A 57671-nucleotide genomic window follows, 5' to 3' on the forward strand; every position below is an offset into this window, starting at 1 on the left:
CCGGTATAGTTGTTTCTTTGGTGCTGGTCGTTCTTAAAGGCAAGCAGAAGCCATTTGTTTTCTCGGCAAGTATTGTCGCTGTACTAGTATTGTTAATTGGCCCGCTCTACTGGGCAGCTACCCCAATTACTTATGGCCTGAATAGCCAAACCCCTGAAGCAGGACCAGGGAGCAGTGAGGGCAGAGGAGGAATGGGCGGCAATTCTAGCAACTTTGGGCGTAATAGCGCCACAAGTGCGAATGAGAGTCTGCTGTCCTATCTGGAGGAAAATAATACTGGGGAGCCTTATCTGTTTGCCGTATTGGATTATGGCACAGCAGCTCCTTATATCGTCGATAAGGGGGCATCGGTTGTTATTCTGAACGGTTTTTCCAATTCGGACACAGTATATACCACAGATACCCTAAAGGCGTTAGTAGAGAGTGGCAAGGTGAAATACTTCCTGCTGAGCAGCGGCGGTATGGGTGGTGGACGTGGAGGGAATTCTACGCTATCTACCTGGATTACCGACAATGGCACAGAGGTTCCAGCAGCGGATTGGGCAGGAAACGACGCTGGCAACAGCGGAACGTTATACAAAGTTACAGTTAACTAGTTCAGTGTTTTAGGATACGAAGCGTGCTAATACATTTGCAGGCACGCTTCAGCATTCAAATTAAAGGAGGAGCTGCTCATGAGTATCAACGTGCGCTATTCCATTATTATACCGATGTTTAATGAAGAGGCAGTCATTCAGGAAACGTATCGTCGTATTAAAAAAGTGATGGCAATGACGGAGGAAGTATATGAGCTGATCTTCGTGAATGACGGCAGCACAGACAACTGTGCCCAGATGATCGAGGAATATAGCTATTGGGATGAGAGTGTGAAGCTGATCGATTTGTCACGTAACTTTGGACATCAGATCGCTATTACTGCCGGAATGGACTATGCCCTTGGGGATGCAGTTGTCATTATTGATGCTGATTTGCAAGACCCGCCTGAATTGATCTTGGACATGATTGCAGAATGGAAGAAGGGGTATGAAGTTGTATATGCTAAACGGGTGAAGCGAAACGGTGAATCCTTATTCAAAAAGTGGACGGCCAGCCTGTTTTATAGAATTCTGCGTTATTCAACCGATATTTCTATCCCTGTGGATACAGGTGATTTTCGGCTCATAGATCGTAGGGTTTGCGAAGAGCTCAAACGTCTACCGGAGAAAAACCGTTTCGTACGCGGACTGGTCAGCTGGGTTGGTTTCCGTCAGAAGGCGATTGAATATGAACGGGATGAACGTCTGGCGGGGGAAACAAAATATCCACTAAAACGTATGATCAAGCTCTCTTTGGACGGAATCACCTCCTTTTCTTATAAGCCGCTGAAGCTGGCAGGATATTTGGGCGCACTGCTGTCGGCTTCTGGTTTTCTGTATCTTATGTATGTATTGTACCTGGTAATTTTTACAGACTCAGTTGTTAAGGGCTGGGCTTCGATGATTGGAATTACGCTGACCTTTAATGGCTTCGTACTCATTATGCTAGGAATACTAGGTGAGTATATCGGCCGGATTTATGATGAAACTAAGGGACGTCCGCTTTATATTGTCCAAGAGTTCTATGAAGGTAAGGGGCAGCAAAAGAATGTTCGTGAGCACCCTGTGACCCATCTCCGTAAATAAACTGCAAGGGAGGGATTCCTGATGAAGATTAGAAAAGCTGTCATTCCCGCCGCGGGCTTAGGCACTCGTTTCCTGCCTGCAACTAAGGCTCAGCCAAAAGAAATGCTGCCCATTGTGGATAAACCAGCGATTCAATATATCGTAGAGGAAGCCGTTCGGTCTGGTATTGAAAGTATTATCATCGTGACCGGCCGTAATAAGAAGTCGATTGAAGATCATTTTGATAAATCGGTGGAGCTGGAGCAGACGCTTCTGGAAAAAGGGAAAGAGGATCTACTTCGTGAAGTCCAGCTAATTAGTGAGCTAGCGAGCATCCATTACATTAGGCAAAAGGAGCCGCTGGGACTAGGCCATGCCATCCTTTGTGCGGAACAATTTATCGGTGATGAACCTTTTGCTGTTCTGCTTGGTGACGATATCATGGTCTCGGAGGACCCGGCGCTGTTGCAGATGATGAGATTGTATGAGCAAGAGGAGCAGACCATCGTCGGTGTGCAGCATGTGCCACGGCAGGAGGTTAACAAATATGGGATTATCTCCTCCAGCGGCTCACTAAATGGAGTTCATGAAGTAAAAGGATTGGTAGAGAAGCCCTCGCCTGAAACAGCTCCTTCAGAGTATGCCATTATGGGGCGATATATTTTGGAGCCTTCGATATTCACAGTGCTGGCTAACCTCGAACGTGGAGCGGGCGGTGAATATCAACTGACGGATGCTTTGCACGAGGTATGCCGGCATGAAGGATTGCTGGCGCTCGATTTAATCGGCAAGCGTTATGATATTGGTGATAAATTCGGTTACATTAAGGCCACGCTGGAGGTAGGTTTGATGCGGGAGGATTTGCGCCCATTATTGGTTCCGTATTTGCAGGAGCTGGGTGCTAGTCTTAAGGGAAGAGAAGAAGAAGTGGACTCCTTGCATCGGAGTATACACAGTTGAGGGAGAGGAACTGTTTCAAATGATCATAACATCGGCTTCGGCGGTGGCATGAGGTTTTGAAGCAGTTTTTTTGCGTGTGGTGTTCAATGGGCAGGTGAGGGACGAGCAAATAGGTGTACTTTATACAATTAAAAGTATGGGGGGACAGCTGCAAATCGATTTAGTTGCACTTGATACATCTATATCTTCACATCTTAGCTATAATGCTCATTTAGCCTGTTTTTAGTTGCATAAAATACACTTAAAACAGCCGTGTGGGTGTTATTGTTTGAAATAGCTGCATCAAGTGCAGTTATTTTAAAATCTCGTAACTTGGTTCTCCTTGGTGACGAAAAAATCCGGAAGACCGATTCCTAAGAATCATCCTCCGGATTATGATTTGAGTACTGAAGATTAAGCTTTCAACACATCATGATCAACGTAACGCGCGCCATTTAACTCGCTAATTACATTAATAGCTACCTTCGCACCATCGCCTGCGGTAATAATGGCATGTACACTTACTCCAGCAACAGTACCAGCAGCCCAAATACCTGCGATATTCGTTTTGCCTTCAGCATCAACGGCTACTACAGTTTTGATTCTTGGCTCTGTACCATCCTTAGTCTCTACGCCAGCTTTGGCAGCTAGATCTGTAAGGGCGCCTGTGGCGAGAATGACATGTTTTGCTTCATAGATAATTCCATCTTCAGTTTCAATGACAAAACCATTGCCGCTGGAGGTGAGGTTGATAGCCTGTTCGGAAACCAGCTCAGCGCCAAATTTAACGGCTTGCTTATGGCCGGTTTCGACCAGCTCAGGACCACCTACTTCGGAAATTCCATAAAAGTTCTCAAACCAACCTCTGCGGGTCATGCCCTTATCGTTGTCGATCAGCAGCGTTTTTTTGCCCGCCTTGGCGGCGAACAGGGCTGCGCTTGCACCGGCAGGACCGGCGCCAATTACGGCGATTTCGTACATGTATTTACCTCCTAAAAGTTTTGTGGAGCGATGCTCCTTAGAATGGACTACATAGCAAAACTGGCAACGAAAGCATACGCTTAAGTTTTGTGGAGCGATGCTCCAGTTCCTCTTAATTATAACGGTTGTTACTGTTCCTTGGCTAATCCTTCCTCACAAGGCAGGCTGACCGTAAATGTTGTCCCCTCGCCGACGGTGCTATTTACACTAATCTTGCCGTGATGCGCCTCGACAATAGATTTTGTGATAGAGAGGCCTAAACCTGATCCTCCATATTTACGTGTGCGAGAGGAGTCACTGCGGTAGAATCGATCAAAGATATGTGGGATATGCTCTGCGGGAATTCCGCAGCCATTATCCCGCACGCTTAAGAGAGCCTGATTTCCTGCGGCTTGTAAAGAGAGATGAATGCTGCCTGCCGCGGCATCGGTATGCTGAACTGCATTGTGGAACAGATTCAGAATCACCTGCTTGAGCTTATAGGGATCATATTTACCACGGATGCCATAGGAGATATCAAAAGTAACTTTACGTTGATCTGCGAGCAAAAGCAGATGCGGCTTCATTTCGTGAATTACCTCGCTGAGAATCAGGTCAGTCATCTGCAGCTGTGGAGCTCCATCCATTCGAGCGAGCAGTAGCAGATCCTCGACCAGCTTATTGATCCGTTTCGATTCACCATGCATGCTTCGCAACGAGTTATATAACTGTTCTTTATTATCGGCGGCGCCCCGCAGCAAGACCTCAAGAAAACCGTGTATTGAGGTAAGCGGAGTTCTAAGCTCATGAGAAGCATCGGCAGCGAACCTGCGCATCTGCTCCTTGGCCTCCCGTTCATTATGAAAGGATATTTCGAGACGTTCGAGCATACCATTGAATGAATGAGCAAGCTTGTCGATCTCGGCCTGTCCTTGGTCAACTGGAAACCGAATGTCCAAATTACCGGCATTAATGATCTCAGCCGATTCTCCCATATTAGAAAGAGGAACTAACGTCTTTCGCAGGGCCGGCAAGTATAGGAATAATCCAGTCAATAAAGCAATCACTGACAAACCTGCGTAGATCAGCAGCTGCTGCATAATCACATCCGTTAATGGCCCCGTGCTCACACTCATTTGCAGCAGCAATCTAGTATTTCCAGGCCTATAAAGATTCATGAATATGGCTAGATGTTCAGTGCCGTCTTCAGCTTGGATGAGCTTGTAATTTCCTGTTGCCCTATCTGTGGTGTGAATCAGCAGCGCATCGTATTGCTCATTGGTCAGCCTGGGTGCTGCTATATCTGAGAGGGTCAATTGCTGTAAATCCCTGAAGGTGCCATCCGAGCTGTACATGGCGAGAGTTGTATGGGCATCAAGCAGAAGCGGGCGCCGGTTCTCGCCAGTTCGCAGCCCACTTGGCATTTTATTCATGTCTTCTCTTTCCATCGGGAAATTGCTGTTAAACTCGTTGTTCGTGTCATTTATACCTGTGGTGTCCTCGTCATAGGAATTAAAAAAGTTGAAAAACATCTCACGGGGGACAGAACGTATTTGCGCTTCCATAGACTCCGCTCTATTGCTGTATATAAAATCTCGCATAAGGATATATTGTAAAACTCCAATTAGCAGCAGCAATCCTGATAGAATGAGCAGCGATGTGGCAAGCAGCTGTTTACGCAGGGAACGTGGTGCAGGTAGTCTGCGAAGCCATCTGAAGATGGGAGTGCTCATAGATCCACCCGGTAGCCTGCGCCCCGCAGGGTACGGATAATACGGTGCTCCTTATCTCCGAGCTTCTCACGAAGCGAACGGATATAGACCTCAACGATATTTTCCTCACCGCCAAAATCATAGCCCCACACTTTATCAAGAATCATAGGCTTGCTGAGTACAAGGCCGTGATTGATAACGAGATACTGCAATAACTCGTATTCCGTAGGGGAGAGCTCAAGTACTTCTTCCCTGAAGCGAATTTCCTTTCGCCGGCTGTCAATTCGGAAAGGACCGCAGCGGACCTCGCCTAGCAGCCCCGGAAACTGATTCCGCAGCCGCGCTTGGATCCGCGCTAGTAATTCATCAAAGCTGAAGGGCTTGACCATATAGTCGTCAGCACCAATAGAAAGTCCCTTTACGCGATCATCCACTTCGTCTTTAGCAGTAAGCATGATGACAGCTACCTCTGTCTCTTCCGAGCGCAGATAGTGACATACCTCGAATCCATCCATACCCGGCATCATAACATCCAGGATAGCTACATGGGGCTTGAATTCAGCTGCAATTGAAATGGCGCTTAGCCCGTCCGACGCGGTTCGTACTTCAAAACCTTCGTTAAGGAGACCCAGCTCCAGGAACTGTAATATATGAGGCTCATCATCTACGAGCAGAAGTCGAACTCCTTGTACTGCTTTCATCATAGGTTCCTCCAAATCGGTGATAGATAGCTTCATTATGCCATATCCGGTTGAATGTTTGCTGAAGACCGGATGATTCTTTTTCTAGAATAAATGAGTGAATTTCTTTCACATGGCTTTAAATTGGTTAATCTAGTTATAAGGAATATTAACGTGTTTAATGACAAACAGGGTTAAAAATTCCGGATTTTCGGAATTGCGATAAAGGGTTTTGACGAAGAATATAGAACACTTTACAATAAGGATAATCTCCTGATTTTGGAGAATGCTCTCCCTATTTTAGGTTAGATCATCCGAACGTGTAAAATTTCCTTCCTCGTTTTTTCAACTTTGTCATCTTCCTATCAAGGCTCATTTCTTTCTGGTGTATTTCTTTTCTAATTCACTTCTTTCTGGAATTCTGTTCATTCATCCTAGGTTTGCTGAACTTTATATTACCCATAAGTCAAGGGAGGCTTTTCCATGAAGAAAAAAGAAATGGTAGCCATGCTATTGGCTGGAGGCCAAGGCAAAAGATTGAAAGGTTTAACCAAATCGCTTGCCAAGCCCGCTGTCTATTTTGGGGGCACTTATCGGATCATCGACTTTCCTTTAAGTAACTGCTCCAATTCGGGTATTGATACTGTCGGTGTATTGACACAGTATGAGCCACTTATACTACATTCTTACATCGGAGTAGGCAGTGATTGGGATTTGAACCGTAAGAATGGTGGAGTATTCGTATTGCCACCGCATGAACGTGAGAATGGAAGCAGCTGGTATCGGGGAACAGCCGATGCGATTTATCGAAATCTTAAATTTGTAGATCAGTTCGACCCCGAGCATGTCCTTATTCTATCCGGTGATCACATTTATAAAATGGATTATCATGCTATGTTGCAATACCACAAGGAGAGAAACGCAGATTGCACGATTTCTGTGATTGACGTTCCGCTGGAGGAAGCAAGTCGATTTGGAATCTTAAATACGGAGGACGATCTGAAAATTTACGAATTTGAGGAAAAGCCTGCACAGCCAAAAAGCACGCTAGCTTCTATGGGTGTGTACATCTTTAAATGGGAAATTCTCCGCAAGCATTTACTGGAGGACGGAGAGAATATAGGATCATCTCACGATTTTGGTAAAGATATCATTCCTTTGATGCTGGAAGACGGGAACTCTTTATTTGCGTACCCTTTTGAAGGGTATTGGAGAGACGTTGGTACGGTAGCAAGCCTGTGGGAAGCGAATATGGATTTACTGAGCGATAATCCACCGCTTAATCTAAATGATCCCAGCTGGCGCATATTTACACGCAATCCGAATCAACCTGCCCAATATGTCGCACCTGGGGCGAAAGTGTCAGGATGCATTATTAATGAAGGCTGCATTGTGCATGGTGAAGTGAAGCACTCGGTTCTTTTTTATGGCGTAGAAGTAGGTGAAGGCAGTGTGATTACGGACTCCGTAATTATGCCTAAGGTTAAGATTGGTAAGAACGTACGCATTCATAAAGCGATTATTAGTGAGAATACGGTAATCGACGATTATATGGAAATAGGCATCGAGCGGGAGAACGAGAACGAAATTCTGCTGATCGACAATAAAAGCAAGAAACGTAAATCAGCTGTGGCCAAAACCATATAATCAAGCTAAAACGCCTTCGGCGTCCTTCTAGGGACGGTAAGCGTTTATGCGAGATTTATAAGGATAAAGTATATAGTGAAACTTATACTTTCTTATAAATTATAAGAGGACGGTGGATTCCGATGAAGCAACTCATGGGTGTAATTAATCTGGATCATGAACTCGATAAACTAAATGAACTCACTTATTTCCGCTGTGGTGCAGCCGTACCTTTTGCCAGTCGTTATCGGTTGATAGATTTTGTGCTTTCCAATATGATGCGTGCGGATCTGGAGAGTGTGGGCCTGTTTGTTCGCCGTAAATACCGTTCTTTAATGGACCATTTGGGTGACGGGAAATCTTGGGATATGAATCGCAAGCATGGGGGACTATTTATTTTGCCTCCGGACTGGAATGATCCCACCGATACTTCTCTTGGCGACCTTCAGCATTATCATAATAATCTGGATCTTTTTAAACGGGGATCTGCTAAATATATTGTGTTTTCCGGTAGCCAGCATATTAATACTATCGATCTCCAGGACTTGTACAGCTATCATTTGGAGAAGGGTGCCGACGTTACAGTAGTATACAAAAAAATAGAGCAGTTGCAGCCAGAACATGAGTTATGCCAGCGTATTGAAGTGGACGAAGAGAATAATGTGACCAATATCCATCATGAGAAGGATCATCCCAATTTATATCTCGATATCTTCATTATGGAGAAAAAACTGTTCCTGGAGCAGGTGGAACATTGCATTGCACATGGTGAGAGTTATTTTTTCCGTGATGTGATTCAGAAAAACCGCCATAAATTCAAAATCGCTGCTTATGAGTATCATGGCTATCATGCCGTAATTAATTCATTGGAAAGCTATTATAAGAATAGTCTGGAGCTGCTTCAGCAGGAGAATTACTTTAGTCTGTTCAAAGAAAGTCCCGTGCAGACGAAGATTAAATATGAGGCTCCTACCCGATATTTAGAGAGTGCAAATGTCAGCAATTCACTGGTGGCTAACGGCTGCATTATAGCTGGAACGGTGGAGAACAGCGTGATCTTTCGTGGGGTTCAGGTACGTAAAGGAGCGAAGATCATCAACTCTGTTATTATGCAGAAGTGCATTATAGAGGAAGATGCTGTTATTGAGAATGTGATCATGGATAAGGACGTACATTTAAGTAAGAATCGAATTCTCGTCGGGGATAGTAAACGTCCATTTGTGATCGCCAAGAGCAGCAAAATATAAACCAACTGGATTAGATGAAACGAAACAGTATAACCTATCTGATCTACAGGCATAGTCTAATGCATCCCTAAAAAAAGCTTTTGTCAGGAGGAACCTGCTGTTGTTTAACGATAAAGAAACTTTCAAACAGGTGTTTCGCGAGACGCTCATCAGTAAATTGGGCAAACCTTTGGAGGAAGCCTCGAATGCTGATGTCTATAAAATATTAGGCAACATGATTCGCGAGAATGCCGGGAAAAATTGGGCGGATACCAATCAAAAGTACAAGACGGATAAGGATAAGCAGGTATACTATTTTTCTATGGAGTTTCTGATCGGAAGACTTCTGGGGAACAATCTGCTGAATATGGGCGTGCTGGAGGTCGTGCGTGAGGGATTGGCCGATCTTGGTTTCTCGCTGCAGGATATTGAGGAGGTAGAAGCCGACGCTGGGCTTGGCAATGGAGGACTTGGACGTCTAGCTGCTTGTTTCTTGGATTCACTGGCCTCCCTGCAATATGCGGGGCATGGTTGCGGTATACGTTATAAATACGGCTTGTTCGAGCAGAAAATCGTTGACGGGTATCAGGTGGAACTGCCCGATTACTGGCTGCAAAATGATAATGTATGGGAAGTGCGTCGTGAAGACAAGCAGGTAGAAGTAAGGTTCTGGGGCGTGATTGAGACTCGCGAGGAGAACGGGCGGCTTATCTTTGAGCATAGTCAATATGAGGCCGTTCGTGCAGTTCCGTATGATGTGCCTATCATTGGTGCAGATCGGCGGCATGTGAATACACTGCGCAACTGGAGTGCGGAGTCCATCACCCAGCCAGCGAGAACATTTGGCTCTTTTGCGGGTTCAGACTATCATAAATTCCTGGAATATAAGCGTTCCGTAGAATCCATCTCGGAGTTTCTGTATCCGGATGATTCACAATACGAAGGCAAGCTGTTGCGGTTGAAGCAGCAATACTTCCTCTGCAGTGCTGGCCTGCAAAGTATTCTGCGAACCTTTGGAAAGCTTGGACTCCCTATACAATCGCTGCCCGACAAGGTTGCACTTCATATCAATGATACACATCCGACGCTTGTAATCCCTGAATTGCTGCGGATTCTGATGGATGTACATGGATTAGGATGGGATGAGGCGTGGAGTATTACAACTCGTATGGTGTCCTATACTAATCATACAATCTTGAGCGAAGCGCTGGAGAAATGGCCTATTCAAATGGTCAGGGACTTGCTTCCACGTATTTTTCTTATTATTGAAGAGATCAATGCCCGCTTCTGCGGCGAGCTGATGAGCCGTTATCCCGGTGATCAGGACCGGATTTCACAGATGGCGATTATTCATGACGATCAGGTTCGCATGGCCCATCTGGCGATTGTGGCGAGCCATAGTGTCAATGGGGTAGCGGCGCTGCATACAGAAATATTGATGAAACGCGAAATGCGGCTCTTTAATGAAATGTACCCGCACCGCTTCAATAATAAGACGAATGGGATTACTCACCGGCGTTGGCTGATGCATGCCAATCCGGATCTGGCTAACCTAATCAATCAATCGATAGGAACCCGCTGGATGAGCCATCCGCAAGAGATGATTGGCTTGATTAAATATTGTGAGGATGCTTCCTTCCAAGAACAAGTGGCCAGCATTAAACGGCGGAATAAGCTCAAGTTGGCTGAATACATCTACAGCAAGCATTCAGTACATGTAGACCCCGACTCTATCTTTGATGTTCAGGTGAAGCGCCTGCATGCTTATAAGCGGCAGCTGCTTAATATTTTGCATATTCTGCATATGTACAACCAAATCAAAGATAATCCTTCGATGGATATGGTACCGCGCACGTTTATATTCGGAGCAAAGGCGGCACCAAGCTATCATTTGGCGAAGCGAATTATCAAGCTGATCAATACTGTGGCAGAGGCTGTCAACAAAGATCCGGATGTTAGAGGCAAGATTCGTATCTTTTTCCTTGAGAATTATTCGGTATCTTTGGCCGAGAAAATCATTCCTGCTGCGGATATTAGTGAACAGATCTCTACAGCGAGTAAAGAGGCCTCCGGTACGGGGAATATGAAGTTTATGATGAACGGTGCATTGACCGTAGGTACGATGGACGGCGCTAACGTGGAAATGCATGAGATGGTAGGGGACAACAATATGTTCCTGTTCGGTCTTCGCGCTGAGCAGGTAATGGATTATTATCAGCATGGCGGCTATCACGCACGTGATATCTACAATGGGGATAGTCGTGTGAAGGAAGTATTGGATCAGTTGGTTAATCCGGGACCTATATGCTGTCATGGTGCGGAGTTTGAGACCATTTTCCATTCTCTTTTGGATAATAACGATGAATTCTTTGTGCTTAAGGATTTCGCAAGTTATGTCGAGACTCATGTCGAGATTGACCGGGCATACCGCAACCGTCAGGAATGGCTGAAGAAGTCTATTATAAATATTGGTCATTCCGGTAAATTCTCTAGCGATAATACGATTAGCCGCTACGCCGCGGAGATTTGGAATATCAGTCCGGTACGGCTATAGGCTCAACAAGATTAGGCTGTCTTATAAGTAGGAGATTCCTACAAATGAGACAGCCTATTTCTTATGCTTTATAAGGCAGAGCTGCTTTAGATAACTTCCGATACCAGGGCAGCGAACCGCTCCAGGAACCGGCGTTCCTCATCATCAAAACGATCTTTCAGCGGACTGTCGATATCGAGTACGCCAAGCAAACGATCATCCTTGATCAGCGGGACAACAATTTCGCTGTTTGAAGCGGCGTCACAGGCGATATGTCCCGGGAATGCATGGACATCTCCAACTACTAGCGTGCGTCGTTCCGCAGCAGCCGTTCCGCAGACTCCACGAGACAACGGGATGCGGATGCAGGCAGGAAGACCTTGGAAAGGTCCGAGCACAAGCTCCTTGCCATCAAATAAATAAAAACCGGCCCAATTCGTATCCGGCATAGCGTGTTTAAGCAGTGCCGAAGCATTGGCCAGGTTGGCCGTAGCACTTGGTTCGTCCTTTACTAATGCTTCTAGTTGGATTAGAACCGCTTCAAACTGCTCGTTGCGTGTTCCATCGTAAGGCATAGCTTGAAACATGAAGCATCACCTTCCTGTACTTTAAATTCAAATATGAACTCATAACTGTAATTATCAACATAGTACAGCTAGACATGATACGTCAAGCGACAATACCAATCTGTAACAATATGGAATGTTCCTTGAAGTCCATGAAATGCGCAACAGCCACAATAATGTTTCCGAGGATCGGTCAGAGGGTAATGCTAGTATAAATACCGAAGGCTATATAGCCGGAAGAGGTGGAATATGCGCGCTGATGTACAGAACTTGTTCATAGGAATTCATATGCTTTATTGTGCACGGGATAAAGATGTGACGATCTCAGAGATGCTGCTCGGACTTGAAGATCTGGGGTATCGTGTAGGAGAACGCGAAGTGAAACAGGAATTGGAAAAGCTGACACTGGACAACTTTCTGACTGCCCATACCGAAGGGTACAGTATTACGGGGACTGGAATTGAAGAGTTCAAGGATATTCGAGCCAAACTTCAGGTGTTATGCAGTGAAGTTATTCATGAAGCGTAATGAAATCATTGTAGTTAAGTTTAATAAAAAGCGTCTGTATTAAGGGAGTGTATGCCCCCTGATGCAGACGTCTTTTTATGTTAACGCGTAGAATTTGTTCTTTTCAATGTTAAAGAATTTAGAACTTTTATCTTAAGGATATACTCTTGAATGATGTATAATTGATAAGTTGAAGGGGGGCAGAGATTTGTATATCTGCAATGGAGTGATACCCACACTGGTCGGCAGTAGATTGAAGCTGTGCGCTATGACTACTGAGCATGCTTCAGCATTATATCAGATCTGGTCTCATCCAGAGGTCACCCGCTGGCTGGGGGCTCCAGCATTATCCTCTATAGAAGAGACTAAGCAACTGATTGCTTTTTTATTACAGATGGCTCAGGAAGAGGAGAGCTTGCGCTGGAGTATTGTAGGACCCGAAGGTGAAGTTATAGGGAGCTGCGGTTATAACTATTGGCAGTTGCAGGGAGCTTACCGCGGGGAAATTGGCTGCGATCTGGCGCCTGCCTTTTGGGGACTTGGATATATGAAAGAAGCGCTTGGTTTAGTGCTCGACTTCGGCTTTAATAGGATGGGGCTGAATCGGATAGAAGCGCTGTGTCATCCTGATAATAATCGTGCGGAGAGGCTGGTTCAAACGCTCGGCTTTCAGAAGGAAGGTATACTGCGTCAATATCGCCAGACACCTTCCGGCTTTCAGGATGTGACCCTACATGCGCTTCTACGTGGGGAATGGGAATGATTTTATTACATAAAGAGAGGGTTTGGAACATTGAAGTCAACAGGGGATTTAGAACGTAAATTAATACTGATAGGGGTGCTGCTAGCTACCTTTCTAGCTGCGATTGAAGGAACGGTAACAGGACCAGCGGGTCCAGCTATCGTAGGTGAATTTCAGGGAATGCAGTGGCTTAGCTGGATATTCACTTCTTATTTGCTGGCAATGGCTATTACTACTCCTATTTTCGGCAAAATCAGTGATCTCTTTGGACGCAAGCCGGTGTTCATGTGGGGAGCAGCTGTTTTTTTATTAGGCTCGTTATTATGCGGTATTTCGCAAAGTATGGAGCAGCTGATCCTGTTCCGGGCAATACAGGGGATTGGTGCGGGTGCGCTCATTCCAATGACCTTTACCATCATCGGGGATATTTACAGTATCGAGGAGAGAGCGAAGACACAAGGATTACTTAGCTCTGTATGGGGGATTTCCTCTTTGGTAGGTCCTCTTCTTGGGGGATATGTAGTAGATTACCTAAGCTGGCGCTGGGTATTTGTTTTTAATCTGCCATTCGGTTTATTAGCAATGGTATTTATTGCCCGTTATCTGAAGGAAGAGAAGGTACGTCGGAAAGCACAAATTGATGTGGCAGGGGTGCTGCTGTTCGCTGCTGGTATGGGCGCATTGCTCTTCGGTCTCTCCACAGGTGGACAGAATCTGGAGTGGACATCCCCACTGCTAATCGCAACTCTAAGTGTGGCTGTTATCCTGCTAGTCTTATTTTTCTTTGTGGAGCGTCGTGCTCCTGAACCTATGTTGCCGCTGGGTCTATTCTCGAACCGCAACATAGCGGTGTCTACTGGCGCTAACCTGCTGGTAAGCACATTAATTATTGGGCTTTCTACGTATGTGCCATTATGGGTGCAGGGTGTATCCGGAAAAAGCGCCGCCATCTCAGGTTTGCTATTGGCGCCGATGTCGGTAGGCTGGATGTTTGGTTCGATCGCCGGAGGGCGGATGATTCTAAAAGCGGGTTCGCGTCGAACCGCAATGCTTGGGTTGATTATGATCGCTGCCGGGGCTATTGGCCTGGCTTTCTTAACAGGTGAGTCTTCACAGCTGCTGCTTTTATGCTTGATGCTGGTCTGTGGAGTTGGCTTTGGGTATTCTTCTACAGTCTTTACGATTATTGCGCAGTCCTCTGTTGCGTATGAGCAACGGGGAGCATCTACAGCGCTTAATGCGTTCACGCGTTCTTTAGGACAGACTGTTGGGGTGGCTATTTTTGGTTCCTGGCTGAACTTGAATATTGATAAGCTGTTAAGAAAACAACCGGATTCGAACATCTCAGGGGATGATATTAATAAGCTGCTTGGATCGCATGCAGGAACTAACCTGTCTGGGGAAGTATCAAATAGTCTGCGTGATGCCCTTGAAGGTGGTCTTCATTCATTATTTATCGTAATGGCAGTTTTCGCTGTTTTGTCGCTGATAATATCCTGGGGTTTGCGCAAGGGTGTGCCTTCAGTAGAGGATGCTACATCGTCCTTGAAAAAGGCATAACTTATTAGGTAGATAGCGTGTTAAAGTGGTTGAACCATACGAATTGACTCTTGGAGTGGCGTACGGAGTGACACATAGAATGACGCATGGAGAGACACATGGACTAACGGACGGAGTAGCACATGGAATCACGCACGGAATAACGGACGGTGGCACGCCAGATTGATGTAACCTCTAGAGTAGAGAGTCGATGGAAGCAGTGGATAGACGCGTTTAGTTGTATTTCGTACAACTATAATCCTGCTGGTAACTTTTTCAATGGATATAGCTGTATTTAGTACACCTATTTTCTTGATTTACTCGCCTAGGGGTGGTTTGTCTGGTTTTTAATTGTACAGAATACACTTAAAGTTAGAATGAGCGGATTTGCATACGAAATAGCTGTATAGAATGCAGTTATTCCCTAAGTTACTGCTCAGGTTCATCAAGATCCGGCGCTGAAAATATAGCGAGTTACATCAAAAGTGAATTTTACCGAGAGCGATAGTAACGGTCAGCTGAAAGGGACGCCCAATCGGAAGCGTGCTTGCAAGTCCTGCCGAATAAGGATGACTATGATCCGAGGGTTGCCAAAAGCGGACCTCAAAGTCCGTCTTCGGCATCGACTTACCGATCATCTGCTCAAGTAAGCCGGCGCAGAACAAAAAAACCAATAGGCGATTCTCAAATAAATCGGAGAATCGCCTATTGGTTTTCTTTTTAACATTAACAGAAATCAATAACAGCTTGTCTGTAACACATAAACAAGGGACTCTTACTTACGGGGAAGAGGGGATAGCTTCTCAGCTTGTAGACCCATCTTTTTGAGGAGAACAATCATTTGTTCCTTCTCATCATCATTCAGACCGCTGAAAGCAAGATGCAGGCGTTCCGAATATTTCGGATACATCTCATTCATGAGACGTTCACCTTCCGTAGTCAGCTCCGCAAAAATCACACGGCGGTCGCTCGGACAAGGCTTACGCTGCAAATAGCCGCGTTCCTCAAGCTTATCGATTACGTAAGTAACGTTGCCGCTTTGCAGCAGCAGCTTGGCGCCAATTTGTTGAATGGGTTGTGGTCCCTTATAGTACAACACTTCCATAACGGCAAAGGCAGTCGGATTAAAACCTTCAATTTTGCTGCCGGTAACAGCATGTTCATTAATGCTCTTAAAAGATTTGGCAAATACCCGGTACAAATGTAGTGTTAATTGCGTATCACGTTCGTAAGATTGTATCATGCTTCTCCACCCTCTATCGTTAATCATGTGTGAACTCATCGCACAGTTTGCAATCAATAGTCATTAGTGCACGGGTTACCTGTGCAACGAACCTTGAGATAACCTTAGAATACGTGAAAGAGCGAATGAAGAACATGTGATTTGTCACAATGAGCACACTTTTAATTATTAAAAATCAAACAATTTTTTAAATACGGTAAAAACGAAGGTTTTTTTGATTTCAGTCTTTGAAAGGATAAGAATTTCAGCCTTAGGTTCAAGCGCTATTTACGCCTCCAGACGGATGATTGATGTTCTCCAATATTTTACTATTACTTCATCGAGAAATAGTAACGGGGAGTGAAGTAAGATGGAGGAACAGCTGGCTCATGATTCAAAAGAAGGAAAGCTGACGGCGAATAAGCCCTTTATGCTACTTATTGCCGCACAGCTTGTATCGAATGTGGGAGACTGGTTGCATATACTAGCGCTACTGACAATGGTAGGTTTTAAATGGAATGCTACACCGTGGGAAATTACGGCTATATCTTTATGTATGGCTGTGCCGTTGCTCTTGGGAGGGCCGTTTGCAGGTTATTTAAGTGATCGTTTTAACCGCAAGGCGCTGATGATTGGTTCCGATCTAGCTCGTGCCGGAATCGTTGTTTGTTTGGTATTTGCAGGTTCTCTCTGGCAGGTATATGTCCTGTTGGTAGCTAAAGGGATCATGGATGTACTCTTTTCACCAGCCAAAAGCGGAAAGCTCAAGGAGCTTGTCCCTGCGGCCCAGATGGATAAAGCCATGGCGCTTAGCTCATCTATTGAACAAATAACCAAAATTGTAGGTCCTGCTCTAGGTGGACTGCTGGTTGCCGCATTTGGTATTGCCGCTTGTTATGTGATTGACTCGGCTACCTTCATTTTATCGGCGGTCATCTTAATAGGACTGCCGCGTGCGGCTGCACTGAAGAAAGATGCAGCAGAGGATAGCACAGGGGAGAATGGTGCTCGGAAGTCTTTTCGCCAAGAAATGTCGGCGGGTCTGCAGGTGATCGTGGGAATGCCTGTAGTGCTTTGCGGGATTGCTATGCTGGTGCTAGTGCTGCTAATGCTGCAAATTGGTGATTCGCAGATTGTAACGTTATTCCGGGAAATTCCGGGTGTGAACGGAGATCTGCTGGGTTGGTGTGTGGCAGCCAGTGGTCTTGGCACCTTACTGTCAGCCCTGCTTGTAAGCCGTATAGGCAGTGGTAAACATACGCTCGTCTTCATGGGATTGGGAGCTGTAATTATGGGGGTTGTTTTCTCAAGTGCAGGAATTGTAACTGCCCACGGTCAGGCTGGACTCTGGATGAACATCGCTTTGTTTGGTTCTTTTATGTTTGCTGGTGTGGGAGCAGGCCTTGCGTTTATTCCCTTCAATTCTATGCTGCAACAGCGGACCCCTGCGGAATACACGGGCCGTGTATTTGGAACTATAGGCAGTCTAACAAGTGCGGCTGTTATCTTGGGACCTGTAGCCGGTGGGGCTTTAGTTACAGCGTCAGGACCTGTCCCGGCGTTCATTCTCTCTGGTACGCTTACAGCCCTGCTTGGAGTGTTGCTGTTAATGCTGCGTGGTAAAATCGAGCGGAGAGATGAAGCGGCAATTAAACGTGAGGAAGGAATTTCAGCAACAAATAACCTAGAGCTTCTCGGACAGACCTCTCTTTAATGGGAGGTTTCTTTTTAAATATAAGAGTAGTTCTCTTAGCTGTGAAAAAATCAGTATGCTTCCTTGGAGAAAGTATATATAGTACGATTAGAGAAGCTATCTTTCTGGATTGGAATTTCGATTATAATATTTATAAGAAATATTTAGGAGTTGGCGAATATGGAGAATGTAGAAATAACAGGGGATACCGAGAGCGACGAAGAGATTGTACTCGATGTTGAGATCGATGAAGCAGGCTATGAAGCAGGTGCCCCATGCATATTCGATATTTCATTTCAGGTGCGGCGTGGACAGCTGCTCGGACTGATCGGACCAAATGGTGCGGGAAAAAGTACTACAATCAAAACATTGCTCGGTTTGCTTAAGAATACCAAAGCTAAGGTCTCCTTTAATGGAGTTAATAAGTCCTATGCTTATGTACCGGAGCAGCCGGTGTTTTATGAGGATCTGACCTTATGGGAGCACTTAGATTTGGCTGCTGCTGCTTATGGACTAAAATATGAGCAGTTTCAAGAAACGGCGGAGAGATTACTGAAGCAGTTCGGTATGAATCATGTCCGTGATGATCTTCCAGCTGGCTTCTCTAAGGGTATGAAACAGAAAATGATGCTGATGCTGGGCTTTTTGGTACAGCCGGATGTTTATATTGTGGACGAGCCTTTTATCGGCTTGGATCCTCGGGCCACTAAAGATTTCCTGCGACTGCTGGAAGCGGAGCGGCAGCGCGGAGCTGGTGTATTAATGTCTACGCATGTATTGGATACTGCTGAGAAAATTTGCGATGATTTTGTGCTGATCTCGGGTGGCAGGGTTGCCGCTGCAGGAACGCTTGAAGATATACGTGATTATGCTGGGCTGCCGGAGGCGTCGTTGTTTGATTGCTTCGACGAACTGACATGAGTAAGCAGAAGCAGCGAGGGTTTGCTTTTCCTACCTCCAAAAAGCTATTCTGGCGGCGATTATTTTCTCATTGGCGTGAGCAATCTGCTATTATTCGTACGGCAGCCGATTGGACTGTGCTGTTATATATACTGATTCCCGGAGGATTTCTGGGAGGACGGTTATATTACGGGTTCTGGAATGAGGCACTGCCAGCTTGGAGTGCAGATTTGCCGTTTATGTTGATTCCTTCATTATTAGTGCTCCTGCTCTGTAGAGGTGGACTGGTGCTATTATTGCAGGAAGGGGATCTATTATTTCTAAGACAACGGCAGCGATGGATAAATACGATCATGTTTCGCGGGTTGCTGTACAGCCTGATCGTAACATCGTTGAAGTTCTGTGTAGCTTTTGTGCTGTTATTACCTTTCCTGGTTCGGGGATATGGAATGCTGTCATCCGAGGTATGGGCGCTGTTCGCTCTGACTCTGGCATGTAGCTGGTGCGTTAAATTACTTGGGCATATTGTAAAAGTACAAAAGCAAGGCTGGCGGCGCTGGCTGTGGCTGATTCTGGCCATCTCCGTTCCCTGTGGGATTTATTTCCGTGCAGCTGCGTTTTGGAACAACCGTCCAGTTTTTATGCTGCTGATTGCAGCACTCTTTGCAGTCGTAGCGGTAATCGCTCTTCAGCGGCGTATAGTGATGCGTGGGACATTCATGAACGATGTGCGTGAAGATTATAAGCAGCGGATGAAAATAGCGGCCCTATTGCTCCGCGGCGTACTGGATAAGCCACGTCCGACCCGCCATAAGCCGTGGATTTTCCGGAAATCACAGCCTTTGCTAAAATCAAAAACTGCCGAGAGCCGTTTCTCTGCGGCAGCGATTAAGGCACTTGTACGGAATCCGGCCCATTTAAAGCTCTACTTATCGTTTACTGCTGTGTCCCTTCTAGCGATATTTATCATTCCATCAGGGTTCAAATGGCTGGGCTTTATAGTTTTAGTTTCCCTCATGACCAATTGGCTGTTGTCGTTCTGGTCGTTATTCGTGGGAGATGATTACATCGGAATTCTGCCGTTTACGAAAGAACAAAAAGCCGAAGCGGGGCTGCGTGCGGTCCCTATCTTACTGTTTCCTTTTTCAATCATTTGTTCTGCGCTGATCTGTATTTCCTTATATGGATGGTTTGGGATTATCCTGTTCATCCCGCTAGGTTATATCGTTGCACTGTTTAGCTCTAGAATATTTGGAACATTTCGCTTAGCGAAATAAAGATATAAATAGAACGGAAGAGTGCCCCATAAGCCGTAAAAAGGCTGCTGGGGCACTCTTCTTTTTTTGTCTTGATTCGATCTATTGCACGCACGTACGTATGAGGTACCTAGCTAGCCTATCGGACACAGCTGCCCCTAAACATACTATTTTTCCACTTTTGGGATGCTAACGGACTCCATAGTTGCTATTGCCATGAAAAACACCATATATGAGCCTCATTATAAGGAATAGCGTCGTTGGAGTCCGAAACCCTGCCAATAAGGTGAAAAATACGCAAATAACGTCATCTGGGTCCGAAGCCGCAGTAGCTGATTAGGCAGACGCTCCACATAGCTAACGAACCCAAAACAGAGGAGCGATTCTCTAATTAATGAGAGAATCGCACGGTCCGCCATTTTCAAAGCAGTAAGCTGCTTGGAGGATATTCACGTTGCACTAGAGATTATCCCAGTCGAATGTCAGCGGCGTGTTTGCCTGCTGTATATCCTGTTGAGAAGGCCGCTGTTATATTGTAGCCTCCTGTATAGCCATGGATATCGAGTACCTCGCCGCAGAAGAATAACCCCGGCATAAGCTTCGATTCCATTCTTTTGGGATCGATCTCCTTCAGATTTACCCCACCGCCGGTAACAAAGGCCTCGGATAGGGACCGGGTGCCATGCACATAAACCGGCATGCGTTTCAAAATCCCAGCCAATAGAAGCAATCCATTCTTGGAGACGTGATGACCGGTTGTGTCCCCATCTAAGTCAGATTTAGTCAGCAAGAGGGGGATGAGACGCTCTGGCAACAGCCCTTTCAGCGAATTGCGGATCGCTTTCTTTGGTTCCTGATCCAGCTTATCCTGCAACATAGATTCTACTTCCTGTGCGTTCAGATCAGGGAAGAGATCGATGGACATCTCCACCGTATCTGTGCCGGATTTACGTTGGACTTGTCTCAGAAATTGGCTGCACCGCAGTGCAATGGGTCCTGATAATCCAAAATGGGTGAATATCATATCCCCTCGATGAGAGATGACCTTCTTTCCTTTCGGATTCCACACAGTAAGGACCACATCACGTAACGACAGACCTTGCAGCTCGCCGGACTTAATCCATTCTTCCCGTGAAAGAATCGGCACCTCTGTCGGGAACAGCTCGGTGATCGTGTGCCCTGCGGCTTCTGCCCAAGGGTAACCATCTCCCGTGGAGCCGGTCTGTGGTACGGACTTGCCTCCGGTAGCGATGATAACAGCAGTGCAGGCGATCGTCTTGCCCGAGCTCAGTTGGACTCCCTTAACAGCCCCTTCGTTATAGATTATTCTTGAGACGGGACTGTCGGTCATAATCTGTACGCCTAGACTCCGTACTTTGCTAATTAAGGCAGAGACGACACTAGAGGCCTTATCGGAAACGGGAAACATCCGCCCGTTATCTTCTTCTTTTAATGCAATGCCTAAACCTTCAAAAAAGGCGATGATATCCTGATTATTAAAATGGTCGAAGGCACTATACAAAAAACGCCCGTTTCCTGGAATATGGGCGATTAGCTCGTCTCTTTCCTTGACGTTGGTAACATTGCAGCGTCCGCCACCAGATATTCCGAGCTTTCGGCCTAGTTTTGCTCCCTTGTCGATTAGCAGAACGGATGCCCTGTGTTCTGCAGCGGCCACGCTTGCCATTAGACCCGAAGGGCCGCCCCCAATGACGATCACATCGTAATTGCTCATGAAATTTTACTCCTTTACATGTTAAGACACGGAAGCCTATTCCGCGGGTATTCCTAACGGAATCATACCATTCTGATTCACATGTAACCAGTCTTGTCCAATCATTAGGTGATTATCGTTGTCAGGAGAGTAATCCTGTGCTTTAATCTAAGCATGTAGGGTAATTTGTCCATTTTGGGGTGTGATTGTAATTATTGGTGCGGTTAAGGATATCTTATTGCAAATATCGGCAGCATGCTCCTTTCTTTTTCTTTTTCAATGGTGGGTGGACCGTAGATTTGTAACACGGAAAAAGGGGAAGCTTCCAAATGATCAGACCTTTTTGATTTTGGCGTGTACGTTTAGTCTTATCCTGTGCTCTCTTCTTTCGACAACTTTGTTTGGTGTAGCCTATTTAAATTTAGGATTAATCCCTGCGTATATTGGTATTTTATATGGAACTACCCGTTCGGGCATTTTGCTGTCCATTTTTTTGCTTATCTGCAATGTAATCATCGCGGAGCCTACAGGAATCAGTAATGTGATATTGAATTCAGGGATTTTATTATATCCGCTACTGTTTGGACTGGCCAAACCTTTTAAGAAAGGTACAGTAGTTGAGAAGATCGGTATGTTATGGATGATTCTTTGTCCAAGCATGCTATTTATTGCGTTAGTCCCTATTATAGGCGGGAAAAATATATATGAATCTAATTCCGTGCAAGCATTTCTGATTACGGTATATCTGTTTTTCACCATCGCTTTAGGTGGTATTTTTGTATATTATGTTGAGATGGTTAGAAGTAGATTGCAGGATAAAGTACAGATGGAGAATATCAGTGAAAGTTTCCAGTGGGAGTCCGAGAAGCTGCAGCAGATTACCAATGTAGTTCCTCTGAGTATTATGTCTCTGGATGAACACGGAGTTGTAACTGATCTTAATGATTGTATGCTAGGAATGATGCGGGCTCATTATCCCAATTTGCGAAAAGAGGATATTATTGACGAGCCGGTAAAAAAGTTTTTTCATAGCTCAGTGGATACACAGGCATATATGCGGGTAAGTGATAATATCCGCTCTAATCGGCGTTCAAGTGAAAAAATGATTCATGAGTCGCGCATCTATCAGATTTATTCAGCGCCGTTAATGCATAAGAGTTCAGGGGTAACAAGTGGTGCTGTAATTATTGTGCAGGACATGACCAATGAGGAAAAACTACGTGTAGAGCTGGATCATGTGGAACGTTTGAGCTTGGTCGGGCAGATGGCTGCTGGAATTACCCATGAGATTCGTAATCCTATGGCGGTAGTTCGGGGTTTTTTGCAGCTGATGAGAGAAAAGAGTGCTCAAGAATTGGATTCTTATTATCAGATTGTGATGGAAGAGCTGGACCGCGCTAATAGTATTATTAATGATTTTTTATCCTTGGCACAGAGCCGGGTTTCTGATAAAGAGAAGGTGCTGCTGCACCATATTATAGAAGAAGTTAGTCCATTGCTGTGGGCTGATGCTAATCTTCGCGGTCAAAGTGTTGAACTGAAGCTGAGCCCATCACTGCATGAATTGGAACTAAATGTCCGGGAAATCAAGCAGCTTATTCTCAATTTAGGACGTAATGGTATGGAGGCTATGGGACCCAAGGGGGTGCTGACGCTGGAGACACGCAGTACTCATGATAAAGTGGAGTTGATTGTCACCGATAGCGGCGTTGGTATGTCAGAAAGTCAACGCGAGAAGTTGTTTTTACCCTTTTTTACGACGAAAATTCAGGGAACAGGTCTAGGCTTATCCTTGTGCCTAAGTATTGTGGAGCGGCACAACGGTAAAATAAATGTAGAGTCTGTAGAAGGAGAGGGGACGGTATTTACGATCTCCTTCCCATTGGATAAGGAGGAACCCAGCGGGGTTCGCTCTTAGATTGAATCACCCTCTACAGCATCTCTTGCTTTCACAGAGTATGAATGTATAATAAAGTTAGTAAGTACTGCTGTAATATTATCTGACAAACAGTTGAAAAGTGAAGGAGAGTGCAGAGAAATGTCCATGTCTTTTAATCAATATATGAGAGATTCAATTCAGCCTATGCGTGATGACCTGACAAGTATCGGGTTTCAGGAGCTTATGACTCCAGAAGAGGTGGAAGCTACTCTTCCAACCGCAAAAGGAACATCGCTTGTAGTCGTAAATTCGGTCTGTGGTTGTGCTGCTGGACAATGTCGTCCAGGTGTAGCTCAGGCTTTGCAAAATGAAATCACTCCGGATCACTTGTTCACAGTGTTTGCAGGTCAAGAGAAAGAAGCTACTGCTAAAGCACGTGAATATTTTGCTCCTTATCCGCCATCCTCACCTTCCATCGCACTGATGAAGGATGGAGAACTCGTTCACTTTATTGAACGTCATGGCGTAGAAGATCGTTCGGCTGCTGAAATTGCTGCTGAATTGAAAGAAGTCTTCAATCGTTTGTGCCAGTAAAAACAGTTATTCCATATAATCTCGCATCAGCCGGCAAATCGGCTGCATGCGGGATTTTTCAAAATATAAGAGCAATAATGGGATAGAATATGCTTAGAAGCATGAGCTTCGTTTGAGTGGATATTTTGATGGATATGGAACCATTTCTGATGGAACGAGGTGTGTTTGGTGAGTTTACAGAAGGAAATTATTGCGGATCTTGGCGTGAAGCCAACGATTGATGTAGAGGTTGAGGCACGCAAACGGGTTGATTTCTTAAAGTCGTACGTGCTGAACGCAGGGGCTAAAGGATTATTGATCGCCATTAGTGGTGGAGTGGACAGTGCGGTAGCCGCGGGTCTTTGTAAACAGGCTACGGACGAGCTGTCGGCAGAAAAAGGCACAGAGTATATGACGCTTGGAGTATTCCAGCCTTATGGGGTTCAGGAAGATATCGAGCACAGCTATGATGTTGCCAAAGCTTTTAATCTGACTCATACTGTGGAGACCAACATTGAGGAAGCTGTAAATGAAATTGCCCTTGAAGTTGAGCATGGTCTGAAATCAATAGGCCAACACCGCCATATGACGCATCAAGGCAAAGGAAATGTTAAAGCCAGAACACGTATGGTTATGCAATATGCACTCGCTTTTGAGAACAATCTGATTGTAGTAGGAACGGATCATGCTTCTGAAGCAATTACCGGCTTCTACACGAAGTGGGGCGATGGCGCTGTAGATATTACACCACTATCCACACTTAATAAACGTCAGGTACGTCAGCTGGCTGCACATATTGGTGTGCCTGCGGATATTGTCACAAAAGCACCTACGGCGGGCTTATGGCCGGGTCAGACGGATGAAACCGAGCTGGGCATTACTTATGACGATAACAGTGACTATCTGGAAGGTAAACAGGTTAATCCTGAGGTAGCTGAGAAGCTTGAGAATTATTACCGGAGAACGGCACATAAGCGTAATGTTATTCCGGGCATTTAGAATAGGTTGAACTAGAAATCGCCACGGGTCTGCGTAGCAGCAGAGCTCGTGGCGGTTTTTGTGAGTTGGATAGCTGGATAGACAAAGAAGAATAATTATTCTGTAAGCGTAAGTGTCTGATCGATAAAATTAGTTGTCGCAGCAATCGCGAGCTCTAATTGCGGAGTCGTGCCAGCAAAAGGATGCACAGTGTTGAACGTATGATTACCCTCAGGAACCTGCACCCAGCTAATATCTGGCCGAAGTTTGAGGAGATGCTCAGACCCTTGGCGGAGATGTACTCCATCTTGACTGCCTTGAATAAGAACAACTGGGAAGGACGCTTTCTGTATGCGTTCAAGGATGTTATAGCGTTCTTTGTTGTTCTCCATATCTTCTAAAATTACAGCATCCAGCGGCATTTGTTGGCCAGTACGTCCATTAAGGACATAGGTTCTTCCTGTTTCCTTCATCTGCTGCTTTTGTTCTTCCGTCAGCAAATCGAGTTTCGTAACCCCGTTCCAGGAGATTACTCCGCTGATCTCATTGGAATGATCAAGCGTGTAGACCAAACAAATTCCCCCTCCGAGACTGTGGCCGAGAAGGAATAAGGGCAGGCTGCCGAATTTCGGGTGTTGGCTAAGATAAGATAACAGGATTTCCATGTCCTTTAAGCTGCGGCGATAGGTGTTGCGGGCGAACTTCTCAAGCTCAGTGAAATGCAGCAGATCTTCTCCGATGCCAGCATGAGAGAAGTTAAAAGTGATCACTTCATGCTCCTGGCTGAGAGTTGTGGCTATGTAAGGAAACATTCCCCAATCTTTAAAACCTTTGTAGCCATGGGCAATAACAATAACACTCTTGGCTTTGCCTTGGGCAGGGAAGTGCGAGCAGCGGAGAACAGCTCCGTCTCCGGCAGGTATTTCAAAATTACGATGATTCATAGGGTAATCCCCTCTCCATATATAAAAATGAAGTAAATCAGCTAGTCTATCGTGAAGTCGCTGGATAGTCTTATTAGACTTAAAGCGCATTTTCTTTTAAGATAGCAGAAAGAATCTTGCAGGACTATTACTTTTAATAATACTTCATATGATTGATCATACCATTATTGAAGCAAAATGGGATACACGTCCATAAGGAGCGTGAAGTGTTGATTTACGGAATCGGACATGATGTGTTAGAAATTGAACGAATCTCAGAGGTAATAAATAGAGGACTGGGTAAGAAATTTAACCAGCGGGTCTTAACAGAGCAAGAATATCAACTTGCTGAAGAGCGAAGCGGGAGGTTGGCTGAGTTCGTAGCCGGGCGTTTTGCTGCCAAGGAAGCAGTTGTGAAGGCTTTAGGCTGTGGCATCGGCAATGTAGTTGGGTTTCAGGATATTGAGATATTGCCTGATGCAAAAGGAAAGCCAGAGGTGACTTTATCGTGCGAAGCCTGGAGCAGACTAAATCTTCCAGATAGACAGAAGTACACCATTCATCTTACGATAACACATGGCCGTGATTTGGCTTCGGCTTTTGCCGTCGTGGAAGGGCTAGGTTCATAAATTGAACCATGATTATAGAAAGGCAAGGAGCGTTATAATGACACAACAAGATCTACAAGTTCAAGACGAACAGGAGCTGCGGGAGACTAAGCAATATTTCAGCTATCATTTGCTGGAGTGGTATCAAGGGCAGAAACGGGATTTGCCTTGGCGTCGGCACCGCAATCCTTATTATATTTGGATTTCTGAAATAATGCTGCAGCAGACAAGGGTGGATACGGTAATCCCGTATTTCAATCGGTTTATCGAAAGGTTTCCTACCGTGGAGTCGCTCGCCGATGCACCAGAAGAGGACGTGCTTAAGTGCTGGGAAGGCTTAGGTTATTATTCTCGTGCTCGCAATATACAGCATGCGGCCAAACAGGTCAAAGAGCTGTATGGCGGGCAGGTGCCGAATGATCGCGAGGCTGTGTTCAGTTTAAAGGGAGTGGGACCTTATACGGCAGGGGCTATCCTTAGCATTGCGTTCAATCGGCCGGAGCCAGCGGTCGATGGCAATGTGATGCGGGTGTTGTCCCGATACTTCCTGATAGAGGATGATATCGCCAAGGGACCCACCCGCGTAAAAATGGAGCACTTGGCAGCTGAACTGATCCCGGAGGGGGAAGCGGCATCTTTTAATCAGGCCCTGATGGAGCTCGGGGCGCTCGTATGCACTCCTAAGTCACCGCGCTGTTTAACCTGCCCGGTGATGGAGCATTGCGCCGCGCGCCTGGCGGGCTGCGTGACCTCGCTGCCCGTCAAGACCAAGGCCAAGCCGCCGCGCCCTGAGGAGCGGCTGGCGGCCTTAATTGAGGGCCGCGGTGCCCACGCGGGCCAAGTGCTCATCCGGCAGCGGCCACAAAGCGGGCTGTTAGCCCGCATGTGGGAGCTGCCGCACTGGCCGGCGCCGCCTGTGGAAGGCGGCGCCAAAGGCGCGCGGCTGCCGGAAGCAGCGGCGCTGGACCGGCTGCGCCGGTCACTGCGGGAGGCCGGGATCTCTGCCCGGCCTGAAAAGCACTGGATGGCTGCTGAGCATATCTTCAGCCATATCGTGTGGACGCTGCAGGTGTACCGCTGCAGCGTAGAGGACGCCCTTCCGCTGCCGATAGCGGCAGAAGGACGGGCGGTGTACAACGCGGAAGCGGACTTGTTCTCAGGGATCGACAGCAGCATGCCTATCGAGAGATTTGAGGACGGGAACGCTAGTCCAGAGGACGGCGGAGCAGTGCGCTGGATCAGCCGCGAAGACATGGCTAACTATGCGTTCCCTAACGTTTTTCTGAAGCTACTGAACCTTTATTTTGATGAGCAGGAAGAGCGGGCGAAGCTAGAGAAGTAGGGGATTCGCCATGTTCTGTTGCTAAACTACTAAATGTACAAAACCTGAGTTTGATGTATGCACCTAAGCATGGTCGTATGCACCTAAGCATGGTTGTATGCACCTAAACATGGTCGTATGCACCTAAGCATGGTCGTATGCACCTAAGCATGGTTGTATGCACCTAAGTAGGGTCGTATGCACCTAAGTAGGATCGTATGCACCTAAGTAGGATCGTATGCACCTAAGTAGGGTCGTATGCACCTAAGTATGGTTGTATGCACCTAAGTATGGTTGTATGCTCTTAAGTATGGTTGTATGCGCCTAAGCATGGTCGTATGCACCTAAGCATGGTCGTATGCACCTAAGTATGGTCGTGTGCGCCTAAGTAGGGTCGTATGCACCTAAGTAGGGTCGTATGCACCTAAGCATGGTCGTATGCACCTAAGTAGGGTTGTATGCACCTAAGTATGGTTGTATGCTCTTAAGTATGGTTGTATGCACCTAAGCATGGTCTTATGCACCTAAGCGTGGTCGTATGCACCTAAGTATGGTTGTATGCTCTTAAGTATGGTTGTATGCACCTAAGTATGGTCGTATGCACCTAAGTAGGGTCGTATGCTTCAGTCTCTTCGTAGCAAATATTTGTTTATTTGGCTCAGACTAGTTCAGTCTTGTTCCAACTAAATTCTTCTGGTGTTCCCTATGCTACGAGAGTGGTAAAGACTTAATTAGGGAATTTCTCCCTAAAAATAGGTCGATTTGGCTTGTAATTGATCATTTTAGGGAAAACCTCCCTAATAATTGGGCGAATATCGGTTTTTTGCCCATAAAGGATGATTTTTAGGGAGTATTTCCCTGCTATGAACGAATTAGTCAATTCCCCTGTTTTCCCCTTTAACTAGAGGGTTTTCAATCCCTTGGGCACAGAGACAAAATGCGAGTCGTCGGCTGGCAATCTGCTATCCGTGGGTTGGTTACCACATATTATGCCTACGTCGAAGGAGCTTCCGTAAACTAATTTCGCACGTTAGATCAGGGATCCTGTGCACAGGGAATTCACGGATTCTCCTCGAACCTTTCTCTTTGTCTCCATGCCCCAAGGATTCAAATCTTTTGGGTATGTTTTTATTTTTTTTCGTTTCACCTACGCCATTTTTCGTTCTGCCTCTACCGCAATCGACCAGATAAATCCAATTAACTCACGACCCACTGCTGCCATGGTTAAATTTCGGTGTTTCCCGCGTCTGACTAATTTTAAATACTTGCTGTGTAACCGTTCTTGGGCTTTCCACGACGTTTCATGGACATGAATACTCTGGCCCTCAAGACGCACTGCTAAATCTCCCTTGACGGCAGGGCGGTGACGGTAACTCCATGCGGACTCCACCAGTGCGCGCCGCACTCCGGAATTTCCGACTTTTGTAAGACTCCCTCTTTTGGTACTTGCTCCCGAGGAATATTCCCGTGGCACGAGTCCCAGGTAACTCATGAGCTGAGCCGGTGAACGAAAACGTTCGAAATTTCCAATCTCGACAACTAAAGTCATAGCTGTCAGCAGGGCGATTCCCCTCAGGCCTTGCAACGCTTGAATGACAGGTGCGTAAGGGCAGATCTGTGCTTCTTCTCGCATTGCGGCTTCAAGTCGCTTGATTCGCTCCTCCACTTCCCGGAGCTGTTGCAGGGATTCGGTAAATACCCGTTCTTGAGCTACATTATTAAACTTCAGCATAGAGAGCCATTCCCGGTACCTTTTGGTCCAGCGTTTTTTCATACCCTCTGGCTTGTGAATTTGGTGGCGCAATAGAAAATGAATGAGCCGTTGCCGAGCCCGATGTAGGTCTTGCCTAGCATCTTCTCGTGCACGAATGAGATCTCGTAAAGCTTCGAGTTCTGGCGTTGGCACATAGATCGCAGTCAATTCTCCAGCCCGGTGTAACTGAGCCAGTTTTTCTGCATCCCGTCGGTCGGTTTTTATGGCATCTCCGGGACGCTGTGGCATACGCGAAGGTGCAATTACCACACAGGAAATTCCCATCTTCGTCAACCAGCGGTATAAGTCGTACCCCGTAGGCCCGGCTTCATAGCAGACCTCCAGTGTAATCCCTGAACCTTTGAGTTTCCGAATCATTCGAGCCACTGCATCTGGGGTATGGGGGATGGCTCCATAATATCGTGCGGGTTCCCGACCCTCATCTGCAATCGCCACCGCAATTTTTTCTTTAGACACATCCAAACCGACGTATTTTATGGTATTCTTCATAGTAACAGCTCCTTTCGCATGTAGCTCTGTAATGGTTGTCCTTTTAACTTCCATTTTAACCTACGGTGTGCGAAACAGGGGCTGCCTTTCGTTCATCATAACTAATTACATGTGTTTATGGAGCCTATCGCAGAATTTTAGGGAGTTATTCCCTAATCTATTGCTCAGCGACTCCAAAAGCAGATTTTCATAAGCCGAGTATAGATTTATTGCGATTTATTCCGATCTATTCCGATCTATTCCGATCCAGTGTATCCATTTAAGCGACGCAAGCGGCGTGAAATACGGTGTCTGGGAGGATCTCAATCAATCTCTGTCTTTATCTTTATCTCTCTCTCTATCCAACCTAAACAAAGAAGGTATCCCATAGCCAATTCGGCTCTGAGATACCTTCTTTTTTAGTTCAATGGCTTAAGCCAAATTTAATTTCTTATTTTGCGCTTTCGTAACGTTTGCCAACTTCTTCCCAGTTTACTACGTTCCAGAACGCTTTGATGTAATCAGGGCGTTTGTTTTGGTAGTTCAGGTAGTAAGCGTGCTCCCATACATCAAGTCCGAGGATTGGAGTAGCGCCTTCGCTGATTGGGTTGTCTTGGTTAGGTGTGCTTGTTACTGCCAGTTTGCCATCTTTAACAACTAGCCAAGCCCAGCCGCTGCCGAAACGAGTAGTTGCTGCTGCTGCGAAATCTTCTTTGAATTTTTCGAATCCGCCCAGTTCCTTATCGATAGCTTCAGCCAATGCACCAGTTGGTGCGCCGCCGCCGTTTGGTCCGATAACTTCCCAGAACAGGGTGTGGTTAGCGTGTCCGCCACCATTGTTGCGAACAGCAGTACGGATAGCTTCAGGTACAGCGTTCAGATCTGTAAGAAGCTCTTCAATGCTTTTGCTTTGCAATTCAGGTGCTTTTTCCAAAGCTGCATTCAGATTAGTTACATATGTGTTATGGTGTCTGTCATGGTGAATTTCCATCGTCAATGCGTCGATGTGTGGTTCGAGTGCGTTGTTCGGATAAGGAAGTGCCGGTAATTGAAATGCCATGGAAAAATCCCTCCTGAGTTATATTAGAATTTTGTTATAGATAAAGAATTCTGGCGAACTAACGTCAAAATCCTTTATTGTAAATATGTACTATAGGGTATTCGCCCGATAGGATACCTTAATTAAACCGTATCTAGACCAATAATGCAACACTAAACAAACATAAATGTTTATAAAGTATAATTGGAGAGGGAAAGGGTTTTACAATTGTATTTGGAATGTTAAAATTAATAGTCCCCAATCCTATAGACATATATCCTTATAAATACCCTTTTAATGAAGAAATGAACCCCATCTAAAATGTAAACGCTTGATATTAAGCGCTTTCAAAAGAAAAATGATGATATCACGAGAAAAGTGTGCTTTAATAGATTTAAAAGCAGGTATTCCTCGGTATTTGATGCTTTTTTTTATTTTCTCTATGTTAAGGGAACCCCTTCTTTTTGTTAAATTCATAAGCCATAGACAAGGGAGATTTTAAAGAATGCACGTTCGTTCCTTTCAATTAAGCGACGTTAGCCCTGTGACTGATTTGCTGCAAACCGCATTATCGGAAGAGTGTTTCGAGAACACTATCGAGCCTTTCTCCAGGCAGCTTTCATGGGATTCAGATCTCATTGTAGTTGCGGAAGATGAAGAAGAAATTGTTGGAGCACTGATTGGTACGATTGAGAAAAACCACGGTTGTTATTTCCGGATTGCTGTACATCCTGATTATCGCCGCAGAGGAGTCGGCAGAAGTCTGGTATCGGCTATGGAATCCAGGTTTCAAGCTCGTAAAGTCAGTGGTATCTATGTAGCCGTCGATGAGCATAATTCTTTTGCTTTGCCATTGTATGAAGCTATGGGATATAGCGAGAATCAAATCTTCAAATCTGTCCGGAAGCTGAGCATTGTTGGGTAATTTTGATCACTCAGCTGCGAAAGCGGAAACATTTTCTAGAAAAAAGAACTATAGCTGACGATATAGTCTGTTTCATTTATACTCGAGCGTATTTCCCAGAAGTCCATTGCTAATGGCTGGGAGATATGCTTTTTTATTGTTATAATATTTGCAAGTATAGACTTCAATTATTGAGAACAAGAGGTGACATATTGAATCAGGAGCCCCAAGTAGATTACACGAGAAATAGGAAACAAAGACATAGATCCTCCAGATCCAAGACTACCCTGGGCGGTCGTTTGGTCTCGGAAATGAAGGATTGGCTGCTTACAGCTGTGATTGTTTTTGCTGTGATGTCAGTTCTTAATGTTTTTGTGTTCAATATATCAACAGTTAAAGGTCAGTCTATGCAGCCAACACTCTGGGAAGGAGAAAGGCTCTTCATTAATAAAATTTCATTGCTGTTCGTAAATCCAAAACATGGTGATGTTGTCATTCTTCATGATCCAAGTACCGGTCCTAGTCATAAGGAGTATTTAGTGAAGCGAGTGATTGGCATACCTGGAGATATCATAGAGGTACGGAATCATCAGTTATACGTAAATGGAAAAATAGTGAATGAGCCCTATATCGATACTGAGATTGAAGATCCGGATTTTGCAGCGTTAACCGTAGAAGGTGGCAATTATTTTGTAATGGGCGATAACCGTCATGCTTCAGCCAGCAAGGACAGCCGTTACTTCGGCTCTATTTCACAGGATATGATTGTCGGCAGGGCTGATTATATATGGTGGCCTCTGTCAAAACTGAATAGATTATAAGAAAGTCAGCGAAGATATGAAAGGAGAAGGCGGAATGACCAATACATTTCAGTCATCGTATGCTCCCCCGCCTTCCAAGTGGGCACAGCTTAAAGCAGAGATTCAGGAGGCTGCGACATCACTCGGTATTGATGATATCGGGTTTACAACAGCAGAACCTTTTTTATATTTAAAAAATATACTGCAAGACCATCGGGACAAAGGATATGAATCTGGCTTCGAGGAGCCCGATCTGGATAAAAGGACAGTTCCAGCATTGTCTTCTGGAGACAAGCCGTTATCTATTATTTCGATTGCAGTGGCTTACCCTTCTAAAATGGAGAACCCTCCTAAATCTGAGCCGGGTGCACGTAGAGGCATCCTCGCCCGGGCATCTTGGGGCAGGGATTATCACCATGTGCTGAGGGAAGCCTTAAGTAAGCTAGAGGAATTTATTCACGAGCGTGTACCGGAGGCTGTGCTGGAAAGCATGGTGGACACCGGTGTTCTAGTAGATAGAGCGGTCGCGGAAAGAGCGGGAATAGGCTTTAGCGGCAAAAACTGTTCCATCATCTCACCCAAATGGGGATCATGGATTTATCTTGGGGAAATGGTTACGAACATTCCTTTTGCTCCGGATGAACCTGTTGAAGAAGGCTGCGGGGAGTGTACCAAGTGTATTGATGCTTGTCCGACCGGAGCACTGGTGGGTCCGGGTCAGCTTAACGCACAGGCTTGTATTTCTTTTTTGACGCAAACTAAAGGGTTTCTCAGCGAGGAGTATATGACCAAGATCGGCAACCGTCTATACGGCTGTGATACTTGCCAGATTGTATGTCCCAAGAATAGAGGTAAGAACTGGAATCATCGCCCTCAGATGCAACCTGATCCTGAAATCGTGAAGCCGCTGCTGCTGCCGATTCTGGATCTTAGCAATCGTGAGTTCAAAGAGAGATTCGGCAATAGCTCAGCAGCCTGGAGAGGCAAAAAGCCGATGCAGCGAAATGCGATCATTGCCCTAGGCAATTTCAAGGAAGCCGGGGCTGTGCCAAAGCTATCAGAAATTGTTCTGAAAGAACCGCGGCCAGAGATGCGGGGCACTGCTGCTTGGGCGCTTGGACGTATTGGCGGTGATGAGGCTCTAGCTGCTGTAGAAGCGGGTTTAGAGCGCGAGGAGGATAGCACGGTGAGGGAAATGCTAAGCCGGGCGCAGGATGTGCTCCTTACTGGGAAGAAGGCACGGGAGGACAGCGATATTAATGGAGGAAAAAGTTCATAGACAGGTTGCATATTGCCAATTGCTGTCCAGTTCCTGAAATGCTATGATAGATTCGCGTGCCATATGGCGATGCAGACAATAGAGTGTAGAGGTGGGCTTTAGATGAGTATCGCATTACCTATTATTACATTGGTCGTAGGTCTCATCGGTGGTTTTTTCATCGGTGTATATTATCTGCGCAAACAAATGACAAACATGCAGAATGATCCTGAAATGCTGCAAAAGGTTGCAAAGCAAATGGGTTATAACCTGAACGGGAAGCAAATGCAGCGTGCCCAGCAAATGATGAAGACTCAGGGACAGCCAGGTGCGCGCCCTGGAGCAGCTAAAGGGAATAAACGTAGAAGTAAGTAACCGGGTCCGGATAACATGTATACGGGTGCGGAAGGGGGAGACATCATGGGGAACATCAAGGAATATGTGAACGGTAAAGTTGCAGAGAACCGTGAGCAAATCGAGTATCACGTTGAGAAAATATTAGAATTAATCGGTGAAGATACCGGCCGCGAGGGACTGCTGGAAACACCGGCACGTGTTACGCGGATGTACGAGGAGATATTCGGCGGTTATTCGATAGATCCCCGCGAGGCGCTCGGCGTTACTTTTGATGAGTCTCATGAAGAGCTAGTGATCGTTAAGGATATCGTCTATTACAGCCAATGTGAACACCACATGGCTCCTTTCTTTGGTAAAGTGCATATAGGATACATTCCGAGCGGACGTATTGCTGGGCTCAGCAAATTAGCTCGGCTTGTTGAAGCAGTAAGCCGTCGTCTACAGGTTCAAGAACGCATTACGGCGCAAATTGCTGATATTATGACGGAGGTGTTAGGCCCCCACGGTGTGATGGTTGTTGTGGAGGGAGAGCATCTGTGTATGTGTGCACGCGGAGTGAAGAAGCCAGGCAGCAAAACGGTAACTATGGCTACTAGAGGGGTCTTCCGTGAGGATGCCGCCGCTCGTGCGGAGTTTCTAAGCTTGATTAAGGAATAAATATCGGGGTGCATACCTCGAAATTGGAAGGACCCATCGTTCACGTAATGTGAATGAGGGGTCCTTTTTGGTCAGGGTGTGGGAATAAGAGTGATATTCACTGTGAAATGAAATAATATCAAAAGGGCTTCCAGGCCAGTTTACTGGCAGCAGCATAACGTTCTGAGACGTAAGGCCAGTTAACGACCTTCCACCAATCCTCAATATAATCGGCCCGATTATTCTGATGTTTAAGGTAATAAGCATGCTCCCATACATCCAGAGCCAGTAACGGAACCACGTCCCATTGTGACAGGTTCTGATGTTTCTCCGCAGTCAAAATCTCCAGTCTATGACTGCGTGGACTCCAGACGAGAATAGCCCAGCCGCCACCTTCAACCTTATTCGCAGCTTCTGTGAACTGTTTCTTGAAGTTGTCATAGCTGCCGAAGCTTTGTTCAATGACTTCCAGTAAGGCTCCAGTTGGACGCCCGCCACCTTGAGGTGACATTACGTTCCAGAAGATTGTATGGAGATAGTGGCCAGCCCCATTAAAGGCTAGCTCCCGTTCCCAATGCTTAACAAGATCGAAATCTCCTTTCTTGCGAGCCTCGGCTAGCTTGTTCTCCGCTTTGTTTAGTCCATCTACATAACTTTGATGGTGTTTATCATGATGAATCCGCATGGTTTTCTCATCGATGTATGGTTCCAGCGCATTATAAGCATAAGGCAATGGAGGCAGTGTATGCCCGCCAATTGGCACAGCACTCATTTCACGAATATCAAGGATAGTATCTGTAGAAGGAATAAGTCCCTCATTCCGCGTGAAATTGTCCTCTTCTGTTCTTACGACATAGTCGGCTGCTGTATAATCTCTCATAATTTGCGTGAGCTGTCCGGGCGAGCTCAAAGTGTGTAGTACGGCAAGGAAATACTCTGATTCACGAATAATATGCAGGATCACAGTGGTAGCAAGGGGGACGGCTTTGACGGCTGCGCTGCTTTTCATGATGGCAAAAAGCTGCCGAACAAATTCTTGGGATTGGGTACAGGAGATGTGCAGCAGCTTTTCTGTTTCCGCAGTGAGTTCAGCCTGACTTGGTGGAGAAGCAGAGAGGGCAGAATTCAATAACTGTTGAGCGGCCATCTCTGTGGCACCGAAGACCACCGCCCATTCATCCAGCAGTTTAACATAGGGTTCCTCCAGGTTAGGTACGATTGCTTTGATAACCTCGGTATGCTCTTTCTCTTGTGTTTTCCAGAATACGATTTCTTCTAAAATACGTACTGGCAGCATCGGCCCGTATACATATAACATTCCAAGAAAACCTCCCGTGATATGTCTTCATCAGTCCATTATATGTGTGCTCATGATAGCTTATGAAGAGCATAAGAACGCGATAATAATATCGTTGACAACCGTTTGATATGGTGAAATAATACAGGAAAATAAAGGCAATGATACCGAAAGGTACAACCTCGCGAAAAGGAGGGTGTACCTTTTTTTGTCGTGTGGACCGATTAATGAAATCCTTTGGGGTAGTAGAAAAACTTTGAGAGATGAGATGAGGGTATGAACAAGCTTGAGAAGAAACAATTTTATAATCAGCTGTTAAAATTAGCGGTACCGATATCCCTCCAAAGTCTAGTCATGGCGGTGCTGTATTTAGTAGATCAATTGATGGTAGGGCAGCTTGGGGGTGTAGCCGAAAGAGCATCACACCATTACTGGGATTAAGTCTTGGAATTGGCCTGATATTGTCGGGTTCATTTACGATAGTTGTTTTTTTCAACCCTCGGCTATGCCTGTCTATTTTTACAACGGATAAAGAAGTGTTGGAGAAGGGAAACATTTTTCTAAAAATCGTTGCCCTCAGTTATATTCCAACGATGTTGACGATGCTCTATTCGGCGGTTCTACGAAGTTCAGGACATGTAAAGTATCCAATGGGTGTGAGCATAGCTGCTGTAGGACTGAATATTATTTTAAACTATGCGCTTATTTTTGGGCATTGGGGGTTTCCAGAGCTTGGACTTGCAGGTGCGGCATATGCAACGTTAATCTCACGTATAGTCGAAAGTACCTTGATCATCGGAGCTGTGTATCGCGGGAAACTGCCGGGTGCCGGAGGAATTAAGGAGCTGAGTTCGTTTTCGAAAGCGCTGTGTATACCTTTTTTAAGAACGATAGCGCCTATTGTTTTAACGGAATTGGTTTGGGTTTTAGGTGAAGCTTGTTATTCCGTAATATATAGCCGTATGGGCACAGCAGAGATGACCGCTATGACAGTGACCTTTCCGCTGCAGGGGTTGACGATTGGACTTCTGGCTGGGCTTTCTGGTGCAGCTGGGATTATGGTCGGACATAAGCTGGGAGAGAATAATAATGCAGGTGCTTTTCAGTATGCTCGTTTTTTTGTTCGAATAGGAGTAGGGATTTCATTGCTGCTTGGTGTTCTTATTGCTGTTCTAGCCCCGCTCTACGTCTCAGCCTTTAACTTAACAGTGGAAGAACGCCGAATGGCCACTTCTGTTATCTGCTTTTTTGCTCTTTTTTTATGGATAAAGGTGGGCAATATGATGATTGCGGGAGGGATTCTGCAGAGTGGTGGCGATAGTAAGTTCGTCTTTATTATGGAAGCCTCCACAACTTGGTTGCTTGGGGTGCCTCTAGGGCTACTGTTGTCATGGGGATGGAAACAGCCTCTTCCCTGGGTATACTTCTTTCTGTCCCTGGAAGAGGCTGTTCGATTGGTTATAGGTTACGTGCGTTTTCGCCGTGGTAAATGGTTGAAGCAACTGACCCATCAGGGGACAGAGGCGGATTGTAGTGCTTAACTAGTTACTTGCCATCGCCGGCTGATTGCCATTGTAGGTTTTGGCTAGTTGAACATTTCCTAAGAAAGCAGAGACTCGCCGCAAATACTCACGCGGGTGCTCACGGAACAGCAATTCATGATGGCTGCCCTCTACGACCCAGGAATCTGAGAACGGATTGCTTTGGTTCGCGGCCAGCTTTTCTGCAATAGGATAAGGAGCTTTATCATCTTCGGTTCCATGCATGAGTAGAATAGGGAAAGGATAATCTTCGGATTTGACCTTCGCATAAGGAATTTGATTCAGCCCCGTACCGTTCAGAACTGGGAACAGCATTTCCATAATCGCCAGGGAAGGCTGGCGGGGCAGATCAATATTTTGCTTAATATTATGATACAGCGTATCTGGCTCTAACAAAAAGGTGCTGTCCAGAATCATCGCGTCAATGTCCTCTGATACTAATCCTGTTTGCAGTGCTGTGCCTGCTCCCATGGAGAAGCCCCATACAACTAACTCCTCAGCTCCACGTTCCTTAGCAAAATCAATAGCGCCTAGAAGCTGCTGGGATTCTTTTTTACCCCCGGTTGCAATATCCTTGTTGCCTTGGGCAGCAAAGCCGTAATCAAACATCACGACATTGAAATTCAGACTGTGTGCATAGTGAGCGAGATCGTACATAGGTACCCAAGATTCTTCACGGTTGGCGCCATAGCCATGGCTGAACACGATCGTTTTGGTAGCCCCTTCGGAGGGAATATACCAGCCGCTCATCATTCGACTTCCATCTTTAGCTGGAAACGTCACATCCTCGTATGCGAGACCTTTGGCCTGCATGGGATTGGAATACAGAGGTGCGACCGTTGGATTAGATAATACCCAGGCGATATAGCCATGAAGTGAGACAAAGCAGAAGGCTAAAAAGAAAAAAATAGATAATAGCAGTGCAACGATAATATGCTTCACACGAATCATCCGCAGCGATAGCCGGGACGAACTGCCTTGTTTAGGTAGTTTAGGTCGACGGGAGACGGTTGTGCCGGTTTGGCGAGTTGCCAGATCCATATGGTCCCCTCCTAAGAATGATGTGAGTACTAGTGCCTAGAAGAATTTGTAAAAATGATTCTAAAGCATCAGTAGATAATTTAATATGTTAATCGTATGAAAAAGCCCTTACAAAGTCAATGAATTAGACGCTTTTGTAATGTAACTGTAAAGTGCAGCCCAACCTTTTCCGGCACATTTTTGGCACAACTCCGGAGGAGTGAATATACTGGACTTTCCATAGAGTTTTGCACTAAGATAGAGTTAGTTATAATGTAACCGAGTTTCATTTGATGAAACACGAGGGGGAGATTGTCATGGAGGACCGAAAGCTTACAGTGCGTGCGGTAGAACGTGCGCTTGATATATTGCTTTGTTTTACGCAGGACAGAGATTTAGGGTTGACGGAGATCGCTTCAAAGATTGATTTACATAAAAGTACCGTCCATCGGCTGCTGGCAACCTTGGAGGAAAAGGGCTTCCTCATTCGTAATCCGGCCACTGAGAAATACAGCCTGGGTATACGAATTTGGGAATTGTCTACGCATTTGCCTGCTTTTGATGAGTCGGCTGCGGTATTGTTGCCGTCAATGGAACGGCTGCGGGATCGGCTAGGGGAGACCGTTAGTTTATACTTACGCGACGGCATAGAACGTGTGCGGATTCAGGCGGTTCAGAGTCAGCAGGCCATACGGCGAGTGGCGCAGATCGGTGCGAGATTGCCTTTATCTGTGGGCGCATCAAGTAAAGTGCTGGCAGCCTATGCTCCTCCAGAGGTGCTGAAAGAATTGCTGGAGAGTTCGGGATGGCCGGACTACGTTGAGAAGGATGTCTATCAAGAGCAGCTTAATGACATTATCCGGCTCGGATATGCCACCAGTTTCGAGGAACGCGAGCCCGGCGCGGCCGCGGTGGCGGTGCCTGTTACGGGGCGCAGTGGAAATGTGATCGCGGCGTTATCACTGTCAGGTCCAGTAAGTCGCCTATCAAGGGATACGTTAGTGGAATATGCCGCGGTACTGAAGGAAGCGGCTAGTGAAATGGGCATGATGATTCCTTAATTCGCTGGCTGAGACATATAAGAAACTAAGCAGCGATCTCTCTGTTACTGGAGGATCGCTGTTTTGATGTTTTGGGGAGGGATGCTTAGTCGATTGTGGGTAAAGTGGCAGGAAACGATGGGTAACTGAGGGGGAATTGATGGCCTGATGAGTGACTGATCAGTAACTGATGGATAAATTGATGGCTGACTGATGGGTAACTGACGGTCTGACGGGTAACTTGGGATGATAGATGCGTAACTGACGGCTAATCAACAGCTAACTGATGACTAACTAACGGCTAACGGCTCCCCACCTTGCGTTTGTATGGTGAGCTTCAGTGAATATACGTACCTTTGGGAGCCTCAGTAACTCGTAATGCTGAGGTACGAGCGTTTGAACCCAGGGCCTAGATAGGCAGAGGGACGGAGGGGCGGGAGAGTAGAGAAATCACCACGAACCCACGAACCCACGAACCCACGTATCTCATAACTCGTACACAAGTAAATCTCGGGTTGTTATTTAGATCTTCCCTGAGGCTTCCGGACTCAGAAGACGCTATTTGCCCATTTAAAGCCTTTTGGGCATAGTTTCGGACCCCAGTGCAGCTATTCGACCAAAACGGGAACCTTTAGTGTGTTTTTCATGCTAATAGCGACTATGGAGTCAGAGCACGCCAAAAGTCGGATAATCGAGCGTATAGGGTCATCTGGGTCCGATAGCGCGGAATCCTAGGCGTCTCCTGAGGCGTGCGGACTCAGGGGACGCTATTTGCGAATTTACAGCCAGTTTGGCATAGTTTCGGACCCCAGTGCAGCTATTCGACCAAAACGGGAACCTTTAATGTGTTTTTTATGCCAATAGCGACTATGGAGTCCGATCGCACGCCAAAAGTCGGATAATCGAGCGTATAGGGTCATCTGGGTCCGATAGCGCGGAATTCTAAGCGTCCCCTGAGACGTGCGGACTCAGGGGACACTATTTGCGAATTTAAGGTTATTTTGCCGTAGCTTCGGACCCCCCAGTGCAGCTATTCGACCAAAACGGAAACATTCAGCGTGTTTTCATGCCAATAGCGACTATGGAGTCCGATCCCACGCCAAAAGTTGGATAATCGAGCGAATAGAGTCATCTGAGTCCGATCACACGCCAAAAGTCGTGAATTTGTTCATTTAGTGTCATCTGAGTCCGAACGCGCTGGGATCCTAGGCGTCCCCTGAGGCTCACGCAACAATAGTGAACGTTCAACAGTCAGAGGCACCCCACCCGCCACAAATTGGCTGCTGGAACCACCCCATAACTACAAAAAAAGGGACTGCTCACAGCCACTCATGGCCGTGAAACAGTCCCTTTTTAAATTACTTTAAACCTATTCTACCGACACCGCGGAAGAGTCTGTAGCATCTGCCAGCATCTGGCGAAGAACAGTCTGCAGGATACCGCCGTTGCGATAGTAATCAATATCGACTGTACTGTCGAGTCGTGCAATGACAGGGAAATCGAATTGTGTGCCGTCTTCACGGGTAGCCGTGACAGTTAGCTCTTGACTTGGCGCCACGTTGTTATCGAGACCAGTAATGTTGAAGGTCTCGCGTCCGGTCAGTCCCAAGCTGCTCCAGCCGTGGCCTTCTTGGAATTGAAGTGGAAGCACGCCCATACCGACCAGATTGCTGCGGTGAATCCGCTCAAAGCTCTCAGCGATAACTGCTTTAACGCCAAGCAGAAGCGTACCCTTAGCTGCCCAGTCACGTGAGCTTCCTGTACCGTACTCCTTACCAGCGATGACGATCAGATTTTGTCCAGCATCCTGATAGAGCATGGAAGCATCATAGATGGACATAACTTCGTCGCTTGGCAAGAAGGTAGTAACGCCGCCTTCCGTACCAGGAGCTACTGCGTTACGAATCCGAATGTTAGCGAACGTACCGCGCATCATGACTTCGTGGTTTCCGCGGCGGGAGCCGTAGGAGTTGAAGTCTGCACGTTCTACACCATGATCGCGCAAATATTCGCCAGCAGGACCAGAGGTAGAGATATTACCCGCTGGTGAGATATGGTCGGTTGTCACGGAATCAGCAAGCAGCGCTAGAACGCGTGCATCTTTGATATCCTTAATGTCTCCCAGACCGTCTGCCAGATGTTCGAAGAATGGCGGATTCTGGATGTACGTGGAATTATCATCCCACTCATACAGCTCGCCTTGCGGAACAGGAATCGAATTCCAACGTTCGTTAGCGGTGAATACATTTTCGTATTTGCTACGGAACATCTCCGGACTAAGGGAGAGACCAATGGCTTCACGAATTTCAGCAGTGGTTGGCCAGATATCTTTCAGGAATACTGGCTCACCTTGTGGATCAAATCCAAGTGGCTCAGTCTGCAAATCGATATTTACTGTGCCAGCCAGTGCGTAAGCAACTACGAGCGGCGGTGAAGCCAAGTAGTTTGCTTTTACCTGAGCATGTACGCGGCCTTCAAAGTTCCGGTTACCGGAGATGACTGCGGCTACGGTCATGTCATTGTCAGTAATGGCTTGACTAACTTCTTCAGGCAATGGACCGGAGTTACCGATACAAGTGGCACAGCCATAACCAGCCAAGTAGAAGCCTAATGCTTCGAGTGGCTTCAGCAAGTCTGCTTTTTGCAGGTATTCAGTAACCACCAAGGATCCTGGAGTCAAGCTGCTCTTAACGTAAGCCGGTTTGGTCAGACCACGTTCCACAGCTTTTTTCGCCAAAAGACCTGCTCCAAGCATAACGCTAGGGTTAGAAGTATTCGTACAGCTAGTAATAGCTGCGATTACGACTGCACCTGTGCTGAGCTTGCTAGTGGTATCGTTTTTGTGCTGTACTTCTACGACTTGAGCGATTTTCTCATCGCTGAGACCATAACCGCCTTTGTCTACAGGTGTACGGATAATACCTTCGAAATTTTCCTTCATATGCGTAAGTTCGATCCGGTCTTGCGGACGTTTAGGTCCAGCCAAGCTAGGAACGACAGAAGCTAAGTCAAGCTCAATCACATCGCTGAATTCAGGGTCTGGCGTATCCGAGGTACGGAACATCCCTTGTGCTTTGTAATAAGATTCAACCAACGCCACCAGATCATCCGGACGTCCAGTGCTGCGAAGATAAGCGAGTGTCTCGTCATCTACAGGGAAGAAACCGATAGTTGCTCCGTATTCTGGCGCCATGTTGGCAACAGTTGCCCGGTCAGCCAGACTGATGTTAGCAAGGCCGGGTCCGTAGAATTCGACGAATTTGCCGACTACGCCCTTTTTACGCAACATTTCAGTTACTGTCAGTGCCAAATCCGTTGCTGTAGCCCCTTCGATAAGGCTGCCTGTAAGCTTGAAGCCCACTACATCAGGTGTAACAAAATAGAGCGGTTGTCCAAGCATTCCTGCTTCAGCCTCAATACCGCCTACACCCCAGCCCACAACACCAAGACCATTGATCATCGTGGTATGGGAGTCCGTTCCTACAAGGGAATCTGGATAAACGACAGTTTCACCATCGATAGTTTTGGTAGTGGCAACGGAAGCTAAATACTCTAGATTTACCTGGTGCACGATACCTGTTGCTGGTGGAACTGCACGGAAGTTGTTAAAAGCTGTCTGTGCCCAACGAAGGAAACGGTAACGCTCCTCGTTGCGTTCGAACTCAACGTTCATATTGTATTCCAAGGCGTCTGCTGTACCGAAAGCATCAACCATGACAGAGTGGTCAATTACAAGGTCAACCGGGACAAGCGGATTGATCTGTTTAGGATCTCCTCCGGCTTTTTTTACAGTATCACGCATAGCTGCGAGATCCACGACTACCGGAACTCCGGTGAAATCCTGAAGCACGATACGAGCAGGGATAAATGGAATTTCTTTATTACGGTCAATGTCACCTGACCAATCGGCCAGTTGTTTCACATGTTCTTCAGTAATTGCCCGTCCGTCAAACTGACGAACAGCAGCCTCTAGTAGGACTTTGATCGAAAAAGGCAGGGAAGAAATAGAGCCCAATCCTTGTTCCTCAAGGGACTTCAGATCATAATAGCGATAAGATTTGCCGCCTGATTCCAGGGTCCGAGCCAATGAAAAATGATCCTTGCTTGGCATATATGCGCCTCCTTGTTTCGTCTAATGAAACCCAATTTCAAATTGCTTCTAGCTTAATTATAACGGTTACAAAGTGGGGAGTAAAGTTTTTTTTCCTACATCTAAAGCCCGAATTATGCCTGAGAAAATGCCAAGCTACCCTTCCATTGTTATATTGTATCGTTTCGGGATATTCTTTTTACCTCAAAAAGAGCCATTAAAAGGAGATAATACGAAGGAATTCACCGGAATCTTTGGTTTTACTTATTTATTAGGGGAAATGCAGGCAGAATTTCTCTTCCTCAGTTATTAGGTGATATGTTCCTCGTTGTCGATGTTTGATTGAGATGTCGTACTTGGGGTTAGAGTTTTTACTTGAAACATCCTTAACTATTCAACCGATCTGTATAGCGGCCTGTTTCCTTTCATATACATAGAACAGCAGTTAAAAGGGAAAGAAGGGGCGCGAGTATAATGGAACAACAGTGGAAGCAAAGTCTTTATGTATATGTTGATCAAGTGAATAAGGCCAGGGTGGAGCCTAAGTCATCATCGCATACCGTTTCCGTGTCCGTTAAGGATCCGCGTTTTCTGGTAGAACAAGGGGAGCGTTCAAGACGTCTTGCTGAGTGGTATAAAGAACGTGGGATAACTCCTTTGCGCGGAGAGACAGGGGTTAAGACTTTGCGGACCGTCCGGCAGACTCCGACCGAGGTAGTAGCAGAGGTTACACTGCATAGTGCGCTTTATTATGAAAAAGGCGGCGTTAACCACCGCGAGGATATTATCGAGCTGGAGCGGCTGACCTTTGTACGGGACGGTGGGGGCTGGGAGATTGCTGGTGTGGAACGAAGTGTCCCTGAAAGAAATACGGTTCATCGGGCAGAGGTAGAGCTATCGGGCAGACTATCCAAATGGGGAGAGGCTTTGCCGGCACCGCTGCCATCACAGCCCCTGCTTAACCGGAATGTTCTCGGAGAAATTGCCGGTTCAAGAGAGGTTCGTTATAACCGTGAAGAAGCTGTGGCGTATGCCGACCGCTGGTGGAAAGACGGCAATCCGGAGTTCGAAACCTTCGAGGTGGACTGTACAAATTATGTCTCCCAATGTCTCTTTGCAGGGGGAGCACCTATCAACTATACTGGTAAAAGAGAAACGGGCTGGTGGTACAAAGGTTACCAAGGCAAACAAGAATGGTGGAGCTATAGCTGGGCTGTATCAGACAGTCTGCAACGCTATTTGAGCGGAAGTCGGAGCAGTGGCTTGCGTGCGGAAGTCATGGAGCGACCGGAGCAATTGATGCTGGGCGATATCATTCAATATGACTGGGATGGCAACGGGCAGTATCAGCACAGCACAATCGTCACAGCTTTTGATGCAGGAGGCATGCCGCTTGTGAATGCACGTACCGTTAGCAGCCGTCATCGCTATTGGGACTATCGTGATTCCTACGCATGGACTGATCAAACGAAATACCGTTTTTTTCATATTAACGACTACTTATAGTACAGAAAGAGGTTAAGGGAATGGGGAACGCAAAACTAACCGTAGGGCTGGTGTACGGGGGCAAATCAGGAGAACATGAGGTATCGCTACAGACGGCTTTTGCCGTGATGAACTCATTTGATTATGATAAATATGAGATTATACCTTTTTACATTTCAAAACAGGGATTGTGGAAGGTTGGAGAGAAGTTATCAGCGCCTTACAGCCAAGTGGAGCAGCTCAAGCTTGCAGAAGCGACCGAAGATATGGGCACAGCCCTGAACGTGGTATTTAGTGGGTTATCCGGTGCGGACAAAACAGTGGACGTAATGTTCCCGCTGCTGCACGGCACGTATGGTGAGGACGGAACGATTCAAGGGTTGTTCGAAATGGCGAATATTCCTTACATCGGTGCTGGTGTTCTTGCCTCTTCGGCAGGTATGGATAAGGTTGTCATGAAGAAGCTGTTCGCTGATGCCGGCCTGGATCAATGCGAGTATTGTTATTTCAACATCAGCGCTTGGAAAAGAAAACGTCATGAGTTGATTGTTGGTGTAGAGGATAAACTGGGATATCCGGTATTCGTGAAGCCTGCCAATCTAGGCTCAAGTGTAGGTATTTCTAAGGCTGCTGATAAGGATAGTCTTGTAAAAGCAATTGATTTTGCTTTCCGTTATGACACCAAAGTTATTATTGAGGAGTTTGTGGATGCGCGTGAGGTAGAGGTTGGCGTGCTTGGAAATGATGAACCAGAAGCCTCTGTTCCGGGTGAAATCGTTTCTTCTGGTGAATATTATGATTACGCAGCCAAATATACGGACGGCAAATCGCAAATGATGATTCCTGCACCAGTGGATTCTGAAGTGGCCGATCGTTTGCGGGAGTCCGCGATAGTTGCTTTTCGAGCGATTGAGGGCAGTGGAATTACCCGGGCAGACTTCTTCTTGCGAAAATCGGATGGTAAAATTCTAATTAACGAACTGAACACGATGCCTGGTTTCACTCCTTACAGCATGTATCCGCTATTGTGGCGTGAGACGGGTGTATCTTATAGAGCTCTGTTAGACCGAATGATTGAGTTAGCCTTGGAGCGCTATAATTTTAAACAAGGTCTTAAGTACGACAATGAGTAATAGAAGCTATAGCGGGAATATCCCGACTGGAAGGAGAGAAGAACATGGGTTTTCAAACAGAATTCAACTCCGTCTGCAAATTCAAGAGTGAACAAGAGCTGTACGAGCTGCTGGAATATGGGCGCACCAAAATGGTGAAACAAGGCTTTCGTGTGTATCCAACAGGTCAGAAGGTTATTGCTTACACCCCTGAGAACGTAGCTGTAGCCATTGTCAAAATTTCAGCCTCGATTGCAGAGATTAATTTTCAAGGACATGAGGTTACCGCGGTAGAGATGGAGCTTGTGCGTAAGCTGAATGAAGAAGAGTCCAGAGTGCAGACGGCTTTGGCTGAGGAAATGTTTTTTGGAGCACAGGGATGATTGTCCGCTTCGGATATGTAGCGATGTCCACCGTTATCAAAGACTGCTCCCCATCTAAGACAATGACGATGGCCTCTTTTAAGAAGCTGGATGACCGTGAAGCGGCACTTCGGCGTTTGGAGAACATCGCTAGAATGAATCTGCATAATACACTGCGGTTGATGAAGCATAATGTGGCCTCGGACATCATGGTGTACCGCCTCACTTCCAAAATCATTCCTCTGGCGACGCATCCGGATTTGCAGGACTGGAATCCGTTTGCGGCGCTTGCCGAGGAATTTGCGGAAGTGGGCCAATATGTGAAAAAGCACGGGCTGCGTGTTTCTTTTCATCCAGATCACTTTACAGTACTTAGTACACCCCGTCCGGAGGTGCTGATAAACTCCGTACGGGATTTGCAGTACCATGTGGACATGCTGGTTGCTATGGGGCTTCCTGCCATGGCGAAGAACAATATCCATATTGGCGGAGCTTATGGGGACAAGCCTGTAGCGGCGAAGCGATTCGAGGAGCATTTCCGCGCGCTGCCGTCAGCGCTGCAGGAGCGTATAACGCTGGAGAATGACGATAAGACATTTACAGCTCCGGAGACACTGGCAGTCAGTCAGAGCGTAGGATTACCGATGGTGCTGGATATTCACCACCAATGGGTGAATAATGAAGGAGAGCTCCCTTGGGAGCTGTGGCCTGACATTTTGCAGACATGGCGAAGCGAGCTAGCACAGAAGGATGTTCCTTCGGGAGAGCTTTTGCCGCCTAAGATTCATGTTTCCAGTCCGCGCAGTCCGTCTGATCCGCGCAGCCATGCGGATGGCGTGGAACCTGCGCCTTTGCTGGCTTTTCTGAAACGTATCGCCGCAGATACGCCTGCTGTCGATGTTATGATTGAGGCGAAACTAAAAGATGGCGCGTTATTTGGATTGATGGAGGCTATGAAGGAGCTGGCTGAGGCTGGTAACGGAATTTCCTTATTAAATGGGGCAAGCGTGAATATTGAACCTTAAACAATGAAAATAAGGAGATAGGTCCCGAATACGGGTCCTATCATGACTTGATATGTAACTTGAAATAGGGTACGTTGAATGAAACTTTAATCGCTTATCGTCTTTATATGGACCTAGGGCATTTATGCTCGCAGGTGAGAATGGGGTCCTCTTTTGGCGGAACTTTGGGAACTTGGGGAACGTTTTGACGTATTGCACGGTATTGTGAATAGGATTGCTTTAGAATTAAAGCCATTGGCGATTATGTTCAAGAAAGTGGAGTGAAGATATGAGTCCTTTAAATCCAGAGGGTAAGAATGAACGTGAACCCTATGTAGTAACAAGCAAGGGACATACGGCGGTGGCCATTAATGCGGCTGCCAAAGCAGGAGAATGGATAAAGAGCAGACAGGGTCTCGTGAAGGAGCTGAATACAAAGACTTCAGCACAAGATCTGGTTACGGAAGTTGATAAAGGCGTTGAGCAAATGATTCGCAGGCTGATCCTGACACATTTTCCCGACCATGCCATTCTCGGGGAAGAAGGGGTTTCCCCGGGAGCAGCAGCGGCTACCGCTGCATTGGAAGAAGCTCGTGAGCATGAATATTTGTGGATTGTAGATCCTGTAGATGGTACGACTAATTTCGTACACGGATTTCCTTTTTACTGTGTCTCCATAGCATTGGTGATTCGCGGTGAACTAACAGTAGGCGTTATTTATGATCCGACTCGTGATGAAATGTTCGTCGCTGAAAAAGGAAAGGGAGCTTACATGCACGGTGTTCCTACCTCGGTCTCTACGGAGACTGATTTTGGGGACAGCCTGATCGCTATGGGCTTTCCGCCGGATCGTGAGTTTGCACAACCTGTGAATATGGCCGGACTGCAAAGTATTCTTCCGCAGATTCGTGGTATTCGTGCCGGAGGCGCGGCTGCTCTACATTTAGCTTATGTGGCGGCAGGCCGGGTAGATGGCTATTGGGAAGTGGGCTTAAGCCCTTGGGATTGTGCAGCAGGAGTACTGCTTGTACTTGAATCAGGAGGCAAGATTACGGATACCCTAGGACGTTCATATGATATTGGTACACGCCATGTAGTAGCAAGTAATGGCCACATTCACGAATATTTGGTTTCGTCACTGAAGAATGCTGAAGCAACAGGATATAAGCTTTAGGGAGGACGATACAGCATGAGTGAGAAGGATGATTTGGAACGCAAGCTGAGCGAAATGTTGGTAGATGGTGAGATGGAACAAGGCGATCGTACGGCTAAAGAAATCCGGGAAATCTCACCTAAATATGAAATTCGTATTCAGACTACGCTCGATCCTATTGTGGAAGAAACATTGCGTTATCGTAAGATTGGATATGAGCTGGATGACCGGTATGATAAATATCTGGAGCGTGCAGGGCAGAAGTTAGAGTCAGATGAAGATTCAGACAAATAATAGCCAGTGATTTGCGAGGGGCGGTTTCCTGAATATAGGAGGCCGCTCTTTTGCGTTGCTACCCTGGGATGGTAGAATGGAATTAGAACAATTTGGGAGGGATACGATGCTAGGCAATTGGAAAAAAATTTGGGCAGCTGGCATAAGCAGCCTGCTTTTGTTATCTGCGCTGATTAGCGTAGGAGCAGGCACGGCAAATGCGGCTGACACGACTGCAATACAAGACTCTGGGCAGGATGTCTTTCGCATCGTAGCTCTAGGTGATTCCATTACTGCTGGCTACGAGCCAGGAATGACGGACGTGAATACCAAGCCATACGGCTATGCGGAGAGATTGCTTGAGCAGGGCTGGTATCATGGCAGAAGTGCACTTACTAATTATGGTATCCTAGGCCTGACTACGGCCGGATTACGTAATTACACAGGAGCAATCAAGGATGGTTCAGTGATTACTGCTGAAGGAGTTCAGGCAGGTCTCCCAGATCCACGAATAGAGCAGTTCGTGAAGCTAACTCCGCAGATCGCAGCAGAGCTTAAGGAGGCTGATCTGATTACCATTACGATTGGTGGGAATGATGTAAGCAGTCTGTTCTTGCAGTTCAAGGAGCTGACGGATGCGGATTTCCAAACACAGCTGGACCAGCGGTTAGCGGATTATCAAACAAATGTGAAGGCAGTGCTGGAGAATATTCGTGCGGTAAGTCCGCAAGCGACGATTATACTGGCCGATCAATATCAACCTGCCCCTAAGGTCGCGCTTGGTCAAATGTACAACAGACTAATGACGGCAGCGGGCAAATTTACGGAAGCAGCGGATAGTGTAGCTGCAAGCGTAAATCAAGAGGGAGCGAAGGTGCTTGTAGCTCATGTTGCGGCAAAGTTTGCCGGGGTAGAAGGCTCGCTGACACATATTATTGGAGCAGGGCAAACTGATTTTCACCCAACGCAGCTTGGATATGAGACTATTGCTAAGGTTTTCGCGGAGTTACAATGGGGAGAGTATCGTGTTCCTACTGTAGCTACAATGGCTACTGCATCGGTACCGATGTCGATTGTAGTGAAGGGCGTGGAGTTGAATACACCCAATAAGCCTATCCTTAAAAATGGGCAGAATTTTTTGGCGCTGAAAGATATTCTAAATGCCGTGGGCGCAAGCGGGAAGTGGGATAACAAAACCTCCAGCGCTACCATCGTGTATGGCGGAAGAACCGTTGTGATCACCATTGGCTCGAAATTTATTAAGGTGAATGGAGAGAACGTGGCTATTGATACTCCAGCTTTTCTGCAAAAGGTAGGTAAGGAGGACAAAACCTACTTACCCCTTGCCGCTTTGGCGACAGGACTTGGATTCGATGTTAATTACAGCAGCAAACTGCGAACTGCTTTCATAAATCCATAAAGCTGCATACTATACATCATAAGAAATTAAATTAAGCCCGTAAGGAAAAGGTGGATGGAATATTGTCTAGTTCAAAATATAATGCTGAATATATCATCACCATGGATGATATAGTGCGGGAGGGTCATCCCGTACTTCGTACCGTAGCACAACCAGTGGAGCTTCCATTACAGGCGGAAGATCGTGAGGCTTTGCAATGTATGCTTCAATTTCTGAAGAACAGTCAGGACCCGGAGATTTCCGAAGAATATAAGCTGCGCTCTGGCGTAGGTCTGTCGGCGAATCAAATCGGACTGGAGAAGCGTATGTTCGCGATGTATCTTACAGACGAGAGAGGGCGCGCTGTAGAGCATGCTTGGGTTAATCCTAAGATCATAAGCCACTCCTTGTCTATGGTGTACTTACCAGAAAGCGAGGGCTGTCTGTCCGTTGATCGTCCCGTGCATGGCTTTGTACCTCGGTATGAAACCGTGAAGGTGAAGGGTTATGATCTGGAAGGCAAGGAGGTTGTCCTTAAATTTAAGGGCTACCAAGCTATCATCATCCAGCATGAAATAGACCATCTCGATGGGATTATGTTCTATGACCGAATTAACAAGGAGAATCCGTTTAAGCTGCCTCAGGGTGTGGAGATCCGGAACTTATATGAGTAGGAGAGTAACTCCAAATTAAAAAGCGGGCGACCTTACAGCGTAAAGCTGATGGTCGCTTTTTTTTACCTATCGGCAAGATTATGATATTTCAAATATTTTACAAATCAATCGAAAGGATGTACCCTTACAATTAATGGATTTAAATTAGTAATAAGAGGAGGGCGTTAAATGAACTGGAGCAGAATGCCAATTAGAGGATTCGCCAACGAATATAATGATGAGGTTAAAAAGATTGATGAGCAGATTTTGAGTCTGATTCAGGAACGTAAAGCTATAACAGGCAAGAAACGATTATCCCCTGATAGTAAGCTACTTGAGGAATGGGTAACTAGATTCGAGATGAACACTACTCAGATTGTGCAGCATTTGCACCTTATGAATGAAACTGTACCCAGAAGACAATATTGGGAAGAGCCTGGTTTATTGCTGGGAGTGCTTCCGATTGTAAAGCGGACGGTCGTTGAAGAATGTGAATATATACTTACGCATGCTATGCAGTATGAAGCCTTCAGCATAGTTACTGTGGAAATTAAATATTTAAAAGAAGCTGTAGGACATATTCATCTTCGAACGGCTTTAACGCTTGAAGTGGCGGGTGAGAATGAATATGAAGTGCAGCCGCATGGTGGTCATGGAGGTGGAGCGCATACACAAATGCAATTCTTGGTCGCCCCAACGCTGCCGGAGCATCTGGAGGGTGTAGAGTTTTGGCTGGTACCCGGGAGCGAGCAAATGTTAAGACCATTAATGACTGAGATTACATTGGACAAGCAGGTGGATTTTACATGAGAGCAGTAGAATATTTGGACTTCTAAACGCTGTTAGCGGATGAAATCCGTAGATAAAGTGTATTTGAGCTTTTTGCGGTGTGAGCTACAGAGTTATTAGGGAAAAACTCCCTGAAAATAACCTATATTCTCTGTAAATGAACAGAATTAGGGATTTTCTCCCTAAAAAACGGGGTAAGTTCTTTATTTTCCACTAAATTAGCTAAATTATAGGGAGGATTTCCCCAATTATTAGTTTAATGACCAGAAATCCCTGAATTTAAGGTGCAATTTCCCTAATTATCTATCGAAGCTCCCTAACCCTTGTACTTAACACAGAGAAGGTCCGGCGATACCTGTTACGTAGCATAGAGAAATTGACGCTTGAGATCGGCTGGATTAAGCGTTCCACAAGCTTCAGATGCAGACCGTGGATGAGTATAAATGCAGAGCAGCGATCCTCCAATAAAGGAGAATCGCTGCTCTGTTAACTTCTGCGGTTATATGGGACAACGCCTTGATCTATGCAGCTGTTATTCAGCTTATAGAGTACTGCGTTTCATAATCCATTCTTATTTCTCAGCCACCATAGCGCGGAAGGATTCCTCAGCTGCGATAAGTGTAGCATCGATATCTGCATCAGTATGTGCTGTGGTCAGGAACCAAGCTTCGTATTTCGAAGGGGCAAGGTTAATGCCACGGTTCAGCATATGACGGAAGAAGCTGGCGAACAATTCGCCGTCTGTATCCTGAGCCTCGTCATAATTCGTAACCGGATGGTTACAGAAATGAGTGGAAAACGAACCACGGATGCGGTTGATTGTCAGTGGAATGCCATGACGGTCGGCAGATGCTTGAAGTCCATCGGCAAGCCGGATTGCAAGCCGATCCATTTCTTCGTATACACCCTCTGCACTCAGAACCTCTAAACAAGCAATCCCTGCAGAGATAGACGCAGGATTGCCTGCCATTGTGCCGGCTTGATATGCCGGTCCAAGTGGAGCTACCTGTTCCATAATATGCTTGCGGCCGCCGTAAGCGCCGATAGGCAGGCCGCCACCGATGATTTTGCCAAGTGCAGTAAGGTCAGGAGTGATGTCCTCATGGTTATCCAGCCCTGCATAGGTTTGTGTAGAACCATAGTGGAAGCGGAAGGCAGTAATGACTTCGTCATAAATAACAAGGGAGCCATTATCGTGAGCCAGCTTGCAAAGTCCTTCGAGGAAACCAGGCTTAGGCATCACCATGCCGAAATTTCCTACAATCGGTTCAACCATAACAGCTGCGACATCTTCGCCCCATTTCTCCAGCGCCTCTTTTAGGCTGTCCAGATCATTAAAAGGAACGGTGATTACTTCCTGGGCGATACTGCTTGGAACACCGGCACTGTCTGGAATGCCAAGTGTAGAAGGTCCGGATCCTGCTGCTACGAGCACCAGATCGGAGTGGCCGTGGTAACAGCCGGCGAATTTTACGATTTTGCTGCGTTTTGTATAGGCACGGGCTACACGAATCGTTGTCATAACCGCTTCGGTTCCGGAATTGACGAAACGTACTTTATCCATAGATGGAATGGCTTCTTTTAGCATTTTAGCAAGTTTGATTTCGAGCTGGGTTGGGGTTCCGTAAAGAACACCATTTTCTGCTGCTGTAGTAATTGCTTTGGTAATATGAGGGTGGGCATGGCCGGTAATGATCGGTCCATAGGCTTGGAGATAATCGATATATTCATTGCCGTCTTCATCCCAGAAGTGAGATCCACTGGCGCGTTTCATAAATACGGGTGCTCCGCCGCCAACGGCTTTGAAGGAGCGGGAAGGGCTATTTACACCTCCAACGATATGCTGGAGGGCTTCGTGATAAAGTTGTTCAGATGTGGAACGATTCATAATGTGATCATCCTTTCGATTGTTGGTGCTCAAGGGAACGGGCGAACAACGGTGTTTTCCGTTGTCCGCCCGTATTATACCAAGTCACTGCTTTGTGTACATGTGAACTTTGCTTGTCAGGCCCTTAATTGGTCCCGCCAGAACTGCTATTGGAGGTGTTCTCCGATGTAGGGGTTGGTGTTGGCTCAGGACCATTTAGGGTATCCTGTATAAATTCTTTTAGCTTCTTTTCGCTACGAATTCCAATAACCTGTGATCCGTCACTTGTAGTTTCCTCGGTGAGCAGATCCATTGGCGGAATTTGCTCGCTGCCACCCATACTGCTATTATACCCTACGCTTGCCAGCTTCCACATATCATTAACTGACATATTGGTTTCAATATAAGGCGTAACCTGCGACAGGATATTTGGCAGCTTGACGATGGAGGTGGTGCTGATCAGCTTATCAGCCACAGCCTTGAGAAAACCGCGTTGGCGCTCGGTTCGAGTGAAATCGGAGGTAGCGTCATGCCGAAAGCGAACATATTGTAGCGCCATGTTGCCGTCAAGATGCTGGTATCCTTTTTTCAGATCAATATCATATTCCGGACCGTCTGCAACGGTTTTGTAGACCATATCTTTTTCGACTTCATAATCCACACCCCCAACGGCATCAACCAGCTTGATGAATCCTTGGAAGTCCGTGTAGACATAATATTGAATTGGGATACCGAGCAGATCGCTGACGGTCTGCATCGCAGTATTAGGTCCATAAATAATCGCTGTATTAATACGCTTCTCGCCATGATCCGGAATCGGAACGTACGTATCTCTCAGTATTGAAAATACACTGATTTTCTTCTTCACAGGGTCAAGAGAAGCGACGAGCATTGTATCTGAACGGGGGATTTCCCCTTTCTTCACACCTCGGGCATCCACACCCATTAATAGGATATTGACCGGCTCTGTACCTTCCCATTTAGGAGGCTCAGGGGTGTCAACATCAACGGTCTCTGCATTTTGAAAAGGTGAATCTTCAGTATTCGACATGCTACCAAGCTCATTGTAAATGGTTGTAATGTAGAAAATGGCCCCACCGATAATAAGGAGGAGTATAATGGCCAACGTCCAAAGCAGCGGTTTCTTTTTTGACTTACCAGTCTTTGCGTGCCTTTTCTTTCTAGGTGGCATTTCTCGTTCTTCCTTTCGCATTCACGTTGACTACATTATAATTTCTTTTGGGGATACGTGCAATTTAGGAATAATTCCCCAATCTTAAGAAGGAGTGGATCTATCTTGAACGAAGTAGCTATTGGACAAAAAGTACCCAATTTCACCCTTCCCTCTTCCAATGGGCATGAGGTTAGTTTGAGTGATTACTTGGGCCGAAAGGTCATCTTATATTTTTACCCTAAAAATATGACACCAGCCTGCACGCAGGAGGCCTGCGAATTCCGTGACGCTTTTGATCAAATCACGGCGGTGGGTGCGGTTGTTCTGGGCATTAGTCCGGACTCTTTGACATCGCACGCTAAATTTACAGAGAAGCATAGTCTGCCCTTTCCACTGCTGTCTGATGAGGATCATAAGGTAAGTGAAATGTTCGGCGTATGGCAGCTTAAGAAACTTTACGGCAAAGAGTTTATGGGGATTGTGCGATCTACTTTTCTGATTGATGAGCAGGGGATATTAGTGGAAGAATGGCGGAAGGTACGGGTAAAAGGGCATGTCGCAAACACGATAGCAGGAATAAGCGAATCATAAATTTTACTAATTACTTTTTATAGATGTCTATTACATTTTTAACAGCTTATATAAGGTGTTGTCATGATATAGTTTCCTCATAATTGCTTCAAATTTGGAGCAAGAAGAGGTGGTGGAGTGATAATGCTGCATATTGGGCTTGATATCGGATCAACTACTGCTAAATTAGTTGTCATAGAGCGGGACATCATTGTTTATCAAGACTATGTAAGACATTATAGCGATATTAAAAAAGCGGCCCTCTCTCTTCTGTCTGATGTACGCGACAGATTCCCAGAGAGGGGAGCTAGGCTTACTGTAAGCGGTTCCTCGGGTTTGTCTTTATCCAAATTAGGTGGAGTTCCCTTTATTCAGGAGGTGATAGCCTGCACGAAGGCGATCAGTGCGCTGATTCCGGAATGTGACACGGCGATTGAACTGGGTGGAGAGGACGCTAAGATAATATATCTTCGGGGCGGCATTGAGCAGCGTATGAATACAGCCTGCGCGGGCGGAACGGGAGCGTTCATCGATCAGATGGCAGCGCTGCTGCAGACCGATCCGGCAGGCTTAAATGTTTTGGCAGAGAAGCATGAGCGAATCTATCCCATAGCTTCACGCTGTGGTGTATTTGCCAAAAGCGATGTGCAGCCGCTGCTTAATGAAGGAGCACGCCGGGAGGATGTGGCGGTCTCGATCTTCCAGAGTATCGTTAATCAGACGATTAGCGGTCTTGCTTGTGGACGTCCGATTCGAGGGCGGGTGGCTTTTCTTGGCGGACCGCTGACCTTCCTGCCTGCCTTGCGGCAGCGTTTTGCGGAAACGCTGGAGCTGGCGGAGGAGGATATCCTGTTCCCGGAACGCTCACAGTATTTCGTGGCGATTGGAGCTGCGCTCTCCAATGCTGATCCAGTCGTATTGCCACTTTCAAGCTGGATCACGCGAATTGCGGCAGTTGATTTTACTGCGGATCGAGCTGCGGATGCTGAATTACCGCCGCTTTTTGAGAATGCCGCCGAGCTTGCAGAATTTCGGCTTCGTCACGGCAAAGCCTCTGCAGCGAGATCAGATTTAGCCTTATATCGTGGACCCTGTTATCTAGGGATTGATGCCGGCTCAACCACAACTAAACTCGTGTTAACCGGTTCGGCTGACGAAATTCTCTATACCTTTTATGGCAGCAACAAAGGTAACCCGCTGCATTCGGTCAGCGATGCACTGAAGGAGATCTACCGGGTTCTGCCTGAAGGCTGCCATATTGCAGGCTCATATGTGACAGGGTACGGTGAAGGGTTAATCAAGGCCGCTCTGCGGACGGATGGCGGAGAAGTAGAGACTGTTGCACACTACAAGGCAGCTTCCAAGTTCATGCCAAAGGTAGATTTCATACTGGATATCGGTGGTCAGGACATGAAGTGCATCAAGATCCGTGGCGGTGCTATCGACAGCCTTATGCTCAATGAAGCCTGTTCAGCCGGTTGTGGCTCTTTTCTGGAGAGCTTTGCCTCTGCACTCGGACTTGGAATCGAGGAATTTGCCAAAACTGCACTCGAAGCGACTCAGCCTGTTAATTTGGGCTCGCGCTGCACGGTGTTCATGAACTCTAAGGTCAAGCAGGTTCAGAAGGAAGGCGCGTCATTAGCGGATTTATCGGCGGGTCTTGCCTACTCTGTGATCAAGAATGCTCTGCAAAAGGTAATTAAAATCCGCAATCCGGAGGACTTAGGGCGAAATATCATCGTTCAGGGCGGTACCTTCTATAATGAAGCTGTATTGCGTGCCTTTGAGTCCTTAACGGGGCGGACGGTGGTTAGACCGGATATAGCTGGCGTAATGGGAGCTTATGGCTGTGCACTGATTGCGCGTGAG

51 protein-coding genes and 1 pseudogene (2 of these 52 only partly in view) are annotated in these 57671 nt (G+C 46.4%); 37 read left to right on the forward strand and 15 right to left on the reverse strand.

The genetic code is table 11. The features are described from left to right. The 3 genes from MHH86_RS02815 to galU form a co-directional block, all read left to right on the forward strand. Positions 1-596, forward strand: partial view of a glycosyltransferase family 39 protein gene (locus MHH86_RS02815; RefSeq protein ID WP_342479626.1) — the end only. It extends 1534 nt beyond the left edge of the window; the window shows 596 of its 2130 coding nt (coding positions 1535-2130); its start codon lies beyond the left edge, outside the window; its stop codon occupies positions 594-596. Positions 597-674: 78 nt separating this feature from the next. Further along, positions 675-1661 (forward strand): glycosyltransferase family 2 protein, encoded by a 987-nt coding sequence (locus tag MHH86_RS02820; protein ID WP_036676773.1) that lies wholly within the window; start codon positions 675-677, stop codon positions 1659-1661. 18 nt (positions 1662-1679) lie between these two features. After that, entirely contained in the window at positions 1680-2600 is a 921-nt protein-coding gene (gene galU, locus MHH86_RS02825) for a UTP--glucose-1-phosphate uridylyltransferase GalU (RefSeq protein ID WP_342479776.1), read from the forward strand. Between the two features lie 393 nt (positions 2601-2993). Here the strand turns inward: galU and MHH86_RS02830 are convergent, their stop codons facing one another. From MHH86_RS02830 to MHH86_RS02840, 3 genes are all read right to left on the reverse strand, one after another. Next, positions 2994-3560: an FAD-dependent oxidoreductase gene (locus MHH86_RS02830; protein WP_036676776.1), complete on the reverse strand. Its 567-nt coding sequence runs from the start codon at positions 3558-3560 to the stop codon at positions 2994-2996. A 128-nt stretch (positions 3561-3688) separates the two neighbouring features. After that, the gene (locus MHH86_RS02835; protein WP_076141868.1) at positions 3689-5272 is read right to left on the reverse strand and encodes a HAMP domain-containing sensor histidine kinase; all 1584 of its coding nucleotides are present in this window, start codon (positions 5270-5272) and stop codon (positions 3689-3691) included. Next, a complete protein-coding gene (locus MHH86_RS02840) occupies positions 5269-5952 on the reverse strand; it encodes a response regulator transcription factor (RefSeq protein ID WP_038568592.1) in 684 nt (227 codons plus the stop codon). The genes MHH86_RS02835 and MHH86_RS02840 overlap by 4 nt, the downstream gene beginning before the upstream one ends. A gap of 462 nt (positions 5953-6414) precedes the next feature. Here MHH86_RS02840 and MHH86_RS02845 point away from each other — a divergent pair, with 462 nt between their 5' ends. The 3 genes from MHH86_RS02845 (at position 6415) to MHH86_RS02855 (ending at position 11337) form a co-directional block, all read left to right on the forward strand. Then, entirely contained in the window at positions 6415-7578 is a 1164-nt protein-coding gene (locus tag MHH86_RS02845) for a glucose-1-phosphate adenylyltransferase (RefSeq protein WP_038568594.1), read from the forward strand. 122 nt (positions 7579-7700) lie between these two features. Continuing rightward, complete coding sequence (gene glgD / locus MHH86_RS02850; RefSeq protein ID WP_036676786.1) at positions 7701-8804, forward strand: glucose-1-phosphate adenylyltransferase subunit GlgD; 1104 nt, start codon at positions 7701-7703, stop codon at positions 8802-8804. 100 nt (positions 8805-8904) lie between these two features. Then, positions 8905-11337 carry a glycogen/starch/alpha-glucan phosphorylase gene (locus tag MHH86_RS02855; RefSeq protein ID WP_038568597.1) on the forward strand — a complete coding sequence of 811 codons (2433 nt, stop codon included), beginning with the start codon at positions 8905-8907 and terminating at the stop codon, positions 11335-11337. Positions 11338-11423: 86 nt separating this feature from the next. On the opposite strand, the gene MHH86_RS02860 is transcribed toward MHH86_RS02855, so the two are convergent. Beyond that, the gene (locus tag MHH86_RS02860) at positions 11424-11903 is read right to left on the reverse strand and encodes a GAF domain-containing protein (protein ID WP_036676791.1); all 480 of its coding nucleotides are present in this window, start codon (positions 11901-11903) and stop codon (positions 11424-11426) included. 228 nt (positions 11904-12131) lie between these two features. On the opposite strand from MHH86_RS02860, the gene MHH86_RS02865 reads away from it, so the two are divergent. The 3 genes from MHH86_RS02865 to MHH86_RS02875 all read left to right on the forward strand — a co-directional run bounded on the left by MHH86_RS02865 (position 12132) and on the right by MHH86_RS02875 (position 14691). Further along, positions 12132-12410: a hypothetical protein gene (locus tag MHH86_RS02865; RefSeq protein WP_326047095.1), complete on the forward strand. Its 279-nt coding sequence runs from the start codon at positions 12132-12134 to the stop codon at positions 12408-12410. A gap of 187 nt (positions 12411-12597) precedes the next feature. After that, on the forward strand, positions 12598-13152 hold the full coding sequence (locus tag MHH86_RS02870) for a GNAT family protein (protein WP_076105960.1): 555 nt from the start codon (positions 12598-12600) through the stop codon (positions 13150-13152). Positions 13153-13182: 30 nt separating this feature from the next. Then, the gene (locus MHH86_RS02875; protein WP_076101386.1) at positions 13183-14691 is read left to right on the forward strand and encodes an MDR family MFS transporter; all 1509 of its coding nucleotides are present in this window, start codon (positions 13183-13185) and stop codon (positions 14689-14691) included. 458 nt (positions 14692-15149) lie between these two features. On the opposite strand, the gene MHH86_RS02880 is transcribed toward MHH86_RS02875, so the two are convergent. Continuing rightward, positions 15150-15410, reverse strand: coding sequence for a hypothetical protein (locus tag MHH86_RS02880; protein ID WP_143760482.1), 261 nt, complete (start codon positions 15408-15410; stop codon positions 15150-15152). A 35-nt stretch (positions 15411-15445) separates the two neighbouring features. Further along, a complete protein-coding gene (locus MHH86_RS02885; RefSeq protein ID WP_036676802.1) occupies positions 15446-15913 on the reverse strand; it encodes a MarR family transcriptional regulator in 468 nt (155 codons plus the stop codon). 349 nt (positions 15914-16262) lie between these two features. On the opposite strand from MHH86_RS02885, the gene MHH86_RS02890 reads away from it, so the two are divergent. The 3 genes from MHH86_RS02890 to MHH86_RS02900 all read left to right on the forward strand — a co-directional run bounded on the left by MHH86_RS02890 (position 16263) and on the right by MHH86_RS02900 (position 19762). Further along, a complete protein-coding gene (locus MHH86_RS02890; protein ID WP_051490936.1) occupies positions 16263-17606 on the forward strand; it encodes an MFS transporter in 1344 nt (447 codons plus the stop codon). 159 nt (positions 17607-17765) lie between these two features. After that, positions 17766-18506, forward strand: coding sequence for an ABC transporter ATP-binding protein (locus MHH86_RS02895; protein WP_036676805.1), 741 nt, complete (start codon positions 17766-17768; stop codon positions 18504-18506). Then, positions 18503-19762 carry an ABC transporter permease gene (locus MHH86_RS02900; protein WP_076101389.1) on the forward strand — a complete coding sequence of 420 codons (1260 nt, stop codon included), beginning with the start codon at positions 18503-18505 and terminating at the stop codon, positions 19760-19762. The genes MHH86_RS02895 and MHH86_RS02900 overlap by 4 nt, the downstream gene beginning before the upstream one ends. Before the next feature lie 445 nt (positions 19763-20207). Here the strand turns inward: MHH86_RS02900 and MHH86_RS02905 are convergent, their stop codons facing one another. Continuing rightward, positions 20208-21476 carry an NAD(P)/FAD-dependent oxidoreductase gene (locus tag MHH86_RS02905; RefSeq protein WP_076142580.1) on the reverse strand — a complete coding sequence of 423 codons (1269 nt, stop codon included), beginning with the start codon at positions 21474-21476 and terminating at the stop codon, positions 20208-20210. A gap of 181 nt (positions 21477-21657) precedes the next feature. On the opposite strand from MHH86_RS02905, the gene MHH86_RS02910 reads away from it, so the two are divergent. From MHH86_RS02910 to nadE, 3 genes are all read left to right on the forward strand, one after another. Further along, complete coding sequence (locus tag MHH86_RS02910) at positions 21658-23373, forward strand: ATP-binding protein (protein ID WP_081382619.1); 1716 nt, start codon at positions 21658-21660, stop codon at positions 23371-23373. A gap of 120 nt (positions 23374-23493) precedes the next feature. Next, on the forward strand, positions 23494-23928 hold the full coding sequence (locus MHH86_RS02915) for a BrxA/BrxB family bacilliredoxin (protein WP_036676813.1): 435 nt from the start codon (positions 23494-23496) through the stop codon (positions 23926-23928). Between the two features lie 168 nt (positions 23929-24096). Beyond that, on the forward strand, positions 24097-24906 hold the full coding sequence (gene nadE / locus MHH86_RS02920; protein WP_036676815.1) for an ammonia-dependent NAD(+) synthetase: 810 nt from the start codon (positions 24097-24099) through the stop codon (positions 24904-24906). Positions 24907-25001: 95 nt separating this feature from the next. Here the strand turns inward: nadE and MHH86_RS02925 are convergent, their stop codons facing one another. Beyond that, positions 25002-25829, reverse strand: a complete 828-nt coding sequence (locus tag MHH86_RS02925) for an alpha/beta fold hydrolase (RefSeq protein ID WP_076316502.1) — start codon at positions 25827-25829, stop codon at positions 25002-25004. Positions 25830-26038: 209 nt separating this feature from the next. On the opposite strand from MHH86_RS02925, the gene acpS reads away from it, so the two are divergent. Both acpS and mutY read left to right on the forward strand, forming a co-directional pair. Then, the gene (acpS, locus tag MHH86_RS02930) at positions 26039-26437 is read left to right on the forward strand and encodes a holo-ACP synthase (protein WP_076316501.1); all 399 of its coding nucleotides are present in this window, start codon (positions 26039-26041) and stop codon (positions 26435-26437) included. A 37-nt stretch (positions 26438-26474) separates the two neighbouring features. Further along, a complete protein-coding gene (gene mutY, locus MHH86_RS02935; RefSeq protein ID WP_076316500.1) occupies positions 26475-27758 on the forward strand; it encodes an A/G-specific adenine glycosylase in 1284 nt (427 codons plus the stop codon). Between the two features lie 1126 nt (positions 27759-28884). On the opposite strand, the gene MHH86_RS02940 is transcribed toward mutY, so the two are convergent. Together MHH86_RS02940 and MHH86_RS02945 are read right to left on the reverse strand one after the other, a co-directional pair. Beyond that, positions 28885-30000 (reverse strand): IS110 family transposase, encoded by a 1116-nt coding sequence (locus tag MHH86_RS02940; protein ID WP_036683961.1) that lies wholly within the window; start codon positions 29998-30000, stop codon positions 28885-28887. 430 nt (positions 30001-30430) lie between these two features. Further along, a complete protein-coding gene (locus MHH86_RS02945; RefSeq protein ID WP_036676820.1) occupies positions 30431-31039 on the reverse strand; it encodes a superoxide dismutase in 609 nt (202 codons plus the stop codon). 484 nt (positions 31040-31523) lie between these two features. Here MHH86_RS02945 and MHH86_RS02950 point away from each other — a divergent pair, with 484 nt between their 5' ends. The 5 genes and pseudogenes from MHH86_RS02950 to folE all read left to right on the forward strand — a co-directional run bounded on the left by MHH86_RS02950 (position 31524) and on the right by folE (position 34994). Further along, on the forward strand, positions 31524-31943 hold the full coding sequence (locus MHH86_RS02950; protein ID WP_036676822.1) for a GNAT family N-acetyltransferase: 420 nt from the start codon (positions 31524-31526) through the stop codon (positions 31941-31943). A gap of 191 nt (positions 31944-32134) precedes the next feature. After that, positions 32135-32743, forward strand: a complete 609-nt coding sequence (lepB, locus tag MHH86_RS02955) for a signal peptidase I (protein ID WP_036676825.1) — start codon at positions 32135-32137, stop codon at positions 32741-32743. A gap of 34 nt (positions 32744-32777) precedes the next feature. Further along, positions 32778-33932, forward strand: a pseudogene (queG, locus tag MHH86_RS02960) (tRNA epoxyqueuosine(34) reductase QueG); the annotation flags it as partial. Positions 33933-34103: 171 nt separating this feature from the next. Continuing rightward, positions 34104-34355, forward strand: coding sequence for a YneF family protein (locus MHH86_RS02965; protein ID WP_036676828.1), 252 nt, complete (start codon positions 34104-34106; stop codon positions 34353-34355). A gap of 45 nt (positions 34356-34400) precedes the next feature. Further along, positions 34401-34994, forward strand: coding sequence for a GTP cyclohydrolase I FolE (gene folE, locus MHH86_RS02970; protein WP_036676830.1), 594 nt, complete (start codon positions 34401-34403; stop codon positions 34992-34994). Between the two features lie 118 nt (positions 34995-35112). Here folE and MHH86_RS02975 read toward each other — a convergent pair whose 3' ends face one another. Next, entirely contained in the window at positions 35113-36291 is a 1179-nt protein-coding gene (locus tag MHH86_RS02975; RefSeq protein WP_342479627.1) for a Fe-Mn family superoxide dismutase, read from the reverse strand. Between the two features lie 255 nt (positions 36292-36546). On the opposite strand from MHH86_RS02975, the gene MHH86_RS02980 reads away from it, so the two are divergent. Further along, the gene (locus MHH86_RS02980) at positions 36547-36711 is read left to right on the forward strand and encodes a hypothetical protein (protein WP_254924687.1); all 165 of its coding nucleotides are present in this window, start codon (positions 36547-36549) and stop codon (positions 36709-36711) included. 20 nt (positions 36712-36731) lie between these two features. After that, on the forward strand, positions 36732-37811 hold the full coding sequence (locus MHH86_RS02985; protein WP_342479628.1) for an MATE family efflux transporter: 1080 nt from the start codon (positions 36732-36734) through the stop codon (positions 37809-37811). Here the strand turns inward: MHH86_RS02985 and MHH86_RS02990 are convergent, their stop codons facing one another. Then, positions 37812-38852, reverse strand: a complete 1041-nt coding sequence (locus MHH86_RS02990) for an alpha/beta hydrolase (RefSeq protein WP_139329954.1) — start codon at positions 38850-38852, stop codon at positions 37812-37814. Between the two features lie 296 nt (positions 38853-39148). Between MHH86_RS02990 and MHH86_RS02995 the strand changes: the two genes are divergently transcribed. Then, a complete protein-coding gene (locus MHH86_RS02995; RefSeq protein ID WP_036676839.1) occupies positions 39149-39892 on the forward strand; it encodes an IclR family transcriptional regulator in 744 nt (247 codons plus the stop codon). A 1348-nt stretch (positions 39893-41240) separates the two neighbouring features. Here the strand turns inward: MHH86_RS02995 and acnA are convergent. Continuing rightward, positions 41241-43982 (reverse strand): aconitate hydratase AcnA, encoded by a 2742-nt coding sequence (gene acnA, locus MHH86_RS03000; protein WP_038568617.1) that lies wholly within the window; start codon positions 43980-43982, stop codon positions 41241-41243. Positions 43983-44097: 115 nt separating this feature from the next. Here acnA and MHH86_RS03005 point away from each other — a divergent pair, with 115 nt between their 5' ends. The 10 genes from MHH86_RS03005 to MHH86_RS03050 all read left to right on the forward strand — a co-directional run bounded on the left by MHH86_RS03005 (position 44098) and on the right by MHH86_RS03050 (position 52212). Next, positions 44098-44274 carry a hypothetical protein gene (locus MHH86_RS03005; protein WP_342479629.1) on the forward strand — a complete coding sequence of 59 codons (177 nt, stop codon included), beginning with the start codon at positions 44098-44100 and terminating at the stop codon, positions 44272-44274. A 158-nt stretch (positions 44275-44432) separates the two neighbouring features. Beyond that, on the forward strand, positions 44433-45467 hold the full coding sequence (locus MHH86_RS03010) for an amidase domain-containing protein (protein ID WP_036679850.1): 1035 nt from the start codon (positions 44433-44435) through the stop codon (positions 45465-45467). A gap of 20 nt (positions 45468-45487) precedes the next feature. After that, entirely contained in the window at positions 45488-46579 is a 1092-nt protein-coding gene (locus tag MHH86_RS03015; RefSeq protein WP_038568619.1) for a D-alanine--D-alanine ligase, read from the forward strand. Between the two features lie 44 nt (positions 46580-46623). Next, on the forward strand, positions 46624-46941 hold the full coding sequence (locus MHH86_RS03020) for a hypothetical protein (RefSeq protein ID WP_036679853.1): 318 nt from the start codon (positions 46624-46626) through the stop codon (positions 46939-46941). Beyond that, the gene (gene uvsE, locus MHH86_RS03025; protein WP_076138420.1) at positions 46938-47945 is read left to right on the forward strand and encodes a UV DNA damage repair endonuclease UvsE; all 1008 of its coding nucleotides are present in this window, start codon (positions 46938-46940) and stop codon (positions 47943-47945) included. The genes MHH86_RS03020 and uvsE overlap by 4 nt, the downstream gene beginning before the upstream one ends. A gap of 268 nt (positions 47946-48213) precedes the next feature. Then, the gene (locus tag MHH86_RS03030; protein ID WP_036679857.1) at positions 48214-49098 is read left to right on the forward strand and encodes an inositol monophosphatase family protein; all 885 of its coding nucleotides are present in this window, start codon (positions 48214-48216) and stop codon (positions 49096-49098) included. Between the two features lie 15 nt (positions 49099-49113). Next, complete coding sequence (locus tag MHH86_RS03035) at positions 49114-49371, forward strand: hypothetical protein (protein ID WP_036679858.1); 258 nt, start codon at positions 49114-49116, stop codon at positions 49369-49371. A 106-nt stretch (positions 49372-49477) separates the two neighbouring features. Beyond that, complete coding sequence (locus MHH86_RS03040) at positions 49478-50770, forward strand: stalk domain-containing protein (RefSeq protein WP_076106079.1); 1293 nt, start codon at positions 49478-49480, stop codon at positions 50768-50770. A gap of 101 nt (positions 50771-50871) precedes the next feature. Then, positions 50872-51423 (forward strand): peptide deformylase, encoded by a 552-nt coding sequence (def, locus tag MHH86_RS03045; protein WP_036679906.1) that lies wholly within the window; start codon positions 50872-50874, stop codon positions 51421-51423. A 168-nt stretch (positions 51424-51591) separates the two neighbouring features. After that, entirely contained in the window at positions 51592-52212 is a 621-nt protein-coding gene (locus MHH86_RS03050) for a hypothetical protein (protein ID WP_076223346.1), read from the forward strand. Positions 52213-52762: 550 nt separating this feature from the next. Here the strand turns inward: MHH86_RS03050 and MHH86_RS03055 are convergent. Together MHH86_RS03055 and MHH86_RS03060 are read right to left on the reverse strand one after the other, a co-directional pair. Beyond that, the gene (locus MHH86_RS03055) at positions 52763-54079 is read right to left on the reverse strand and encodes a glutamate-1-semialdehyde 2,1-aminomutase (RefSeq protein ID WP_036679861.1); all 1317 of its coding nucleotides are present in this window, start codon (positions 54077-54079) and stop codon (positions 52763-52765) included. 124 nt (positions 54080-54203) lie between these two features. Further along, positions 54204-55250 (reverse strand): LCP family protein, encoded by a 1047-nt coding sequence (locus MHH86_RS03060; protein ID WP_036679863.1) that lies wholly within the window; start codon positions 55248-55250, stop codon positions 54204-54206. A gap of 105 nt (positions 55251-55355) precedes the next feature. Between MHH86_RS03060 and bcp the strand changes: the two genes are divergently transcribed. Both bcp and MHH86_RS03070 read left to right on the forward strand, forming a co-directional pair. Beyond that, positions 55356-55823 carry a thioredoxin-dependent thiol peroxidase gene (bcp, locus tag MHH86_RS03065; protein ID WP_080742389.1) on the forward strand — a complete coding sequence of 156 codons (468 nt, stop codon included), beginning with the start codon at positions 55356-55358 and terminating at the stop codon, positions 55821-55823. 123 nt (positions 55824-55946) lie between these two features. After that, positions 55947-57671 carry the start of a 2-hydroxyacyl-CoA dehydratase gene (locus tag MHH86_RS03070; protein WP_081390389.1) on the forward strand. 2559 nt of this gene lie beyond the right edge of the window, so the window shows 1725 of its 4284 coding nt (coding positions 1-1725); it begins with the start codon at positions 55947-55949; its stop codon lies beyond the right edge, outside the window.

It is taken from the genome of Paenibacillus sp. FSL F4-0097 (genome assembly GCF_038593125.1).
GTDB lineage: Bacteria > Bacillota > Bacilli > Paenibacillales > Paenibacillaceae > Paenibacillus_AQ > Paenibacillus_AQ odorifer.

Coding starts and splice junctions, on each gene's coding strand:
- uvsE (WP_076138420.1), top strand. CDS start 46,938: ATGATTGTCCGCTTCGGATATGTAGCGATGTCCACCGTTATCAAAGAC.
- MHH86_RS02975 (WP_342479627.1), bottom strand. CDS start 36,291: ATGTTATATGTATACGGGCCGATGCTGCCAGTACGTATTTTAGAAGAA.
- MHH86_RS02830 (WP_036676776.1), bottom strand. CDS start 3,560: ATGTACGAAATCGCCGTAATTGGCGCCGGTCCTGCCGGTGCAAGCGCA.
- MHH86_RS02995 (WP_036676839.1), top strand. CDS start 39,149: ATGGAGGACCGAAAGCTTACAGTGCGTGCGGTAGAACGTGCGCTTGAT.
- MHH86_RS02990 (WP_139329954.1), bottom strand. CDS start 38,852: ATGGATCTGGCAACTCGCCAAACCGGCACAACCGTCTCCCGTCGACCT.
- MHH86_RS02945 (WP_036676820.1), bottom strand. CDS start 31,039: ATGGCATTTCAATTACCGGCACTTCCTTATCCGAACAACGCACTCGAA.
- MHH86_RS02890 (WP_051490936.1), top strand. CDS start 16,263: ATGGAGGAACAGCTGGCTCATGATTCAAAAGAAGGAAAGCTGACGGCG.
- MHH86_RS03055 (WP_036679861.1), bottom strand. CDS start 54,079: ATGAATCGTTCCACATCTGAACAACTTTATCACGAAGCCCTCCAGCAT.
- MHH86_RS03050 (WP_076223346.1), top strand. CDS start 51,592: ATGAACTGGAGCAGAATGCCAATTAGAGGATTCGCCAACGAATATAAT.
- MHH86_RS02840 (WP_038568592.1), bottom strand. CDS start 5,952: ATGAAAGCAGTACAAGGAGTTCGACTTCTGCTCGTAGATGATGAGCCT.
- MHH86_RS02860 (WP_036676791.1), bottom strand. CDS start 11,903: ATGTTTCAAGCTATGCCTTACGATGGAACACGCAACGAGCAGTTTGAA.
- MHH86_RS02950 (WP_036676822.1), top strand. CDS start 31,524: ATGCACGTTCGTTCCTTTCAATTAAGCGACGTTAGCCCTGTGACTGAT.
- MHH86_RS03040 (WP_076106079.1), top strand. CDS start 49,478: ATGCTAGGCAATTGGAAAAAAATTTGGGCAGCTGGCATAAGCAGCCTG.
- glgD (WP_036676786.1), top strand. CDS start 7,701: ATGAAGCAACTCATGGGTGTAATTAATCTGGATCATGAACTCGATAAA.
- MHH86_RS02845 (WP_038568594.1), top strand. CDS start 6,415: ATGAAGAAAAAAGAAATGGTAGCCATGCTATTGGCTGGAGGCCAAGGC.
- MHH86_RS03035 (WP_036679858.1), top strand. CDS start 49,114: ATGAGTGAGAAGGATGATTTGGAACGCAAGCTGAGCGAAATGTTGGTA.
- MHH86_RS02865 (WP_326047095.1), top strand. CDS start 12,132: ATGCGCGCTGATGTACAGAACTTGTTCATAGGAATTCATATGCTTTAT.
- MHH86_RS03005 (WP_342479629.1), top strand. CDS start 44,098: ATGCCTGAGAAAATGCCAAGCTACCCTTCCATTGTTATATTGTATCGT.
- acnA (WP_038568617.1), bottom strand. CDS start 43,982: ATGCCAAGCAAGGATCATTTTTCATTGGCTCGGACCCTGGAATCAGGC.
- MHH86_RS02940 (WP_036683961.1), bottom strand. CDS start 30,000: ATGAAGAATACCATAAAATACGTCGGTTTGGATGTGTCTAAAGAAAAA.
- def (WP_036679906.1), top strand. CDS start 50,872: ATGGATGATATAGTGCGGGAGGGTCATCCCGTACTTCGTACCGTAGCA.
- MHH86_RS02915 (WP_036676813.1), top strand. CDS start 23,494: ATGTCCATGTCTTTTAATCAATATATGAGAGATTCAATTCAGCCTATG.
- MHH86_RS02895 (WP_036676805.1), top strand. CDS start 17,766: ATGGAGAATGTAGAAATAACAGGGGATACCGAGAGCGACGAAGAGATT.
- MHH86_RS03060 (WP_036679863.1), bottom strand. CDS start 55,250: ATGCCACCTAGAAAGAAAAGGCACGCAAAGACTGGTAAGTCAAAAAAG.
- MHH86_RS03020 (WP_036679853.1), top strand. CDS start 46,624: ATGGGTTTTCAAACAGAATTCAACTCCGTCTGCAAATTCAAGAGTGAA.
- MHH86_RS03030 (WP_036679857.1), top strand. CDS start 48,214: ATGAGTCCTTTAAATCCAGAGGGTAAGAATGAACGTGAACCCTATGTA.
- MHH86_RS02965 (WP_036676828.1), top strand. CDS start 34,104: ATGAGTATCGCATTACCTATTATTACATTGGTCGTAGGTCTCATCGGT.
- MHH86_RS03015 (WP_038568619.1), top strand. CDS start 45,488: ATGGGGAACGCAAAACTAACCGTAGGGCTGGTGTACGGGGGCAAATCA.
- MHH86_RS02820 (WP_036676773.1), top strand. CDS start 675: ATGAGTATCAACGTGCGCTATTCCATTATTATACCGATGTTTAATGAA.
- MHH86_RS02925 (WP_076316502.1), bottom strand. CDS start 25,829: ATGAATCATCGTAATTTTGAAATACCTGCCGGAGACGGAGCTGTTCTC.
- MHH86_RS02905 (WP_076142580.1), bottom strand. CDS start 21,476: ATGAGCAATTACGATGTGATCGTCATTGGGGGCGGCCCTTCGGGTCTA.
- MHH86_RS02885 (WP_036676802.1), bottom strand. CDS start 15,913: ATGATACAATCTTACGAACGTGATACGCAATTAACACTACATTTGTAC.
- folE (WP_036676830.1), top strand. CDS start 34,401: ATGGGGAACATCAAGGAATATGTGAACGGTAAAGTTGCAGAGAACCGT.
- mutY (WP_076316500.1), top strand. CDS start 26,475: ATGACACAACAAGATCTACAAGTTCAAGACGAACAGGAGCTGCGGGAG.
- MHH86_RS02980 (WP_254924687.1), top strand. CDS start 36,547: ATGAACAAGCTTGAGAAGAAACAATTTTATAATCAGCTGTTAAAATTA.
- MHH86_RS02900 (WP_076101389.1), top strand. CDS start 18,503: ATGAGTAAGCAGAAGCAGCGAGGGTTTGCTTTTCCTACCTCCAAAAAG.
- MHH86_RS02835 (WP_076141868.1), bottom strand. CDS start 5,272: ATGAGCACTCCCATCTTCAGATGGCTTCGCAGACTACCTGCACCACGT.